This window comes from Sphingobium aquiterrae (assembly GCF_037154135.1).
In the GTDB taxonomy this organism is placed as follows: Bacteria; Pseudomonadota; Alphaproteobacteria; order Sphingomonadales; family Sphingomonadaceae; genus Sphingobium; species Sphingobium aquiterrae.
In genome coordinates this window covers 167,485-225,155 of sequence record NZ_JBANFL010000008.1, presented here as the reverse complement: position 1 = coordinate 225,155, position 57,671 = coordinate 167,485, and the positions used below count along the sequence as shown (strand labels likewise).

Below are 57,671 nucleotides of genomic sequence, written 5' to 3'. Positions count from 1 at the left end.
ATCCCGCCCGCCACGACCACCAGGTCATAGGGCTGGGCGCTCACGAAATTCAGCCGGTCGGCCGATCCGAACGGGCTCGTCGCCCCCGCCGCCAGATAGCCGGTGCTGCCAAAGGCCTGGATGACCGCATCCCACCCCAGCCGCAGCGCCATCTGCCTCGCCCAGCAATTCTGCTCGAACGAAGCGCCCGTCCCCTGCGTATAGCTGTCGCCCACGATCAGCGCCTTGACCGGCGCCGGATCGGGCCGCCAGAGCTGCGAGGTCGCGGGCCGCGCGATCGCGGTGATCGCGCCATTGGCCTCCCGCTCTATCCCCACCCGATGCACGCCCGAAGAGGCGAACGTCACCAGCACGAACGTCCCGGCGGACGTATTGAACACCGTCGGCACGCCGCCCGCGCCGACATAGCTGCCATCGGCGATCACCCGGAATTTCGTCTGCGTCGTGTCGAGCGTGAAGCAGATCTGCGTCCCCTCGATCATGCATTCGAACCGGGGCGAGAAATAGCCGCCCGCCCCGCCCGTCTTGGGCAGCATGCCGCGCACCGTCGTCCCGAACGGCGTCTGCGCCTCGCCGCCGAACACCCGCATGGGCAGCGTGCCCGGCGCGATCATCCCGGCGATATTGCCGATGTCGACGACGCCCGCCGGCAGGCTGGCGGATTGCGCCACCGCCACGATCCCGCCGCCGCTCGCCACCACCGGATTGACGATCGGATTGGCCGCCGCCACGGCCCGCGCCGTCCGCAGCGCCCGCCCGATCACGGAGGACCGCCGCTGCGTCACGCTCGCCGCCCGCGCCAGCCCCCGCGCCCCGAAATCCAGCGCGCTCATTGCGCCACCCGATAGGTCAGCGTGCCGGATGTCAGCGCGACGTCCAGATAATAGGATGCCGCCGCCTCGCTCTCCTCAGCCACCGGCTCGTTCACATTGGCTGCGAACACCGCCCAGCTACTCCCGCCGATGGTCAGGCCCTGCGTGGTCGCGCCGCCATCCACGGATCGCTTCACCGTCACGCTGCCGGTCCAGCTGCCGCCCAGCGTCACCCAGATCGCCCGCCCCAGCTCCGGCTGGAACGGCCCGATCAGCCCGCTGGCACTGGCGCTCCCGGCCAGCGGCATCGATTGCGCCGCGACCGGCCGCGCCACGGTCGGCAGGGGATTGGCCGCATCCACCGCCACCGCCGGCCCCCCAAGGGAACCGAAGGCAATGGCCTGCTGCGGCACGAAAGACGCCGGCGCGTCGACTTGAGGTGGGGCCATGCACATGTCTCCATCAGAACATCACAAGGGAATCGTTCCCTATATGTTCCGATAGAATGAGCATGACGCTGTAGGACAGCCCGTTTTTCGCGATGGCACGCGCTTGAGCTTTACCGTCACGCCTCTTTGCCGCGATGCCTCTCTGCCGTCCCGCCCCCTTGCTACCACCCCTCCTTGCCGTCATGCCGGACTTGATCCGGCATCCATGAGCACGACCGTCGTTTCGGATCGCAATTGAAGAGCCAATGGATGCCGGATCAAGTCCGGCATGACGGCGGAAGTAAAAAGGTGCCTTGCAAGCCCACCCAGGCCGAACGGATCACGCCTAAGCCGCGATCCGCCCCTCACGCACCCGCCGCTCGATCAACGCCATCAACGCATCCGCCGCCCGCTCGACATGGAAGCGCTGCATGAAGCTCTCCCGCGCCCGCACACCCATCGCCGCTCGCTCCTCAGGCGTCAGCACACTGAACCGCGCCAGCAGCGTCGTCGCCCCCACCAGCGTATCGGGCTCCACCATGCCCGCGCCATCGGCCACCACCTCGCGCCAGATATTCACCTTGTCGCTGATCAGCACGGGAATGCCGCAGGCCATCGCCTCCGCCACCACGATCCCGAAATTCTCCTGATGCGATGTCAGCACGAACGCGTCGGCCCCGCGAAACGCGCCGGTCTTCACATCGCCCTTCAGCATCCCCGGAAAGTGCAGCCGCGCGCCGATCCCCAGCGCCGCCGCCCGCGCCTTCAGCGCGGCCACCCAGCCCACCTGGTCCGGCCCGGCGATCACCAGATCGAGATCGGGGTTGCACGCGGCGATCCCGGCAAAAGCCTCCACCAGCAGGTCGCAGCCCTTCTTGGGATGGATGCGGCTCAGGAACAGCAGGTAACGCCGCCCGCCCAGCCCCGGCACCGCATCGCGGAACGCCGCCGTCTGCGCTTGCGGGTCGCCGCCCACATCGGTCGTGCCATAACCCACGGAAACCCCGTCCACCCGATAGGGCCAGAAGGCGTTCCGCGCGAGAATCCCCTCTTCCTCACAGGTGAACAGCACATGGCGCGCATGGCGCAGCAGCGGCCCCTCGGCGAACCACCAGGACAATTGCTTGCCCATATGCTTGAGCTTCTGCGATTCCCGGAAATAGGGGTCCAGCATCCCATGGGTATAGACGAAATAGGGCGTCGGCCCGCCCGCCAGCGCCTTGTGCGCCGCCCGCGCCATATAGCGCCACAGCCCGCCCACGATCACCGCGTCATAATCGCCCGCACGGGCCTTCAGCCACGGCACCACCTGCGGCGAATAGCGATAGCGGTGCAGCAATTTCCCGTCGCGCGGCGGCCCCAGCGCGAATATCTCGCCGGGATAGTCGGTCAGGTGCGTCTCCCCCGGCGGGTCCAAGGTCAGCAAATCCTGCCGATGCCCCTTGCGCGCCCAGCTTTCCGCAAAGCGCCGCGCCGATTCCACCGGCCCGCCATAATGCGGGTTGGACGTCTCGATAAAGCGAAGGATGCGCGTCATCTCGTTCCCCGTCGATTGCAACCGCTCACGCCTGCGCCACCGCCAAGGCCGGCCCCGCATCATCGCCCGCCCCATCCCCGGCGAAACGCCGCCGCGGCCTGATGGGTTTCGCCGGATTGCCGGCATAGATCGTCCACGGCTCCAAATCCCTGAACGTCACCGCCGCCCCGCCCAGCACCGCCCCCTCGCCGATCGTCACCCCCGGCCCGACAAAGGCGGCGGCGGCCACCCAGGCATGGGCACAGATGCGGATCGGCTTGGTATAAAGCTGGAAATTCTCCGAATCCGGGTCATGCGTCCCGGTGATCAGCCGCGCAAATTGCGACACGATGGCATAATCCTCGATGACGATCCGGTCCTGCGTATAGGCATAGCTCTGCCACCCCAGCACCGCCCCCTTGCCCATGCTGAGGTTCGGCGGATACCATATCCGCGCGCTGCCATAGACCCGCGCGCCCTTCGCCATGTCCGCGCCGAATGCGATCAGCAGCAGCCGGCGCCACGCATAAAGCTGCGGCGGCGTCCATGCGGCCAGCAGCAGCCACATGATGTTCCACACCAGCCGCAGCGCGATATGCGACCATATGAAGCTGCGCTCGCGCCCTTTGGTGCCATATCTGGTGCCTTGCAGGATCGGACTTTCGCTCATGGGCTCTCCCTGTTCTCGATGCGAAACGTGGCAATGGGCGGCGTCGTCGGCGGTGCCACCGCGCTATGGACCGGCTGGAACGTGATCGCCCGCGGCGTCCATTTGCGGCCCGCATGGAAGCAATAGCTGCCCACGAATATCACCAGCGGCAGCATCCAGATATAGCGCCCGTCATGCGCCACCTCGAACAGGGAATTGAACGCAAAGACATCGAGCAGGTACAGGCTGAGCGCGATGCAGAAAATCCGCACCGGCCGGTCCCGCAGCCGCAATGCCATCAGCGGCGATGCGATGAGGATCAACACCACCGCGAAATACAGCCAGCCATATTTCGCCGCCAGCCGCAGCCCGCTCTCGCTCATCGCCATCTTCACGCCGTTGCGGATGAGGCCATCCTGCAACAGTCCGACATCGGTCCCCGCCCCGAAGACCGGATAGTCGTTGGCGACGGACTGCAGTTCGGAATTGAGCAACGCCCGCCCCGCCGTCAAATCCTGCTTGGGCGCCTCCGCCGTCGTCAGCGTGCCGCCCGACTGGAAATTGCGCAGGTTGAAGATCAGGTCGTCCGACATCGTCGTGGCCGCAAACATGCCCGCCACCACCGCCAGCATATGCACGCCATTGCGCGCCCGGCTGGGCAGCGGCAGATATTCGATCAGCGCCACGCCCAGCACGCAGCCCACGCCGATATAGCCGATGGAGGTCTTCGCCACCGCCAACAGCGCCAGCGCCAGTACCACCATCACCGCCCGGAAGCCCCGCCGCTCGCTCGCGATATTGCTCACCGCCATGATCAGCATCAGCATGGCGAAGTCGATCAGCGCGGAATGGCCGAAATTCTGGGAAAAGATGCGCACCCGCTTGCCGGTCAGGAAATCGCGGATCGGATCGTCCAGCCCGAACATCGACGCAAAGACCGGCCCCAGGCCGATGCCCACCACGATCAGCCCCAGCCCCATCATCCGCACGCGCACCAATATCCGCCGCAGCGCGCCGAAATCATGGCCCTGCGTCATGACGAAAAAGCCGATGACGATGTCGGCGAACGCCACCGACCCCAGATTGACGACCGTCCGCTGGCTCATATTATGCACGATCATCAGCAGCAGCATGAATGCGATCTTGAAGAGGATGAGCACCGGGAAACGCTGCATCTTGCCCCCCCGCGCCAGCGCCACCAGCGAAGAGACCCCCAGCGCGACATAGGCGACATAGACCAGCGGCCAGGACGTGACGCTGAGCAGCGGCACACAGACGGAGAGCGCCAGCCATATGGCCAGCATCACATTGGGGATGCTCAACATGGGCGGCCCGCGAAAAATGGGGGTGCGCTATCGGTAGACATGCACCCAGTCCACATCCACCGATGTCGGCAACGGCCCATAGGCCCGCTTCTGCGCCCCGACGATCAGGAACAGCGCCTGCTCGTCGCACACCTTGGGGCTTGGCGCCGATCCCATCAGCGCGCCGTTGAAATACCAGGAAATCCTGCCCGGCTGCCACAGCGCGCCCACGGTGTTCCACTGCGTCATGTCCGCCCCTTGCGGCAGCGGCATGAACGCATTGTCATTGGTCTTGCTGCTGTCCCCCTTCCAGTGGTGGACGGTGCCCCAGAAGATATGCGGCCGCCCGCCCTCGAAGATATCGATCTCGCACCACTCGCCCTTGCCGCCCTCGCCGCCGGTCTTGGTGCGCGCGCTGCTCAGCAGCCAGAAGGCCGGCCAGTTGAAGCGTCCCGGCGAAAAGCGCAGCCGCGCCTCGAAATAGCCATAGTGGAACAGCCGGGGCGTCCTCCCCTGCTTGCGCGGCCAGGTGGTGAGGAACGCCATGCTGGTAACGGTCAGCGGCAGGACATCGGTCGTCGCCCGCACATAGCCGTCCTGAAGGGTGAAATTGCCCCGCTCCACCGGCGCGCGATACCACAGGCCATTATACCAGCGATGCGTGCCGCCGCCGTCGGGGCTGAGGTCCAGCGCGGAAAACTCGTCCGAAAACACCAGATCGTCATAGCCAGCCGCCGCCGCTGGCGCGGGCACGGATACAGGCACGCTCCCGGCCGCCATCGCCTCACAGCCGGCGCCCAGCGCCAGCACCGCATATAAGCCCAGGAGAAGCCTGCTTCTCATCCGCACACCAGCGCCTCAAGATTCCGCCGGAACGCCTGCGCGGAATATAGCCGCTCCACCTTCTCGCGCCCGGCGGCGGCAAAACGCCGCGCCTTCTCCCGATCGCGCAACAGGTCGATCATCGCCCGCGCGATCGCGTCGACATCCGCCGGATCGACCGCAAAGCCGTCCACGCCATCGGCCACCACCTCGCCGCCCGCGCCATAGCGCGACGCGATCACCGGCAGTCCGCGCAGCCAGGCTTCCAGATAGACGATCCCGAACCCTTCCTTGGAAGAGGGCAAGGCGAACAGCGCCGCCCCGGCATAGGCGTCGGCCAGTTGTTCCTCGGTCACGAAGCCGGCGAAATCGACATGGCCCGCCACGCCCAGCGCCCGCGCCAGCGCCTCCAGCTCGGCCCGCAAGGCGCCATCGCCGATCACGACCAGCCGGGCGTCCGGTATCGCCTCCAGCACCCTGGGCAGCGCGCGGATCAGCGCATCCACATGCTTCTCCCGCTCGGTCTCCGCCAGCCGCGACACCGCCAGCACCGTGGCGCCGGCCATGTCCCGCGCCGACGCTTCGGTGACGTCGACGGCATTGGGAAACAGGGAAAAGCGCGCCATCGGCACGCCGAACGCCCGCGCCATCAGGCTGCGCGAATAGGCGCTGACGATGGCGATGCGATCCACGGCCAGGCGGATCGCCCATGGCTCCCACCTATTGGGCCGGCGATAGGCGGGATCGCCCCACACCTCCACGCCATGCGCGAACAGGATCACCCGCCCGCGCGGGCGCAACAGGCGATAGAGCAGGGCAAAGGGCAACAGGTTGACATGCCCCACCACCACCAGGTCGGCACGCCAGGCCATCGGCAGGAACGCCCGCACGAAGCGCCCGCGCGATCCGCCGGCGCCCAGCGCCCGCGCCACCCCGCTCCGCGCCGCCACGGCTTCCGCCGGATCGGCCAGCATCAGCACGCAAAGCCGCACCGGCATCTGCGCCAATGTGTCGATCACACGACGGTTGAACCGCTGGATGCCGCCATGCGCACCATAAGCGGACAAGCCAATGACCATGATATTCGGCGCGGCGCGATCATCCGGCATCCTGCCCTCCGCTTCGGCCCACAGCTCAGCCGGTTGCCCGGCCACCAATATCTTTACGGTGCCTCATCTTCTCATAAAAGGTGAGCGACGCGCCCATTCCCGTTGCGCCTGCGCCCACGAAATGATGAAGGTCAACCGTGCATTTCATGCTCGCCACCCTGCTCACGCAGGAACCATTGATAGACTGCAGCGATCCCCTCTTCCAACTTTGTTGAAGGCGCCCAGCCCATTGCCAGCAGCTTATCGGAAGACATGAGCTTGCGCGGCGTTCCATCCGGCTTGCTTAAGTCTCGGGCAATCTCACCCTCGAACCCAACGGCCTTCTTGACCATCTCCGTCAATTCCAGGATCGTAACGTCGCTGCCAGACCCCGCATTGACATGCTCATCGTCCGAATAATTTTTCATCAGGAACACGCAGGCGTCTGCAAGATCATCCACATGCATGAATTCACGCCGCGGCGTGCCTGTTCCCCAAATCTCAATGCTTTCCACGCCTGCCAGCTTGGCTTCATGGGTTTTGCGAATGATCGCCGGCAGCACATGGCTCGATTGCAGGTCGAAATTGTCTCCAGGCCCGTACAAGTTGGTCGGCATCGCGGAAATATAGTCACGGCCATATTGCCGCCTGTACGCCTGGCACATTTTGATCCCGGCGATCTTGGCCACCGCATACCATTCGTTGGTTGGCTCCAACTGTCCGGTAAGCAGGGCCGTTTCCTCAATGGGTTGGGGCGCGAATTTCGGATAAATACAGGACGAACCGAGGAAAAGGAGCTTCTCGACATCACATTGGTGCGAAGCACCGATGATGTTGGACGCGATCTGAATATTGCCGTGGATGAAATCCACAGGATAGCTGCTGTTCGCCAGGATTCCTCCGACCTTTGCCGCCGCGACAAAAACCGCATCAGGCCGTTCGGCTTCAAACCAGGCCATCACCGCTGCCTGATTCTTAAGGTCAAGCTCCTCCCGCGGCACCGACAATATCGTACAGTTCTCGGACTGCAGGCGTCGGACGATCGCAGACCCCACCATCCCGCGGTGTCCCGCAACGAATATCCGTTTACCACTCAGGTTGAAAGGTTCGCCAAGCATCGTTACGCATCCTTTGCAATAGGCGCATCGCGCATTTCGACAAGGTCCGCCTGCACCATCTCCCGGGCCAGATCACGCACGGACGTCTCGTGGCTCCACCCCAGTTTCTCCCTGGCCTTGGTCGGATCGCCGATCAGCAGGTCCACCTCGGTCGGGCGGAAATAGCGTGGGTCCACCTCCACCAGGCATCGGCCGCTTTCCGCGCAATAGCCGCGCTCGTCCACGCCCTCGCCGTCCCAGCGCAGGGTGATGCCGACATCCGCGAACGCCCATTCGACGAAAGTGCGCACCGGCGTCGTCTCGCCCGTCGCCAGCACATAATCGTCGGCCTCGTCCTGCTGCAGCATCATCCACATGCCGCGCACATATTCGCGCGCATGGCCCCAGTCGCGCCTGGCGTCCAGATTGCCCAGCCACAGCTTGTCCTGCCGCCCCAGCGTGATGGCGGCGGCGGCCCGCGTGATCTTGCGCGTGACGAAGGTCTCGCCGCGCAGCGGGCTTTCATGGTTGAACAGGATGCCGTTGGAGGCATGCATGCCATAGGCCTCGCGATAATTCACCACGATCCAATAGCCATAGAGCTTCGCCACGCCATAGGGCGAGCGCGGATAGAAGGGCGTCTTCTCGTTCTGCGGCACTTCCTGCACCAGGCCGTAAAGCTCCGATGTCGACGCCTGGTAGAAGCGCGTCTCCTTCTCCATGCCCAGGATGCGGATCGCCTCCAGCAGGCGCAGCGTGCCCACCGCATCGGCATTGGCCGTATATTCGGGCGTCTCGAAACTCACCTGCACATGGCTCTGCGCCGCAAGGTTGTAGATCTCCGTCGGGCGCGTTTCCTGCACGATACGGATCAGATTGGTGGAATCCGTCAGGTCGCCATAGTGCAAATGGAACCGCGCGCCCTCAACATGGGGGTCCTGGTAGATATGTTCGATCCGGCCGGTGTTGAAGGAAGAGGAACGCCTCTTCACCCCATGCACCTCATAGCCCTTCGCCAGCAGCAGGTCGGACAGATAGGCGCCATCCTGACCGGTGGTCCCTGTAATCAGCGCTACTTTTCGATCAGTCACACAGACCCTTTCACAGAGCGGCAAGGAGAGAAGACTTCGCAAACGCACAATGACAAAGCAAGCGCATCCATCGTACAAAACCACGCGTTCGACGCACTGTAACAGTTCGTCTTACGTACAGGGCGGCTTTTGGCGAAGCGCGTGCAACATGCTAGAAAACATGCATAATTCTGTCATGGTCATCACCATGGTGTAACGAAGGGCCAAGAATGGTCACATACCGATCGTCATGATCTGCGGGCGCACATTCGCGCATGCAGCATGAAAACCCGAATGGAGGGTCGCAGTGAACGAGCAGCCAAAGCTGAAGTACACCCTATGTCCTGCACGCCGGCACATCTCGCCTGAAGCCGGGCCGGAACCGCGCCCCGCGCATGTCCCCGCACATGTCGCCGCGCGACCGGGGCGCATCGCGTGAAGCTGCTGGTGATCGGCATCAACTACGCGCCCGAGCCCGTGGGGATCGGCCCCTTCACCGCGCGGATGGCCGAACATTTCCTGGAGTCGGGCGCAGAGGTGAAGGTCGTCACCGCCCCACCATCTTATCCGGAATGGATGATTGCGAACGGCGTCGCCAATCGCTGGCACACGGAAAACCGCAACGGCGTGTCGCTGACCCGCTGCCCCATCTATGTCCCGGCCAATCCCACCGGGGCCCGGCGCCTGCTCCATCTCGCCAGCTTCACCCTGTCCGGCGCCTTTCCCGCGCTGGCCTCGGCCCTGCGCCGCAGGCCGGATGTGGTGATGTGCATCGCCCCGTCGCTGATGGCGCTGCCGCTCGCCTGGCTCGCGGCCCGGCTCAGCGGCGCCCGGCTCTGGGTCCATATCCAGGATTTCGAGGTGGAGGCCGCCGTCGCCACCGGCCTGCTCAGCGAACGCGGCCTCACCGCGCGGATCGCCGCCTGGGTCGAACGGCGCCTGCTCCGGCGGGCCGACATCGCCAGCACCATCTCGGCCGCCATGTGCCGCCGCCTGAAGACGAAGGGCGTGGACGAGGCGCGGATCGTGGAATTCCGTAACTGGGCGGAAATAGACGCCATCGCGCCGCTGGCCCGCCCGTCCCGCTATCGGCAGGACTGGTCCGTCGCGCCGCCCCATGTCGCGCTCTATTCCGGCAACATCGCCAACAAGCAGGGCATAGAGATCATCGTGGAAGCCGCCGCGCTGCTGCGCCACCGCAACGACCTGCAGTTCATCGTCTGCGGCAACGGATCGAACCGCGCCAGCCTGGAAGAGGCCGCCGTCCAGGCCGGATGCCGCAACATCCTGTTCCAGGATCTCCAGCCCCGCAACGCGCTCAACGAACTGCTGGGCCTCGCCACGCTCCATTTGCTGCCGCAGATCGCGGGCGCGGCCGATCTCGTCCTGCCCTCCAAGCTCGCCAACATGCTGGCGTCGGGCCGCCCCGTCGTCGCGACGGCCGACAGCGGCACGGGGCTGGCCGACGAAGTGACCGGCTGCGGCCTCGTGGTTCCCCCCGGCGATGCCCGCGCCCTTGCCGATGCCATCGAACATCTGCTGGACGACGATGCGGCACGGCAAGCCTTCGGCATCGCCGCGCGCCAGCGCGCGCAGGAGCGCTGGGGCGAACGCATGATCCTCGACCGGATGCGGCGCCAGGTCGCCGCCCTCGTCCCGTCCCGCCCGGCGCGCGCGCGATCGCCGATATTATGACCTCCCAGGCGCAGCATCCTTTGCCACCGGCCCGGCCGCGCCCATGATGCCGGGATCGCCACAACACGCATAGGGACACGCACCAGATGGCGTCAGGAAAAGCCCCGGCCTCCTTCCCGGCCGTTGGCACACGGATCAGCATACAGGACAGCATGGGCGGCACGGCCGGCACGGGCAGTTTCGCATGGTCGGGCATCAGCACCCGCAGGAAAATCCTGATCGCCGCGCTCGCCGCCATCTTCGCGCTGTCGATGCTGGGGCCGGCCATGACCTATACCGGCGCGCTCGGCACCGGAGACGGCACGCAGGGCCGCCAGATCGGCTTTGCAGCCATCTTCGCGCTGATCGTCGTCGCGCTGCGGCCCATCGCCTTCCCGCGCCGGCTGCTGGTGGTGCCCGCATCCATCCTGGTGGCGCTCGGCTGGTACTGGGCCAGCGTCGTCTGGGCGATCAATCCCGAAATCGCCCTGCGCCGCATCGTGCTCACCACCATCATCATCTGGTCGATTTTCGCGCTGGTGCGCAACCTTGGCTACACCGTCTCGCTCAACACCGTGCGCGTGGTGATGCTCCTGCTGCTCGCCGCCAATTATGGCGCGGTGTTCTTTTTCCCCGATGTCGGCATGCATCCCAAATCGGTCTCGCCGGGCGACGGCGAAATCCTCACCCGCTTGTGGCGCGGGGTGATGACGCACAAGAATTTCGCGGGCGCCGCCTGCGCCTATACCGTCCTGCTCTTCGCCTTCGACCGCCGGAAGATCCCGCTCTGGCTCAGCGGCGCGGTCGTCATGGCGGCGGGCTGGTTCCTCATCGAGAGCGGGTCGAAGACCTCCGCCGGCCTCTGCCTGTTCGCGGTCGCCATCGGCGCGGTCTTCTCGCTCTGGCCCGGCAAGGGTCGCCCGGCGGCGATCGTCTTCCTGCTGATCGTCGGCATGGCCGGGGCCATTGCCGGCCTTGTCTTCAAGGACCCGCTGAACGCCAGCTTCACCGATGCCAAAGCATTCACCGGCCGCCCCCTCATCTGGAAGGCGCTCTGGTCCTTCTGGCAGGATCATCCCTGGCTCGGCTCGGGCTTCGGTTCCTTCTGGAATGTCGGCCCCAACGGCCCGATCTATCGCTACGCCACCGACTGGGTGGTGAAGATCGAGGTCGGCCATAACGGCTTTCTCGATCTGCTGGCGCAGACCGGCGTGATCGGCCTGGTGCTGGCGCTCGCCGCCGGCGTGGTGATCCCGACCTACAAGCTGCTCGCGCGGTCGGACGACAATGGCGCGCGCGGCGCGATGCTGGCCGCGCTGCTCTCCTTCTCCATCGCGCACAACGCCACCGAAAGCAGCCTGTTCGATCGCGATGCCATCCCGCAGATGTTCCTGATGTTCACCATCGCCGCCATCAGCCTGCTGCGCGACCGCGAGGGGACGCCGACATATGCCCTGCCCGAAGCCCTGCAGCCCAGCCGCAGCCTCTTCGGCCTCGACAATGCGCAGGCCCGCAAGCCATGAAGGCCGGGCCGGCCCTCAGCCTCCCGGCCGGTCGATCCGCGTCCAGGTCTGCGACTTGCACCCGATCCGCCCCAGCAGGCAGCCGGTCCCCTGCAGCGTCCGCGCGTCGATGACGGTGACGGTCCCCGAAAAGGTCTTGCCGATGTCCGGCACGAACACCTTGCCGCGCCAGACCGTGTCGCTCTCCCGCACGAAGCCCTGGAACAGCTCCGCGCCGACCAGAGTGTCGGTCCCGCCCTTCCGGGCGTCTTCCATGGCCTTGGCGTTGGCCCAGATCACCCTGCCGCACATGCTGCGGCCACAGGGATGCACGCGGATATGCACGCTCCCCCCGGGGTTGCTCCATATCCCGAAGGACTGGCTTCCCGGGGCGGCCGGGGCCATGGCCGGCGACATCAGCAGGCCCATGGCCAGCGCCACGGGCACCATCATGGCCCGGCGGCCAACCGACCGGCTCATTGGCCGGCACCGGGGAACATCGGCTGCGGAAATGCGATTCATATCCATGCGCCCTACCGGATTACCCCTTTGCGATCACGCGATTTTCGCCAATAGCATCCCTCTATGATGCGTCGTCCCGAGCGGATATCATGACATCGTCCCTTCAGGCGAACCGGCGCACGGCAAACAGGCGGAGTCCCGACATGGCAGATCATGATCCCAAAGGCGTCAGGGCCTATGACGGCCCCGCCGGCGGCTGGGGTGCGCTGAAGGCCGTCGCCCAGGCCATCCGCACCCAGATGGGCGCCAGCACCGACACCCGCGCGCTGCTGCAGATGAACCAGCCCGACGGCTTCGATTGCCCCGGCTGCGCCTGGCCCGACCCCAGGCACACCTCCTCCTTCGAATTCTGCGAAAACGGCGCCAAGGCGGTGACATGGGAAGCGACCGCCAAGCGCGTCGATCCCGATTTCTTCGCCCGCCACAGCGTCGCGGAGCTGTTCGGCTGGTCCGACCATGCGCTGGAAGACGCCGGACGGCTCACCCATCCCCTGCGCTACGATCCGGCCACCGGCCATTTCGTGCCGGTCGCATGGGAAGAGGCGTTCGCCCGGATCGGCGCGGCGATGCGCGCGCTCGACCATCCCGACCGGATGGAATTCTACGCCTCGGGCCGCGCGTCCAATGAAGCCGCCTTCCTCTACCAGCTTTTCGCCCGCGAATATGGGACCAACAATTTCCCCGACTGTTCGAACATGTGCCACGAGGCGACCAGCGTCGGCCTGCCCAAATCCATTGGCGTCGGCAAGGGCACGGTGACGCTGGAGGATTTCGACCGGGCCGACGCCATATTCTGCATCGGCCACAATCCCGGCACCAACCATCCCCGGATGCTCGCCACGCTGCGGGAATGCGCGCGGCGCGGCGTGCCGATCGTCGTCGCCAATCCGCTGAAGGAACGCGGGCTGGAGCGGTTCGAATCCCCGCAGGACCCGGTGGAGATGATCACGCTCAGCGCCACCCGGATCGCCTCGGCCTATCATCAGGTGAAGGTCGGCGGCGATGTCGCGATGCTCAAGGGGATGATGAAGGCGCTGCTCGACGAGGATCGCGCCCGGCTGGCGCGGGGCGAGGACGGCCTGCTCGACCGCCCGTTCATCGCCGAGCACACCACCGGCTTCGACGCGCTGCGGGCCGATATCGCGGCGACCGGCTGGGACGAGATCGTGCGCCGCTCCGGCCTGTCCCGCGACGCCATCGAAAGCATGGCGCGGGTCTACTGGCAGGCCGACCGCGTCATCATCTGCTACGGCATGGGGCTGACCCAGCATCGCCACGGCACCCAGAATGTGCAGCAGCTCGCCAACCTGCTGTTGCTGCGCGGCAATATCGGCAAGCCCGGCGCCGGCATCTGCCCCTTGCGAGGCCACAGCAATGTGCAGGGCGACCGCACCGTCGGCATCACCGAGATTCCGACCGAGGCGTTCCTGACCCGGCTCGAAAACACCTTCGGCATCACCGCGCCGCGCAAGCATGGCCACAATGCGGTGGAGGCCGTGGCCGCGATGCGCGACGGCACGGCCAGGGGCTTCATCGGCCTGGGCGGCAATCTCGCCGTGGCGATGAGCGACCCGGAGGCATGCTTCGCCGCCTTCCGCAATCTGGACCTGTCGGTGCAGATCTGCACCAAGCTCAACCGCACCTGCCTGCTCACCGCGCGGGAAAGCATCGTCCTCCCCTGCCTCGGCCGCACGGAGCAGGATGTGCAGGCGACGGGGCCGCAGGCGGTGACGGTCGAGGATTCGATGTCGATGGTCCACGCCTCGCGCGGCAAGCTGAAACCCGCCTCGCCGGAGCTCCGCTCGGAACCCGCGATCGTCGCCGGCATCGCCAAGGCGGCGCTTCCCGATACCAAGGTCGACTGGGACGCGCTGGTCGCCGACTATGGCCTGATCCGCGACAGGATCGCGCAGGTCTTCCCCGATTTCTTCGATTATAACGCGCGCATCCGCACGCCCGGCGGCTTCCGCCTGCGGGTCGGCGCCTCCAGTCGCGAATGGGACACGCCGGACGGCAAGGCGCATTTCATGACCTTCCCCGGCACCGACGAGGATGACGGCCGCGACGATGGCGCGCTGACCCTCACGACGATCCGCAGCCACGACCAGTACAACACCAGCATCTATGGGCTGAACGACCGCTATCGCGGCATCACCGGCCGGCGCGACGTCATCTTCGCCCATGCCGACGATCTGGCGGCGCTGGGGCTCGCCCATGGCGACCGGGTCGACGTCGTCGCGGGGGATCGCATCCTCGCCGGCCAGACGGCGGTGGCCTATGGCATCGCCAGAGGGTCCGTCGCCGCCTATTTCCCCGAAGCCAACGGCCTCATCGCGCTCGCCGACCATGACGAGAAGAGCGGCACCCCCGCCTATAAATCCATCGCGATCACCCTGCGCCCGGCGCTCTGAGCCGGCGCGCGCCGGTCACTTATCGGCAGCCGCCTTGGCGGCGATGATCCTGGCGAGCGGATTGGGCTGCGGCTCGGCAACCTTCTCCAGCCGGTTCCGGTCGCGATGCGCAAAGGGCGTCGTCCCGCCGCGCACCATCAACATGGTGTCGGTGACATAGCTCCATGACCCATCGGGGTTGAAAACCACCTCGATCCGGTAGCTGTCGGTGCGGAAGGCATATTCGAGGAAGGCGGTGGAGCAGATGCCATATTCGGTCTGCCCGCGCTCCGCCGTCAGCACCAGCCGGTCGGCGTCGGGCGCGGAATGGCCCGATGCGATGGCGACCTGCCCGCGCGGAATGGCGATCGTCTGCAGCACCAGGCCGGTCGCGGGCTCCCACAGCCAATAGCCCACCTGATCGTGGAAGGTGATGTCCTCCTCCTCCGTCGTGATGTGGACATGGTAGCGCAGGCCATAGAAAAGCTGCGGCCCGTTGGCCTGCGGATCGATGGGCGCGAAGTCGATGCGCTCGATATATTCGCGGCGTTCGGGGCCATCGGCCTTGGGACTGATGTCGATGCCCTTCCGCGCCTCCCAACTGCCGGCAAGCCGCCGCAACGGGCCAAGGTTCGCCAATGTATCGGGATCGACATCGGTCGGCTCGGTAAAGATGTCTTCAGGGAAAACGGGCATTGGTCAACCTTTCCGAACAAGGGCCTTTTCCGAGCCGCCAGGAGCGCAAGGACAATGCGCACCCCGGCCCGATCGCGCCGCGCCACTTGGTCCAGACCGCCACTCTCCGTCAATAGCGCGCCCGATGGGTGTGGGGTCGTGCGGGCAAATATCAGCGCCCTTTGCTAAGCCGCCCCCGGCAGCTGGAACTGGTCCAGCCGCCAATAATGGCCCCGCCTTGCCATCAGCGCATCATGCGTGCCCTGTTCGACCACATTGCCGTTCTCCATATAGACGATCAGGTCCGCGTCGCGGATCGTGGACAGGCGGTGGGCGATGACGAAGCTGGTGCGGCCGCTGCGCAGCAGCGCCATCGCCCGCTGCACCAGCACTTCGGTGCGCGTGTCGACCGAGCTTGTCGCCTCGTCCAGGATCAGCACGGCGGGCCGCGCGATAAAGGCGCGCGCGATGGTCAGCAACTGGCGCTGGCCAAGGCTGAGGCCGCTGCCATTCTCGTCCACCACCGTGTCATAGCCCTGCGGCATCGCCCGGACGAAATCGTCGACATGGCAGGCGCGGGCCGCGTCCAGGATTTCCGCCTCGGTGGCGTCCGCCTTACCATAGGCGATATTGTCGCGGATGGTGCCGCCGAACAGCCACGCCTCCTGCAGCACCATCCCGAAATGGCGGCGCAGCGCCTCGCGCGTCATCGTCCGCGTGTCGACCCCGTCGAAGCGGATCGTCCCGCCGTCGATCTCGTAGAAGCGCATCAGCAGGTTGACGAGCGTCGTCTTGCCCGCGCCGGTCGGGCCGACGATGGCGATCGTCTGGCCGGGCTGCGCCTCCAGGCTGACATCCTCAAGCAGCGGCCGCGCCGGATCGTAGCGGAAGCGGACATGGTCGAAGACGATATGGCCGCGCGGCTGCGCGACATCGGCGGGGCTGGCCGGCTCGGGGCTCAGCTCGGGCGCGTCGAGCAACTCGAAGACGCGCTCGGCCGATGCCGCCGCCGACTGGACGATGGCCGCCATGCCGGAAATCTGGGACATCGGCTGGTTGAGCTGGCGCACATATTGGATGAAGGACTGCAGCGCCCCGATGCTCATCGCGCCGCCGGCCACGCGCAGCGCGCCGCCGATCACCACCGCGATATAGGCCAGATTGCCCATGCACATGATCGCGGGCTGGATGACGCCGGAAAGGAACTGGGCGCGGAAGGCATTGTCGGCAAGCCCGCCATTGCTCTTCTCGAAATCCGCGCGGGCGCGCTGCTGGTGGCCGAACACCTTGACCAGGCTGTGGCCGGTATAATTCTCCTCGACCGCGCCGTTCAATATCCCGGTCCAGCGCCACTGCTCGAAGAAATGCGGTTGCGAGCGCGCCGCGAGCAGCCGCGCCAGCCCGAGCGAAAGGCCCAGGCTGGCAAGCGCCGCGAGCGTCAGCAGCGGCGAGAGGAACAGCATCATCGCCACCACGCCGATCAGGTGGAGCAGCGACATCAACAGCTGGCTCAGCAGTTGCTGCAGGCTCTGCGTCACATTGTCGATGTCATTGGTGACGCGGCTCAGCACCTCGCCATGGGGCTGGCGGTCGAACCAGGGCAGCGGCAGGCGGCCGAGCTTCGCCTGGGCCTGGCGCCGCATGTCGCGGCTCAGCGCCTGGACAAGCGCGTTGATCAGCCAGGCCTGCTGCCAGTTGAGCAGCGCGGCGCTCGCCTGCAGCACGGCCACGAGCAGCAGCAGTGCGCCCAGTCCGCCGAAATCGATCCCCTGCGAGGCCCCCACCGCGCCCACCACCAGATCGGTCGCATGGCCGAGCAGCCATGGCCCGAGCGTGTTGAAGGCGACGCTGACCAGCGTACAGAGCAAGGCGAGCGACAGGCGGATGCGGTCGACGGCCAGCGTCCCGCCAAGGCGGCGGAGCGTGGGGCCGAGCGCGCGCGGCTTGCCGACCGCTACCGGCATCGGCCCGCCGCGCCCCGGCGGGGTCATGCGCGGCCCGGTCGGCGGCGGCGGCTGGACCTGCGCGCGGGAAAGGTCCGCCGCGCTCATGCCGTCACCTCGCTGGCGCGCTGGGATTCCACGATCTCGCGATAGGCGGCGGATGTCGCCAGCAGTTCGTCATGCGTCCCTGCGCCCACGATCCCGCCCTTGTCCAGCACCAGGATGCGGTCGGCATGGCGCAGCGCATTGACGCGCTGGCCCACGATCAGCACCGCCGCCTCCGGCCGCAGATCGCGCGCCAGCGCCGCGCGCAGATGCGCGTCGGTGGCATAATCGAGCGCGGAGGAACTGTCGTCGAACAGATAGATGGCCGGGCGGCGGACGATCGCGCGCGCGATGGTGAGCCGCTGGCGCTGCCCGCCCGAAAAATTGCCGCCACCCTGGGCGACCGGCGCCGCCAGCCCCAGCGGCAGGGCCGCGACGAAGTCCGTCGCCTGCGCGACGTCGAGCGCGTGCCACAGCTGCGCGTCGCTCGCCTCCGGCTGGCCGTAGCGCAGATTGTCGGCAATCGTGCCGGAGAAGAGAAAGGGCTCCTGCGGCACCAGCCCGATCAGGCTCCACAACGCATCGAGGCCGAGCGCCCGCACGTCGACCCCCGCCACCAGCACGCTGCCCGACGTCGCGTCGAACAGGCGGGGCACCAGGTTGACCAGCGTGCTCTTGCCCGCCCCCGTGCCGCCGATCACCGCGACCGTCTCGCCCGGCGCGATGCGGAAGCTGACATTGCGCACCACCGGATGGGTGGCGCCGGGATAGTGGAAGGTGACGTCGCGAAACTCCACCTCGCCGCGTTCGCGCGCCATGGCCGGCAGCGGCACCGGCGCCTCCGGCTCGGCGACGGAGGGCGGCGTGGCCAGCAGCTCCGCGATCCGCCGCCCGCTCACCAGCGCGCGCGGCGCCACCGTGAATAGCATCGACGCGATCATCACCGAGATCAGGATCTGGACGATATAGGTGAGGAAGGCGACGAGCGATCCGACCTGCATGTGGCCCAGCGCGATGCGGTGCGCGGCGAACCAGACCATCGCCACGCTGGAAAGCTGCATCACCAGATTGGCGGCGGGAATCTGCAGCGCCATCAGCCGTCCGACCCGCAGCGTCGTGTCGGTCAGCGCGTCATTGCCCGTGCCGAAGCGGGCCCGCTCCGACGTGTCGCGCACGAAGGCGCGGATCACCCGCAGCCCGTCGATCTGCTCGCGCAGGATCTGGTTGAGCCTGTCGATCTGCCCCTGCATGCGCGCGAACAGCGGCAGCGTGCGCATGGTGATGACCGCGATGACCAGCGCCAGCAACGGCACGCTGACGCACAGCAGCAGCGAGAGATGCGCATCCTGGCGCACCGCCATCACGACGCCGCCAATCCCCATGATCGGCGCGGTCATCACCATCGTCAGCACCATCACCAGCACGGTCTGGAGCTGCTGCACGTCGTTGGTGGAGCGCGTGATCAGGGTCGGCGCGCCGAAGCGGCGCACCTCGGTCAGCGAAAAGGCCTGGACACGGGCGAACACCGCCGATCGCAGGTCGCGCCCGATCCCCATCGCGATGCGCGCGCCAAGCCATGCGGTGCCGACCGAAAACAGGATCTGGCAGCAGGTCGCGAGCAGCATGATCGCCATCATGCGGACGATGTGCGGCGTATCGTGGCGCAGGATGCCCCGGTCGATAACATCGGCGCTGAAGCTCGGCAGGCTGAGCGAGGCAATCGCCTGCCCCGCCTGGCAGAACAGCAGCAGCCACAGGGACAGGCCATAAGGCGCCAGCAACGCGCGCCAGGGGGAGGACACCGCAGGCCGGCTTTCATCCGGCATCGGCGGAAACGCGCTGAAAGGCCCGCTGGTCACTCCGATCTTTCTCCAGCCATTCCATCATGCGCGCGCGTTACGCTAACGGCTTTCCCCCGGTCGATCCAGCGGAACGACCGCCCCGGACCGACAGAAGCCGCCCCGGCGACCGGGCATGCTATGCGTCCACGCCCGCGGACAGGGCATAGCAGTTCTTTCCCGCCGCCTTGGCCCGGTACAGCGCCTGATCCGCCATTTTCATAAGGCCTTCGGTGTCGAGCGCGGCGAAGGGCGTGTGGGCGGTGGCGATGCCGATGCTGACCCCGATGGACAGGGGCAATCCGCTCAGCTCATAGGGGCGCGATATCGCGTCGATCAACCGCTCCGCCAATCGGATCGCCGCCTGGGGCTCGTTGCAGCTGCTGGTCTGGATGATGACGAATTCGTCGCCCCCGACCCGCGCGACCATGTCCTCTTCCCGCACGGCGGCACGAAGCCGCGCTGCCGTCGCGCGCAAAAGGGCGTCGCCCATGCCATGCCCGAATTGATCGTTCACCGGCTTGAAGCTGTCGAGGTCGAGGCAGAGCAGCGCAAACCCCATGCCGGTGCGCTTGAAGCGCAGGATTTCCTGCCGCAGCCGTTCGTTGAGCAGAAAGCGATTGGGCAGCCCGGTGAGCGGATCATGCGTCGCCATGTGGCTCAGCCGGAGTTCGGCCTCCTTCCGCTGCGACACATTGCGCGCCGATGCCACATAGCCGTCGGGCACGCCCGTCACCTCGTCCAGCGTGAGCTTGACCAATGCCTCGAGCCAGACCCACGAACCGTCCTTGTGGCGCTGCCGGTGCTCGTTCACGCCGATTTCGACATTGCCTTCCAGGACATCGCGCAACATCCCCCGGAATTCGTCGGCGTCGTCGGGATGCACGATCTCGATCGCGCGCTTGCCGATCAGGTCCTGCGGCGTATAGCCAAGCAGCATCTGGACCGAGGGCGAGATATAGAGCCGGACCCCTTCCAGGTTGCCGCGCACGATCGTGTCGGTCGTGTTTTCCGCCAGCACGCGGTAGAGCGCTTCCTGCTTCGATCCCTGGCAATTGGCCAGAAGCAGGCGCAGATGCTCGGACGCGACCCGCGCCAGCAGCTCAAGCTTGCGCCGGTCTTCGGGCGGGAAAGGCCGGGCGGCGCTGTCCGCCACCATCAGCGTGCCCGCGACGGTGCCGGGCAGCGGCATCAGCGGCGCGCCGGCCCAGAACACCGGCGCCGGATCGCCCAATGCCCCCGATGCCGGCGCAAACCGGGGATCGTCCGCCAGATCGTCTATGGCGAGCACATCCCTTTGCCTTGCAACAAGCCCGCATAATGGCTCGAACGCCGGCGGCATGTTGCCGCAACCCCTGTGCTGCAGGCCCGCCATCTGGCGAACCCCGTCGACAAGGTGGATGAAAGCGAAGGGAACCGGCAAAAGCGCCTGGGCAAGGCGGCAGATGTCGTTGAGTGACGATGCGGGCGTATTTCTGCCAGGACCGAATTGTTCCGTCTGGTGGTTCAACGCTTCCTCGCAACATGATGACTGGCCAGCGCTCTATGCCATGCATGTTGAAGGCTGGTTAACCCATATGCATCGAATGAGGCATGATCCCGAAAAGGCCCTTCCCGGCGCGGCCCCGGCCCCGCCGTCGCTCCGCCGGGAAATGCGACGGGCATGGATCAGCGGCCCCTCGCCAGGCTGGCGGCCTGCAGGATCGCGGCGACGGCGGCGAGGACGACGCCCAGCGTCGCGACCGCATTCCAGCCGCCCAGCGCCCAGGCCCAGGTCGCGCCGGCCGATCCCGCCGCGCCGCCCAGGAACATCGTGCCCATGAACATGGTGTTGAGCCGGGCGCGCGCCTCCGGCCGGAGCGCATAGACGATATGCTGGTTGGAGATGAGCGCGCCCTGCACCCCGAAATCCAGCAGGACGACGCCGACGATCAGCCCCGCGATCGAGCCGAACAGGCCGAACACCAGCCATGACGCCAGCGTGAGCGCCGCGCCCAGCGCGATCGCCTCATGCGGCCCGCGCCTGTCGGCGATGCGGCCCGCAATGGGCGCGGCGAGGATGCCGATCGCGCCGACGATGCCGAACAGACCGGCGACATCGGCGCCCAGGCCGAAGCGCGGCTGCTGCAGGCGTAGCGCCAGGATCGTCCAGAACGCGCTGAAGGCGGCGAACAGCAGCGCCTGCGTGATCGCGGCCAGGCGAAGCGCGCCGAATTCGCGCCACAGGCCGATGAGCGAGCGCAGCAACGCGCCATAGCGCAGGTCGATCTCCGGCTGGCTGCGCGGCAGCCTGATCGCCATCCATCCGCCGGCGGCCAGCGCCAGCGGCACGCCCAGCCAGAACATCTCCCGCCAGCCCGCATGGGTCGCGACAAAGCCTGCGAGCGTGCGGCTGAGCAGGATGCCGCATAACAGCCCCGACATCACCGTGCCGACCGTCGCCCCCCGCCGCTCGGGCGCGGAGAGATGCGCGGCAAAGGGCACGATCTGCTGGGCCACGGTGGACGCCGCGCCAAGCAGCAGCGACGCCAGGATCAGCAGCCCGGCGCTGGGCGCCAGCGCCGCGCCGACCAGCATGGCGGCAAGCAGCAGGAACTGGACGACGATCAACCGCTTGCGCTCGACCAGATCGCCCAGCGGCACCAGCAGGAACAGCCCGGCCGCATAGCCAAGCTGCGTCGCCGTCGGGACCAGGCCCGTCATCGTCCCCCGCAGATCGCGTTCCATGACGCCCAGCATCGGCTGGTTATAATAGATGTTGGCGACAGCGATGCCGGTCGCGGCCGCCATGGCAAGGGTCAGGCCGCGCCCCAGCGCGTCGACCGGCTGCTTTACGGGCGTGCGAACAGTCATGGTCATCGGGGTCTCTCGTCGGGGGCGGGGGTGATGCGGGATCGGGCATGGCGGAAGGCGGTCATGGCGGGTGCGCCGGAGGGAGCATTATGACGGAAACGGCGCCATGCCTATCCATACGAAGATATGGCAATGCCCGTCCGGATTCGATCGCCGGGCATGGGGCCTGCCTCCGTCATGATCGCGCGCTGCCGCCCCACTATGCCAGGGGCGCGGCCATGGCGAGGGCCCGTAGCAAAGACACCCGAACCGCCGGAAGAAGCGGGCAAAGCGTCGGGCCGGGCCGATCCGACAGCCCCCGCCGTCCCACATCCTTCCGCCAGCACATGGGCACGGCATGCCGATATGCCGATTGCCGGTTACAGGGCCGGAACCATGGCCCTGCCCGCGCCCGCCGCCGGTTCAAGGCAGCCGATCCCCTCCAGCGTCGCGCGCACGGCTTCGTCCAGCGGCGTGTGGGGTTCAGCGCCGATGGCCGCCACCAGCCGGTCGTTGCGCAGGCGGACGGGATGGTCCCACAGATATTTCATCTCCACCAGTTCCCGCAGCAACGGGACGAAGGGCGCCGCCAGCCGCATCATCAGCCAGGGCATGCGCCGCAGCTGGAAAGCGGGCGCGCCCAGCACGCGGCGGATCGCGTCCACCATCTGCGTGCCATCGGCATCCCATTGGCCGTCCATATGGAAGCGGGCGAAATCGGGCAGGTCTTCCTGCGCGATCAGGCGCACCATCGTTTCCGCCACATCGGGCAGATAGGCCCATTGATGGCCGACGCCGCGCCTGCCCGGATAGCTGATGCCGGTCGGGCGATGCCCCGGCTTGACCAGACCCTGGCTGAACCAGTTATTGGCCGCGCCCGGCCCGAAAAAGTCGCCGGCGCGGACGATCAGCACTTTCGCCTCCCCCCGGTCCGCCGCGTCCTTCAGGCGGCGCTCCATCTCCACCCTGATCCGACCCTTGCGGGTCCGGGCATGTTGCGGGGCGCTCTCGGCAATGTCCGGAAAGACATCGGGGCCGTAATTATAGACGGTGCCGGGCAGCAGGATGCGGGCGCCATGCATCCGCGCGGCGGCCAGGCTGCTGTCGAGCATCGGCAGCACCAGTTTCTCCCAGTCGCGATAGCCCGGCGGGTTCACCGCATGCACGATCAGGCTGGCGCCCGCCGCCGCCGCGACCACATCGGCCGTGACCAGCGCATCCCCGCCGATCCATTCGCCCCCCTTGATCCTGCCTTCCCCGGCCGCCCGCGCGGGATCGCGGTGCAGCGCCCGCACATGCCATCCGGCCGAAACCAGCCGCGCCGCCACCGCCCCGCCGATGCCGCCGGTCGCCCCCAGAACCAATGCCGTTTTCCGTTCCATATCAGCCTCCATCGTTGGACGCAGACAGGGTCGGCCCTTTCCCTGCTCAACGAAATTGCCGAATTATCTTGATATGCTATACGAAAATAGATGAGCAAGCCGCCCAGCTGGGATCTTTACCGCACCTTCAATGCCGTCCTGCGGGAGGGGTCGCTGTCGGGTGCGGCGCGCGCGCTCGGCCTGACGCAGCCCAGCGTGGCGCGGCATATCGATGCGCTGGAAGAGGCATTGGGTGCCGGGCTTTTCCTCAGGACGCCGCACGGCCTTTCGCCCACCGACGCGGCGCTGGAGCTGAAGCCCCATGCGGCCCTGCTCGCGTCCACCGCCGCCGCGCTCCTGCGCACCGCCGAAGGGCGAGGCGGCGAGGGCGGCGCGGGCGCGGTGCGCGGCACCGTCAGGATCAGCGCCAGCGAAGTCGTCGGCGCGGAGCATCTGCCGCCGATCCTCGCGCGGCTGCGGCAGGCCCATCCCGCATTGACCATCGAGCTTTCGCTGTCGAACGCGCTCGACGACCTGCTCCAGCGCAAGGCCGACATCGCGATCCGCATGGTGCGGCCGGAACAGCAGGCGCTGGTCGCCCGGCGCATCGGCGCCATTCCGCTGGGGCTCCATGCCCATCGCGACTATCTGGCGCGGCGCGGCGTCCCCCGGAACATGGCGCAGCTGCGCGATCACGACCTGATCGGCTATGATGTCGAAACCCCGGCGATCCGCGCCCTTGCCCGGCGCTATCCGGCGCTTGAGCGCGCCGCATTCGCCCTGCGCGTCGACAGCGACGTCGCCCAGCTGTGCGCCATCCGCGCCGGTTTCGGCATCGGCGTGTGCCAGGTCCCGATCGCGGCCGCCAACCCCGATCTCGTGCGCGTCCTGGCCGACGCCTTCGCCGTCGATCTGGAAACATGGGTGGTGATGCACGAAGACCTGCGCAGCAGCGCGCGCTGCCGGGTCGTTTTCGATATGCTCGTTCGGGAGTTGACCCGGATCGTCGGCGGCTTCATGCAGGCGCCCGATCATCAACCCAGGCTGGCGGCGACCGACCAGAAGCGGCCACCCCGATAGGGCATCGCATCACGCCCGTAGCCATTCTATTCGGACCATCCCACGCCTGCCACCCCCCGCCAGCGCCACAACCTCTTGAGACAGCGGTATTTTTCCGCTCGACCGAAGGCCGGCGCCCTGCCGGCGGCCGGCACCCCTCCGCCGCCTATTTTCTAGGCAATATCGAAACGTAACGCCCATAAATTGGGCAATAATATTTCTTGTCTATACATTATTTTTGCCATTATGATCCGAGTCGAGCGATCCGACAGCAACAGTTGCGGAACGACGGCATTCCAAAAAAAAGGGGAAGCACATGAATCATCGGTACGGACTTCATCGCACGCTGCGCGGCCTGACGGCATGCACGGCCGCCGCAGCACTGGCCACCGCATTTTCGGTGAGCGCCCAGGCCCAGACCGCTCAGGCGGCCCCCGCGGCAGCCGACGCCGGCACGGACATCGTCGTCACCGCCCTGCGCCGCGACACCACCCTGCAGACCACGCCGATGGCGATCACCGCCCTCACCGGCGAGACGCTGACCAATGCGGGCGTCACCAACATCGCGGACTATGCGAAGTTCGTCCCCAGCCTGCGCATCCAGGACAACGGCCCCGGCCAGCGCCGCGTCAGCCTGCGCGGCGTGCAGGCGTCGGGCGAAGCGACCGTCGGCGTCTATTATGACGATACGCCCGTCACCGGCTCCGTCGGCGTCTCCAGCGACGCGGCCGGCCGTACCGCCGACTTCACCCTGTTCGACGTCAGCCGTATCGAGGTGCTGCGCGGGCCGCAGGGCACGCTCTATGGCTCCAGCTCGATGGGCGGCGCGATCCGCGTGATCCTGAACAAGCCGACGCAGGACTATGAAGGCACCGTCGAAGGCCAGATGATGTCCACCAAGGGCGGCGGCTTCGGCTATTTCGTCAACGGCATGGTCAACGTGCCGCTGGTGAAGGACCTGCTCGCCGTGCGCGCCGTGCTCTATCGCCGCGACAGCAACGGCTATGTCGACAACAGCTTCCTCAACCGCAAGAATGTGAACGACTATACGGCCACCGGCGGCCGCCTGATGGCCCGCCTGACGCCCTCGTCCAACCTGACCATCGACGCCTCGGCATCGTTCGAGAACACCGATGCCGTATCCGCTTCGTGGAACCCGGAAGTGGGCGACTACAAGACCGCCGCACAGGTGATGCTGCCCTATACCGACAAGTCGCAAATCTATAACCTGACCGCGAAGTGGGACATTGGCGGCGTCAACCTGACGTCGATCACTTCCTACCAGCATCGCAAGTCCGCCTATGCGGCCGACGACAGCTATTATATCGGCAGCTATCGCACCGCCGCACGCTGCGCCGCCTATGTCAACGGCAGCAGCACCAGCGCCTGCTCCGACAGCCAGTTGACCAGCTATTACAACTATATCGACGGGCTGAGCCCGGCAGCGATCTACTATCCCGGCTCGACCAAGGACTTCACGCAGGAAGTCCGCCTGAGTTCCGACGGCACGCAGATGATCGACTGGACGATCGGCGGCTTCTACCAGAACCGCAAGAACGACGTGACCTCTTCGGACGCCCGCGCCGACGACGTGACCGGCGAGATCATCACGCCGGTCCAGCTCTTCTATCGCCGCGAAATCTTCGACAAGTTGGAGCAATTCGCGGTGTTCGGCGAGGGCACCTTCCATGCCACGCCCAAGCTGAGCCTGACCGCCGGCATCCGCTATTTCGATTACAACAAGACAGTGCAGGGCTTCACCGACATCGCCTGGACGCTGATCGGCGCGCCCGCCCGTCCGCTCTCGACCGTCGATTCCTCGGAAAACGGTACGCTGCTGAAGTTCAACGCCGCATGGCAGGCCACGTCCGACATGATGTTCTATGCGACCGCGTCGCAGGGCTTCCGTCCAGGCGGCGCCAATCAGGTGATCGGTCTTTCGGCGGACCTCACGCCCTATCAGGCGGACCGTCTGTGGAACTATGAGGCCGGCGCCAAGCTGAGCCTGCTGGACCGCAAGCTGACGTTGAACCTTGCGGGCTACCAGATCGACTGGAAGAACATGCAGGTCAGCGGCCGCACCACCAATGGCGCGTTCAGCTTCCTGTCCAATGCCGGTGCCGCGCGCGTCCGGGGCGTCGAGGCAGAGGCGTTTCTCCGGCCGGTCAAGGGCCTGCAGCTCACCCTGTCGGGCAATTATATCGACGCCAAGCTGACCGAAGACCAGGTGAACGACGCGGTCGTGGCCGCCGGCCGCGCCGGCGACCGCATCCCCTATATCCCGCATCTGAGCGGTGCATTCGGCGCGGAATATACGGTGCCGGTCAGCGGCACGGTGGATTTCTTCGCCCGCGCGGACGTCAACTATGCCGGCTCCTCCTATTCGGAATTCCGGCCGACCAACGTCTATCGCGTGAAGATGGACGACTATGCCCTCGCCAATGTCCGCATCGGCCTGGAGCTGCCGGCGAGCGACACGGGCGTCTATCTGTTCGTCAACAACATCTTCGATTCCGTGGCGATCAACCGGGCGTCGCGCTCTTCCACCGCGAACAGCTATTCGGCGACATCGGCCGCGCCGCGCACCGTCGGCATCAACCTGCGCCATCATTTCTGATCGCATTCCAACAAGGTAGGTAGTTTCATGACCAAGCCGCTTTCGCGCGCGGTGCGCGCCCTGCTGATGGTATCGGCGCTGGGACTGTCCGTCCCGGCGCTGGCCGACCCCGTGCCCACGCCGAAAGCGGTGCTCGGCCATGATCCGGGCGACGATTATTATCTCGCCAATTACGAGGATTCGCTCCGCTATTTCGAGGCGCTGGCGAAGGCGTCCGACCGCATCAGGCTGTTCACCGCCGGCAAGACGACGCAGGGGCGCACGATGACCTATGCGGTCATCTCCTCCCCCGCCAACCTCGCCAATTTCGAGAAGTACAAGGAGATTTCCCGGCGGCTGGGCGACCCCCGCGGCCTGAGCGACGACCAGGCCCGCGCGCTCGCCAAGGACAGCAAGATCATCGTCCATATCGACGGCGGCATGCATGCAAGCGAAGTGGCCGACCATCAGCTGCCGCTGGCGCTCGCCTACAAGCTGCTGTCGGCGAAGGACGATGCCGAGGTCGACGCGATCCTGAACGACGTCATCCTCGTGCTGTGGCCCACGCTCAACCCCGACGGGCAGGACATGGTCGTCGACTGGTATCGCAAGCAGCGCGGCACGAAATGGGAAACCAGCCGCACGCCCTGGCTGTACCAGGAATATGTCGGGCACGACAATAATCGCGACGGCTACATGCTGAACATGCAGGAAAGCCAGGTCGTGAACGCGACCGAGCAGGGCTATTCCCCGGTCATCTGGTATTCGCAGCACCAGAGCGCGCCCTTCCCCGCGCGCATCTGGGTGCCGCCCTTCGCCGACCCGATCTCGTCCAACATCAGCCCCTATATGCGCATCTGGACCAACGCCATCGGCACCAACATCATCGCGCGGATGGAAAAGGAACAGAAGCCCGGCGCGATCGCGCAGGCGCGGTTCGACAACTGGTATCCCGGTTTCCTCGATTATATCCACGTCTTCCGCAACACCATCTCCTTCTTCACCGAAACCGCGCATGACAGCGCCACGCCCAAGACCTTCACGGTCAAGGATTTCCCGAAGAACATGCAGGATCTGAAAAGCCAGATCATGTACCCCACCCCCTGGCGCGGGGGCGAATGGCACCTGAAGAACAGCGTCGACTATATGGTCACGGCGTCGATGTCGGTGCTGGAGACGGCGCAGAAATATCGCGAGACGCTGCTGTTCAACCGCTATCAGGCGGGGCGCGACATGGTCGCCGCGTCCGCCAAGGACGGCCCGGCCGCCTATGTCATCCCCGCCGGGCAGACCGACATGCCCGAAGCGGCATCGCTCGCCCAGCTGATGATCAGCCATGGCCTGGACGTGCTGCAGCTGGACAAGCCGGCGACGATCGGCACCCAAAGCTATGCCGCGGGCAGCTGGGTGGTGCCGACCGACCAGCCCTTTGCCGGGCTGGCGCGCGAACTGTTCGAGAAACAGAGCTATCCCGACGCGATCCTGGACGGCAACGGCAAGCCCGTCGACCTGCCCTATGACGTGACCGGCTGGACCCTGCCGATGCAGATGGGCGTGCGGGTGGACCGCATCGTCCAGCCGCTCGACGCCGCCGCGCGCGGGGACATGCGCAAGCTCGACAAGGCCACGCCGCCTGCGGGCGGCATCAGCGGCACGGGCGGCAGCTATCTGGTCGACCGGCGCGTCAACAACAGCTATCGCGTGCTGAACGCCGCGCTCGCCGCCGGGGGCAAGGCCGCCTGGACAAGCGCCGCGCTGCAGCCCGGCGCCGCGCCGGAAGACGCCATCGCCATCACCGGCCTGCCCGCGTCCGCAATGGCGAAGATCGCCGCCGACTACAGCGTATCCGTCACCGCGACGGGGCAGAAGCCGGACGGCAAGGCCGTGCAGAAGGGCCGCGTCGGCCTGTACCGCCCATGGGGATCGAATATCGACGAGGGCTGGACCCGCTGGCTGCTCGAACGCTATGCCTTCGCGCCCAAGAGCCTGTACAATGCCGACATCAAGGGCGGACTTGCGGGCAAGTACGACACCATCGTCATCCCCGACCTCAATGCCCCCGGCAAAGCCCGCCCCGGCGACATCGCGCCGGCGTCGGACACGGTTTCCGCCTATAAGGGGCCGCTCGCCTCGCTGATGGACGGTTTCAGCCCCAGCCAGATGCCCGCCCCCTATGCCGGCGGCATCGGCAAGGACGGCGCGGAAAAGCTGAAGGCATTCGTGAGCGGCGGCGGCACGCTGGTGGCGCTCAACAATGCCTCCGACGCGGTCATCGACCTGTTCGACCTGCCCGTGACCAACATCCTCAAGGATGTGAAGAGCGATCAGTTCTTCTGCTCCGGCGCCCTGCTCGCGGTCGATCTGAAGCCGGGCACGTCGGTCGCCGCCGGCATGCCCGGCAACCCGATCGTGATGTTCGAGCGCGGCCCCGCCTTCGCCCCCAAGCCCGGCTTCAAGGGCGAGGTGCTGGCCTCCTACGCGGCATCGGGCAATCCGCTGCGCAGCGGCGTGCTGCTCCACCCGGAGATGATCCAGGGCAAGGCCGCCGCCATCGAAGTCGATTATGGCAAGGGCAAGATCTACCTCTACGGCTTCAAGCCGCAGTGGCGCGCCCAGTCGCATGGCACCTACAAGCTGCTGTTCAACACCCTCTATCCCGACAGCGGCAAATAAGATCGCGGGAGAGACAGGAAGGGCGCCGGCTTCTGCATGAGCCGGCGCCCTTTTCCTTTGGGCATCATAGGGGCACTGTCCCCTCCGTCCGGACGGATCAGATTAAATTGTCCGGGCCTTATCTGGCCGGATGATCGGGCGCCGCGCCGGCCGTTGCCGCCGGGCCGAAGCGGGCGACCAGATCATAGGCGTCGCCCAGGAACAGCTGCCGCACATAGGTGATGCGATCCGCGCCGCGCCATGTCCGGCGCTCGACGCACAGGCATGCCGATCCGACCGGGATGTGCAGCAGCCTTGCTTCCTCGCCAATCGCCGACACCGCGGAAATCCGGGTCTCCGCCTCGGTCCAGGGCACATGCTGGAGCAGCCATGTGCCGGGCGAGAGGCCCGCGATATCCGCCTCCACGATCCCCGGCACCGCCTTCACGCTGACGAGGCGATGCTCGACCGCGAGCGGCACATGATTGGCCAGGTGAACCCCCTCCAGCTGCATCAGTTCGCCCTCGCCCGCCAGCGACACCTCCTCCTGCGATCCCGGCGCGGGCGGGCGCAGCCGCTGGGTCAGCGGCGCATAGGCATAGCTCTGCCCCCGCTCGCGGATCTGGGCGGACAGGTCCGGCACGTCGAGCACCATCGAATGCACGCGCGGCCGCGCCACGAAGGTGCCCGCGCGCTTGCGCCGGTCGATCAGCCCCGCCGAGAGCAGCGCCGACAGCGCCTTGTTCACGGTCATGCGCGAGCAGCCGTAAAGCTGCATCAGATCCTGCTCGATCGGCAGCCGGTCGCCCGGCGCCAGCGCGCCCGACAGGATGCGTGTCTCGAAGTCCGTTCTTATCCGTTCATGCAACGGCTGTCTCACGCGGTCAGCCCCCTCAACACCGCGAGAAAGCGCGCGCCCACCCGCGCGCGCTCCCGGTGCCGTCCACCGCTAACGACCTTTGCGCCATATCGCCAGACGCAATCGATGCCCGCCCGCCCCGCCGCGAAGATCAGCCCGTCGAGCAGCGTCGCGGGTTCGCGCACGGCCAGCGAGACATGCCGGGAATCGAGGCTGACGATATCCGCCGGCAGGCCGACCGCAAGCCCGGACGCAACACCCAGCGCCGCCGATCCGCCCGCCATCGCGGCGGCGAAGATATCCGCGCCGGTCGACCGCCCCGCCCCGCGCGCCAGCATGTTGCGCCCGCGATGCTGCAACCGCTGGCCATATTCCAGCAGGCGCAATTCCTCGGTCGCGTCGATCAGCACATTGGAATCGCTGCCGATGCCATAGCGCCCGCCCGCCGCCAGAAAGGGCTCGGCCGGAAAGATGCCGTCGCCCAGATTTGCCTCGGTGATCGGGCACAGCCCGGCCACCGCGCCGGAACGCGCCATCGCCTCCGCTTCCTGCCCCGTCATGTGGGTCGCATGGACAAGGCACCAGCGCGCATCGACATCGGCATGGTCGAGCAGCCATGCGACCGGGCGCTGGCCGCTCCAGGCAAGGCAATCCTCCACCTCGCGCATCTGCTCGGCGATGTGGATATGGACGGGCCGCCCGCGCGCCATGGCGTCCAGCAGGGCAAGCTGCTGCGGCGACACCGCGCGCAGGCTGTGCGGCGCGATGCCGACGATCGCGTCTGGCAATGACCGGGCTGCCTGCCCGGCGGCCTCCAGCAGCAGGGCATAGCCGTCGATATCGGTGATGAAGCGGCGCTGGTCCGGGCGGGGCGGCAGGGCGCCGAAACCGGCATGGGCGTAGAAGACCGGCAGCAGGGTCAGGCCGATGCCGCTTTCCGCCGCCGCCGCGACGATCGCGCCGCTCATCTCCGCGCGGTCGGCAAAGGGTTGCCCGTCGCGATCATGGTGCAGATAATGAAATTCGCCGACGCGGGTGAAGCCGCTTTCCAGCATCTCGACATAGCCGAGCGCGGCGATGGCCTGCACATCCTGCGGCGTCATCCGGTCGACAAAGCGATACATGACATCCCGCCAGGTCCAGAAGCTGTCGCCCGAAGGCCCACGGATTTCGGCAAGCCCCGCCATGCCGCGCTGGAAGGCATGGCTGTGCAGATTGGGCATGCCGGGCAGCGCGCAACCATGCCGCTCCTCCTCTCCGGGGCGATGCTGCGCGCCGGTCTCCACCGACGCGATCCGGCCTGCGTCGAGCGCGATCCGCACGTCCGACGCCCAGCCTTCCGGCAGCAGGGCCCGGTCGAAAAACAGGGCCTGTCCGGGGTTGCTCCTATGCGTCTGCATCAATTTCCTCCCCAACTTCCTTCGCGCCTATTTTTTGTCTATACATTAAATCCGAATGGTGCAATCACCGGCGTGCGACATGGTGAGGGATAGCCCGATGATACAGTGCGACAGGCTATGGAAAGAGGCGCGGCTGGCAACGCTGGCGGGCGATGATCTGGGCATATGCGAGCAGGGAATCGTCGCCGCGAAGGACGGGCGCATCGTCTATGCCGGCCCGGCCGCCGACGCCCCCGCACTGGCCGCGGACGAGACGATATCCTGCGATGGCCGCTGGATCACGCCCGGCCTGATCGACTGCCACACCCATCTGATCCACGGCGGCAATCGCGCGCAGGAATTCGAGATGCGGCTCGCCGGCGCCTCCTATGAAGAGATCGCGCGGGCCGGCGGCGGCATCGTCTCGACCATGCGGGCGACGCGCGCCGCCAGCGAGGACGATCTGGTCGCCGGCGCCCTCCCCCGGCTCGACGCGCTGATCGCCGAAGGCGCGACGACGGTCGAGGTGAAGTCGGGCTACGGCCTCGATCTGGAAACCGAATTGCGGATGCTCCGCGTGGCCCGGCGGCTGGGCGACGAGCGCCCGGTGCGGATCGCGACGACCTTCCTTGGCGCCCATGCGCTCCCCCCGGAATATGCCGGCGACCCGGACGGCTATGTCGCCCTGCTGTGCGACGATCTGCTGCCACAGGTCGCGGCGCTGGGCCTTGCCGATGCGGTGGACGCCTTTTGCGAGGGCATCGGTTTCTCGCTCGCGCAGACACGGCGGCTGTTCGATGCCGCCGCCCGCCACGGCCTGCCGGTCAAGCTCCATGCGGAGCAGCTTTCCAACCTTCACGGCGCGCGCCTCGCCGCCGAACATGGCGCGCTGTCCGCCGATCATCTGGAGCATCTGGACGAGGACGGCGTCGCCGCCATGGCGAAGGCCGGGACGGTCGCGACCCTGCTGCCGGGCGCCTATTATTTCGTGCGCGAGACGCAGTTGCCGCCGGTCGACGCGCTGCGCCGCGCGGGCGTGCCGATCGCGCTCGCGACGGACTGCAATCCGGGCACCTCGCCGCTCACCTCGCTGCTGCTGACGATGAACATGGGCGCGACGCTGTTCCGCCTGACCGTTGCGGAATGCCTGGCCGGGGTGACGCGCAATGCCGCCCGCGCGCTCGGCCTTGGCGACAGCATCGGCACGCTGGAGGCCGGCAAGCGCTGCGACCTTGCGATCTGGGACATCGCGCGCCCGGCCGAGCTTGTTTATCGCATGGGGTATAATCCGCTCCATGCGCGCATCTGGAGTGGTCAATGAACGATATCGTCCTGTATCCCGGCGAAGTGACGCTCGCGCAATGGCGCGCGATCTATCGTGGCGCGGCTGTGCGGCTTGATGCCGCGTCGGCTCCCCTGATCGCGCAAAGCGCCGCCGCCGTCGCCCGCATCCTCGCCAAGGGCAAGCCGGTCTACGGGATCAACACCGGCTTCGGCAAACTCGCCAGCGTGCGCATCGGCGACGAAGACCTCGCTACCCTGCAACGGAATATCGTGCTCAGCCATGCGGCGGGCACCGGCGCGCCCTCCCCCGTGCCCGTCATCCGCCTGATGATGGCGCTGAAGCTCGCCAGCCTCGCGCAGGGCGCCTCGGGCGTCCGCCCCGAAACGGTGGCGCTGCTGGAAGCGATGCTGGTGAAGGGCCTGACCCCGGTGGTGCCCTGCCAGGGGTCGGTCGGCGCCAGCGGCGACCTTGCACCGCTGGCGCATATGGCGGCGGCGATGATCGGCGTGGGCGAGATTTTCGTCGGCGACGACCGCCTGCCCGCAACGCAGGCACTGGCGCAGGCCGGGCTCGCCCCCATCGCGCTTGGCCCCAAGGAAGGGCTGGCGCTGCTCAACGGCACGCAATTCTCGGCCGCCAATGCGCTTGCGGGATTGTTCGAGGCGGAATTGCTGTTCCAGTCCGCCCTCATCACCGGCGCACTCTCGACGGAGGCGGCCAAGGGCTCCGACACCCCGTTCGATCCGCGCATCCACACGCTGCGCCGTCATGCCGGGCAGATCGAGACGGCGGCGGCGCTTCGCGCGCTCATGGCCGGCTCGGCGATCCGCGCCAGCCATCTGGACAACGACGCGCGCGTGCAGGACCCCTATTGCCTGCGCTGCCAGCCGCAGGTGATGGGCGCCGCGCTCGACATCCTGCGTCAGGCCGCGACCACGCTGGAGATCGAGGCGAACGGCGTGTCCGACAATCCGCTGATCTTCCCGGACAGCGATGAGGCGCTGTCGGGCGGCAATTTCCACGCCGAGCCCGTCGCCTTCGCCGCCGACATCATCGCCATGGCGATATGCGAGATCGGCTCCATCGCGGAACGGCGCATCGCCATGCTGGTCGATCCCGCGCTGTCCGGCCTGCCCGCCTTCCTCACGCCCAAGCCCGGCCTCAACTCCGGCTTCATGATCCCGCAGGTGACGGCGGCCGCGCTGGTCTCCGAGAACAAGCAGCGCGCCTATCCCGCCAGCGTCGATTCCATCCCGACCTCCGCCAATCAGGAGGATCATGTGTCGATGGCCGCCCATGGCGCCCGCCGCCTGCTCGACATGGCGGCCAATGCGACGGCGGTGATCGGCATCGAATGGCTGGCGGCGGCGCAGGGCGTCGATTTCCACGCGCCGCTGACGACGAGCCCGCCGTTAGCCGCAGCGCACGACTGCCTGCGCGGCGCGGTGCCGACGCTGGACGACGACCGGCATTTCTACCCGGACATGGAGGCGGCCAACGCCCTCATCCGCTCGGGGGCGCTGGCCGCCGCCGCCGGAGACGGCCTGCCGGGCGTCGCATGACCGGCTGGCTGGATATCGTGCCGGGGGACGCGCCGCTGATCGTCGCCTTCCCCCATAGCGGCACCGGCCTTGCCGATGTCGCGGACCAGTTCCGCTCGCCCTGGCTCGCCCGGCGCGATGCGGACTGGTGGGTGGACCGGCTCTACGGCTTCGCCCGCGATCTGGGCGCGACCACGGTGCGGACCGCGATCTCGCGCAGCGTGATCGACGTCAACCGCGATCCCTCCGGCGCGTCGCTCTATCCGGGGCAGGCGACGACGGAACTGTGCCCGACGACCAGCTTCGACGGCGATCCGCTCTATGCCGGCGACGGCCCCGACGCGGCGGAGATCGCCCGGCGGCGCGCGACATGGTTCGATCCCTATCACACAGCGCTGGCGGGAGAGATCGCCCGGCTGCGCGTGCGCCATCCCCGCGTCGTCCTCTACGATGCCCATTCGATCCGCAGCCATGTGCCCCGGCTGTTCGACGGCGATCTGCCGCAGTTCAACATCGGCACGAACAATGGCGCGACCTGCGATCCCGCGCTTGCCGCCGCGGTCGAGGCGCTGTGCGCCGCCAGCGGCCGCAGCCATGTGCTCAACGGACGCTTTCGTGGCGGATGGACGACCCGCCATTATGGCCAGCCGGAACGCGGCATCCACGCCATCCAGATGGAACTGGCGATCCGCGGCTATATGGACGAGCCGGATGCGCCGGACGAAGCCAGCTGGCCGCCCGCTTTTGATCCCGCCCGCGCCGCCGGGATCGCCCCCATCCTCACCGACATCATGAAGGCGTGCATCGCCTTCGCCCTTCAGGAAAGCAGAGCATGACCCGTATCGACAACAGCCGCATCATCAAGCCCGCGACCGGCGCGGCATTGAGCGCGAAAAGCTGGCTGACCGAAGCGCCGTTGCGGATGCTGATGAACAACCTGCATCCCGATGTCGCCGAACGGCCCGAGGAGCTGGTCGTCTATGGCGGCATCGGCCGCGCCGCGCGCGACTGGGAAAGCTATGACAGGATCGTGGAGACGCTGCGCCGGCTGGAAGACGACGAGACGCTGCTGGTCCAGTCCGGCAAGCCGGTGGGCGTGTTCCGCACCCATGCCGACGCGCCGCGCGTGCTGATCGCCAATTCCAACCTCGTCCCCCACTGGGCGACCTGGGAGCATTTCAACGAGCTCGATAGGCGCGGCCTGGCCATGTACGGGCAGATGACGGCCGGATCGTGGATCTATATCGGCACCCAGGGCATCGTGCAGGGCACCTATGAAACCTTTGTCGAGATGGGCCGCCAGCATCATGGCGGCGACCTGTCGGGCAAATGGCTGCTGACCGCCGGCCTTGGTGGCATGGGCGGCGCGCAGCCGCTGGCCGCCGTGATGGCGGGCGCCTCCTGCCTCGCCATCGAATGCCAGCCCAGCCGCATCGAGATGCGCCTGCGCACCGGCTATCTGGATGTCGCGGCCGACACGATCGAGGAGGCGATGGCGATCATCGAGAAAAGCTGCGCGGAGAAGACGCCGGTGTCGGTCGGCCTGCTCGGCAATGCGGCGGAGATCCTGCCCGAGATGTTCAGGCGCGGCATCCGCCCCGACCTGCTGACCGACCAGACCAGCGCGCATGACCCGGTGAACGGCTACCTCCCCGCCGGCTGGACCGTCGCCCAATGGATCGAGCGGCGCGAGCGCGAGCCCGAAGCGGTGGCGAAGGCCGCCAGGGCCTCCATGGCCGTCCATGTCCGCGCGATGCTGGATTTTCAGGCGGCGGGCGTGCCGACCACCGATTATGGCAACAATATCCGCCAGATGGCGCTGGACGAGGGCGTGGAAAACGCCTTTGCCTTCCCCGGCTTCGTCCCCGCCTATATCCGCCCGCTCTTCTGCCGGGGCATCGGCCCGTTCCGCTGGGTCGCGCTCTCGGGCGATCCGGAGGATATCTACAGGACCGACGCGAAGGTGAAGGAGCTGCTGCCGGACGACGCGAACCTCCACAACTGGCTCGACATGGCGCGGGAGAAAATCCAGTTCCAGGGCCTGCCCGCGCGCATCTGCTGGGTCGGGCTTGGCGACCGCCATCGCCTCGGCCTCGCCTTCAACGAGATGGTGGCGAAGGGTGAGCTGAAGGCGCCCGTCGTCATCGGCCGCGACCATCTGGATAGCGGCTCCGTCGCCTCCCCCAATCGCGAGACGGAAGCGATGCGCGACGGCAGCGATGCGGTGAGCGACTGGCCGCTGCTCAACGCCCTGCTCAACACCGCGAGCGGCGCGACCTGGGTGTCGCTGCATCATGGCGGCGGCGTCGGCATGGGCTATTCGCAGCATAGCGGCATGGTGATCGTCGCCGACGGCACGGCGCAAGCAGCGAAGCGGCTGGAGCGGGTGCTGTGGAACGATCCGGCGACCGGCGTCATGCGCCATGCCGATGCGGGCTATGCCATCGCGCTGGATTGCGCGCGCGAAAAGGGGTTGGACCTGCCGGGCATATTGGGGTGAGCAACACGTCGATCCGCGCACCGATCCGCATCGCCGACTGCCCGCCGGTGCCATGGAAAAATGGCGGCGGCACGACGCGCGAAATCGCCGTCTACCCGCCCGGCGCGGGCATGGACGATTTCCTGTGGCGGATCAGCATGGCCCGGGTGGACCGGCCCGGGCCGTTCTCCGCCTTTCCCGGCGTCGACCGCGTGCTCGCGGTGCTGGACGGCACATTGCGCCTGACCGCCCCGAACGCCCCGAACATCGAAGCCCATGTCATGACCGGGCAGAGCCCGCCCCACGCCTTCGATGGCGATGCGGCGATATGGGGAGAACCGCTGGGCGGCCCCGTGCTCGACCTCAACGTCATGGCCCGGCGGGCGCAGTGCGCCATCGCCATGCGGCGCCTGCCCGCCGGGGCGATGGCGGATGTCAGGGGCACGACCTTCCTGACCGCGCTGGAGCCCATGGAGATCGGATCGGTGGCGCTGGGTCGGCTGGACAGCCTGCGGCTGGACCGCCCCGTGCGTCTGCCCGGCGCCGCCATCCTCACGCATCTGACCTGATCGGGTATCAGCGCATCAGAGCATCCCGGCGGGAGGATATCAGCGGCGGACGTCCATGTTCCCGCTCCGGAACGCGTCCAGGTCCCTCTGGGTGAAGAGCGAGGCATCGCCGGGCAGCGAGTGCTTGAGCGCGCTGATCGCCAGCCCGGTTTCCGCCGCCTCCGCGATATCCTTTCCGCCCCGCAGCGCATGCAGCACGCCCACGGCAAAGCCGTCCCCCGCGCCGATGCGGTCGACAATGCCGGAAATGTCTATCTCCGCCGTCTGGGCCTGATCCTCGCGCGTGTCGATCCGCGCGGAGATGCGATGGCGGTCGCTGTCCTCCACATGGCGCGCGGTCGAGGCGATGAGCGACAGCCGGGGAAAGGCGGCGAAGGCGATCTCGGCCGCCTCGCGCCGCCGCTCCGCGCCATCGCCCGACAAGGACCGGTCGAGCAGCAGCGCGATGTCGCGATGATTGCCGAACAGGATATTCGCATGGCCGACCAGCTCGTGCAGGATCGCGCGCGGATCGCTGTCCCACCGCTCCCACAGGCGCGCGCGATAATTGCCGTCGAAGGAGAGCGTGATGCCCCGGTCGCTGGCCGCCCGCGCCGCGGCCAGCGCGGCACGGGCCGGGTCCGGGCCCAGCGCCGGGGTGATGCCCGACAGATGCAGCCAGTCCGCCCCGTCCAATATCCGGTCCCAGTCCCAATCCTCGACCGGCGCGCAGGCGAAGGCGGAATGTTCGCGGTCGTAAATCACCTCGGTCGCGCGCAGGCCCGCGCCCGGCACGGCCACATAGAGCCCCATGCGCCCGCTGCCGCGACGGATATGGCGGCAATCGACGCCATTGCCGCGCAGGAAGGTGATCGCCGCCTCGCCCATGTCATTGTCGGGCAGGGCGCTCGCCATGGCGACCTCATGGCCCAGGCGCGCAAGGCCCGACGCGATATTGGCCTCGGCCCCCGCCACCCAGACATCCAGCCTGGGCGACTGCAGCAGCAATTCGCGCCGGGGCGGCGACAGGCGCAGCATGATTTCCCCGAAAGTGACCAGCCGTGCCATCAGGCCCCGCCCTCCATCATCATCCTGTCGACCATCGCGCCCCGCCTATTTCGACGCAGCGCGGATGCGGGTTTCGGGCACCGGCAGATAGGCCTTGGGCGCGCCGGTGAAGGCGACCTCCAGCCGGTCGAGCGTGAAGCCCGGGTCCATCGCATAGACGGTGACGCTGTGGGCGCCGGGCGCCAGGCGCAGATCGGGCACGGTTTCCACCGCCGCGTTCATCTCCACATTATTCTGCCACCGCTGGCTGAATTCGGGCGCGGCGAAATTGAGGATCTGGAGCGGCCCATTGTCGACCGACACCGCCGCGCGCATGCCATTGTCCGACGTCACCGGCAGGAAGGGCAGCGCGATCACCTTCAAGGTCGCGGGGTCTTCCGTCGTCGTCGTCGAGAACCGCCAGGTGGCCGAGGGAGCCTTGCGGATCGCGGCCTCGTCCGATCCCCGGATGGTGGGGGTCTGCAGCGTGGCCTGGATGGAGGCGCCGGTATGCCCCAGCCCTTCGATCACCTTCCAGCCGGGCGACATCGCGTCGGCATGGCTCGCATAGATCGACACGATGCGGTTGAATTCCATGAAGGAGACGTTCGGCACGGTGTTTTCCGGCGCGATGTTGACGCCGACCGGGAAGGTGCGCAGGCCACCCTCGCACTGGAAGCTGACGATCCCCTTGCCTTCCTTGGGCGCATGGGCCCAATCGATCGCGATCTGCACCCGCTCCTCCAGATTGCCGGGGGTCAGCGTACCGCCCGCCGTGCTGATCTTGATCCAGGGCACATCGGCGGTCGCGGTCCACTTCACCGTGTCCGGGCTCTGCAGATAGAGGTCGATGAAGCGGCTGTTCTGCAGTTCCGGGTGGAACAGCGTCAGCACCGGCGAATGCACGCGGATGAGGTGGGGCAGCTTGTTGAAGAATTCGACCGGCTCTCCCGGCGTCGATCCGCGCCCGTCGAAGATCGCCCCGCTCTCCGTCACCATGCCGCAGCCGCTATTGCCTTCGGTTTTCCAGGTCGGGACAAAGGGGTTCTGGTAGACGGCCAGGCCGTGCGGCTTCATCCCCATCATGTAGCGCCACTTGCCGCCCGCAATCTCCTCGTTGAACCGGGTGCCCGCCGCGTCGATGTCGGCCTGCGCCTTTTCCACCGCGGCGCTGTAGCTGTTGGCGCTGGCCCGGCGCTGCATGGCATAGCCGATCGCCTTGTCCAGGTTGAGCTGGCGGCGGTTGAAGGCGCTGGCCAGGTCGACCGGGAACTGGACCAGTTCGTAGAAGGCATCCTTGCGGTCGGCCGCGGTCTTCGACGCCAGGTCGGCCACCTGCTGCTCCAGCCCGGTATAGGCCGCGATCCGGCGCGCATTCTCGTCGCCGAATTCGTCCATGTTGAAATCGGTCTGGCGAATGGGCGTGGCGGGCAGCGTGCGGGTGAAGGCCATGAATTCGGGATTGCGATCGAAGGCCAGGTCATATTGGCGCCAGAGGATGTCGGCGATGGGATCGGCCGCCGCCGCGCCAAAGCTTTCCCCGGTAAAACCGCGCAGATGCTGCTTCACGCTGGCGACATCGGGATATTTCTCGGTGTCGAAGGCCAGGTCGAGAAACAGCTGCATCAGATATTCGCCCGGCTTGATGTCGCCGACATTGAGAATCCACATCCGCCGCGCATCCATCTGATAGGCTTTGGTCATCTCTTCCCACATCAGCGCCGGATGGGTGTTCGCCATCAGCAGGTAGGACATGGGATAGCCCCAGTAGGAGATGTGGTAATAGACGCCCGCCCCGCCGGAACGCGCGCGCTCCTTCGCGTTGCTCAGCCGGCGGATATAGCCGTAATTGTCGTCCGGCCAGTTGAGCGTGACATAATCGGGCACCTTGAGCCCGGAATCATAGGCCGGCAGCACTTCCTTATAGGGGGTGAAGACCTGCGGGATCGCCGACGCCGGCTTGCCCAGCGTATCGCTGAGCATCTTCTGCTCGTCGCCCAGCACCTTTTCGAGCAGCCGGGCCTGGTCCTGCGGCGTGTTCGCGCCGGGGATCGGCCGATCCTCCAGCCCGCGCATGCCGACACTGTACATGGTTTCATACGGGCTGGCATTGCGCACCGCCTCGCGCCAATATTCAAGGACATTGTCCTTGTTGGTCAGGTAGTTATAGGGTCCGCGCTTCTCCTCATCCCACTCGCGCAGGTTGGTGCGGGTCATCATCTCCGCATGCGAGCTGGCGCGAACCAGCCCATAAGCCGACGCCAGCGCATTATTGCCTTCGACCTGGTTGAAGGATTTGCCGATGCCGCGCATCGCCGGCCAGAAGATATTGGCCTTGAGCCGCCACATCAGCTCAAAGACGCGGGCATAGGTCTTGGGGCCCAGATCATGCAGCTTGGGGTCATAGGTATTGGCGGCCCAGGGCCACAGGCCGAATTCCTCGTCGTTGAGGAAAATGCCGCGATATTGGACCGAAGGCGTATGCGAATAGCGCAGGGCGCCGTCGACGTTCAGCGTCGCCTGGCGCCGGATGGTGACGTCCGCCCACCATTCGAACGGCGATACGCCCAGCTCGCGCGACAGGTCGGTCACGCCCCAGATCGCGCCGCGCACATCCGAACCGAAGATCAACAGGGCGTCGCGCCCGCCATCCTTCACCATGGCGCGGCCATAGGTTTCCCATTTGCCCGCGATCGGTGCCGCGCTGATGCCATTGGCCTTCAGCAGCGCCGCGATCCTGGGCGCGCTGGCAAGACCGACGATGATTTCCGGGCCCGATCCGCCCGCGCCGCCATTCGCCCCGCCGGTCCTGACCTGCGGCGGCTTTCCGGTCAGCGCCGCGATGTCGCGCGCCAGCAGGTCCGCGGCCTTCGCCAGCGGCGCGGCATCCGTATCGTCATGCACGATCGTGGGCACAGCCTTGCCGTCGAACACGACCATATCGGCCGCATGGGCGATCGTCGATCCTCCCAGCATCAGGGCTGCCGCAAGAGCGTGACGGATGCGCATCATGAACCTCTCCTCACCTGTTTCCAGCCTGTGCCGGCGTGCCGCCCCTGGCGGCACATCCAAATCGCCAGCGCCTCGACCATGGGCGCACTGGAAAATTAATTTTTACCAATTGGAATTACGACACACTATATTGTCTTACATTGGTGTCAATCGACCTTGCCAACATGAGAGGTTATTTGGCATCATTATGGTGGAGCTGGCCCGGATAGCCCTCACATGTGCCGTCAAGCCCGGCCTTGCCGAAAACCGGCCCACCGGCTAGGTCACATGGTTTGACATGATAAGGAACGCGAATTCGCGCAATGAACGTCCAGTCTGATCCGCACCCCGAACGCCTGTACCTGCAGGCGGCCCGTCAATTGGAGCGGTCGATCCAGCTGGGCATCTACCCCGTCAACAGCCGCCTGCCCGCAGAGCGCGAACTGGCGGAAACCCTGCATGTCAGCCGCCCCACGGTGCGGGAGGCGATCATCGTGCTGGAACTGCGCGGGCTGGTGCAGACCCGGCATGGCGCGGGCGTCTATGTGCTGTCGTCCACGCCGAGCGCGCCGGTGATGGACAATGTCGCCGCCGATGTCGGCCCCTTCGAAGTGACGGAGGCCCGGCGCCTGTTCGAGGGCGAGGCCGCGGCGCTGGCCGCCACGACGATCAGCGACACCGAACTGGCCGAGCTGGAGGGTTTTGTCGACCGCATGGCCGACCACAGCATCGACCAGGCCATAAGGGAAAAGGCCGATCGCGGCTTTCACCTGACCCTGGCGCGGGCGACACGCAACGAAGCCGTCGTCAATGTCGTGCAGTCGCTGTGGGACATGCGCTACCGCTCGCCGCTCTGCGTCTATTTCTTCAGCCTCGCGCGCGACATGGGCATCCAGCCGCCGGTCGACGACCATCGGCTGATCCTGGAGGCGCTGCACATGCATGACCCCGATGCCGCGCGACAGGCGATGCGCGCCCATCTGGCACGGGTGACGGACAGCCTGTTCCGTGCCACCGAGCATGACGCGCTGGAACGCGCCCGGCTGAAGGTGGACGAGCGCCGCCATGATTTCGCCCGCCGCGCGGGGATCGTCGAACGGCCGTCCTGACCGGGGCGCTGCTGCCCCCTGTTCTTCCGCAATAGCCACCCATCGCCCCGCGCCCCAATGGGCCGGCAAGGCGCGATCTGTGGTGCGCCCGGGCGCCGCGCCGGCGTGCGGACATCCCGTTCCTGCGCCATGACCGCCCGCAAATCTACCCTCGTCCGGACGGAATGGGGATCGCCCCGGCGCTCCCCGGCCGCACAAAAAAAAGGGCGCGGCCAGAGGCCAGCGCCGATAGTTTTCCAGGGGAAGGGGGAGGACCAACCCTGGGCTGGATGAGGACCGGGGCCCGAAGACCCCGGTCGTTCATCAGAACTTGTAGGTGACGCCCGCTTCGAACGTGCGTCCGGAGTGGATGTTGTAGAGGACGTCCTTACGCTGCGAGTCCATATAATAGACGGTGTGCTCGTCGGTCAGGTTGCTGCCGCTCAGCGACAGCTTGAAGTGATCGTTGATCGAGTAGGTCATGGACGCATCGACGAAGGTGGTCGGCGCCACCAGGTCGATGTCGCTGCCCGTGCCGACCGACGGCACCGCGCGGATATAGCCCGAACGGTAGTTCAGCGACCCGCGGAGGCTGAACTTGCTATCCTCATAATAGAGCGTCGCATTCGCCTGGTTCTTCGACAGGCCGATCAGCGGCTGGACCACCGTGGCGGCGGAACTGGTGTTGAGGAAATATTCGATGTTGGACGTGACGCGGGTATAGTTGAACAGCGCCCCCATATTATGCAGGAAGCTCGGCAGGAAGTTGAACTGCTGCTGATAGTTGACTTCGAAGCCGCGCAGCGGGCCGCCGGGCGTATTGACCTGCTGCGAAATGGTGAAGTCATCGCCCGCCGTCACCGACGTGCCCTGGAGCAGGCTGACCGGCAGGCCCGTCTGCGAGAAGGGCATGATAGTGGCGACAGTCTGGATATAGGTGTCGATCTTCTTGTAGAAATAACCGACCGACAACAGGCTGCCGCGACCGAAATACCATTCCGCCGACAGGTCCAGCGTCTTGGCCTTGATCGGTTCCAGATTGGGATTGCCGACGCTCGCCGCGCGGGTCAGCGGCGTGACGCTGGTGCCGGGCGAGAGCGAGGGCAGGTCGGGACGCGCCATCACCTTCGCCGCGGCCAGACGCAGCGTCAGCTTGTCGGTGATGTCCGCCGACAGGTTCAGCGACGGCAGCCAGTTGTCGTAGCTGCGGTTGACGGTGGTGGGAACCGATGTCGTCTGCCCCTGGAGATAGCCGAAGGACTTCTGGTCGGTGCGGACATAGCGCATCCCCAGGTCGCCGCGGATATGCACCGAACCCAGGTCGCCGTTCACCGCCGCCATCGCATAGGCCGACTTTTCGGTTTCGGTGATCGCATAGTTGCGGCCCAGATCGCGTCCGTCGTCGGCGCCGAAGAACTGGAAGGCCGGGTTATTGTAGAAATCGAACGTGGAAACGAACTTGTCCCAGTCCACCGTGCTCCAGGACGTCGGCACGCCGCCGGGCAGGCCCTTGCCGAAGCCGCTGACCGAGGTCGAAATGGAAGCCAGCGTCGTGCCCGACGGCAGCGCCGGGTTGACCGAGGAGGTGCGCTCTTCGTCGAAGGCGACGAATTTCGACCGGCGATATTGTCCGCCCACATGCAGCTTGAGCCAGTCATTGGCGTCGAAGGTCGCGTTGAGCTTCGCCATGCGGTTGTCGGTGGTCGCCCCGCCCCGGTTCGCGGTAGCCTGGCTGGTCATCGTGCCGTCCGCCGCGGTGTTGGGCGAATAGACGTAATTATTGGGGTCGTTGACGTCGAAACCGTAGTTGATGATCGCGAAATTGCTGTTCCGGATATCGTAGGAGAAGCCGTTCACATTATTGGCGAAGGTGATCACGTTCGCACGGATCGGCTCGCGCAGGCGCGACTGGTTGAGACCGACCTGCCCATCGACCCGGAAGCGATCGGAAAAGTCGTGCTTGAAGGTCAGCGTGCCCTGCTTGAGGGTCGTCGTGTAATCGTTGCGATAAGCCTGGCTGACGACATCGACGCCGTTGAACAGGCCATAGTCGACCGTGCCGTCGGGCGTGACATGCGCGTCGAGAACCGACGTTTCCGGCTTGCCCTGCGCAGCCGCGTTGCGGCCGAAGGACAGCGCCATCAGATAATAGTCGTCGCGCGACACCTTGTAACGCGTGTAGACGCCGTCCAGCACGATATCGGTATGGTCGTCGGGCTGCCACTGGAGCGAGCCGGTGAGGCCCAGGCGGGTGTAATGCTGGTCGCTGCGCTCGTAGCGCGGCAGGCGCGGCAGAAAGGCGTTCGCACTGTTGATCGCATCATAGGCGGCGGGGTTGGACGTGCGCGGCACGCCGTTGCCGCACATGGTCGGGCTGGAGCCGCGCAGGGCGTTGTTGCCCGGATTCTGCGGCGCGTAGCCGATGGGACTGCAGAAGCCGCCGTCCACGGTGGCCGGCAGGATGTTGGACGGGGCATAGCCTTCGTCGCGGGTGTCGCGCTGGGCATAGGCGGCGGCGATCAGGATGCCGAACTGGCCGTCGCTGCCGAACTTCTTCGACACCAGGCCCGTCAGGCGCGGCCCGGCATCATCGGCCAGGTCGCCATAGACCGCCTTGGCCGAAGCCGACAGGACGAAGTCGTCACGGAAATCGAAGGGACGCGGCGAGCGCAGATCCACGGTCGCGCCCAGCGATCCTTCCTCGATATCGGCCGAACTGCTCTTGCGCACCGTCAGGCTGGAGAAGATTTCGGAGGGATAGGCGCTGAAGTCGAAGGCGCGGCTGCGGCTCGACCCGCCGCCGCTATTGTTGATGTCGGTCTGGGCAACCTGGGAGTTCGCCTCCATGCCGCCGATCAGGACGCGAGTGAAGAGCGGGGGAAGTCCGCGCACGGTGATCTGGCGGCCTTCGCCGCCGTCGCCGCGGGCCAGCGCCACGCCGGGCACGCGCTGCATCGATTCCGCCAGGTTGGAATCGGGGAATTTGCCGATATCCTCCGCCAGGATGGTGTCGACCAGGCCGGAGCTTTCCTTCTTCAGCGCCAGCGCGTTGTCGAGGCTGCTGCGGAAGCCGGTAACGACAATGTCTTGCGCGGCATCGCCGCTACCGGCAGCCTCATCAGCCGCCGCGCCCGGTGCAGTCGGGCTTGGCTGAGACTGTTGAGGCGGTACTTGATCCTGCGCCCATGACGGCACAGCGACGATCATCGCGGCGGTCATCGCCGAAACCGAAACGCCGAATTTAAGAACAGTTCCTCTCACGTCATCCTCCCTATATCGACCCACCGGGCCGGCTTTCCCGAATACGCCTCAGGCGGCAGCCCCACTTTAATCGGCTCCATGAGGGAGGCCGCGGGCGACAATCCGCAAAACGCGCCCGATCTTAGATCGCCGGGTTGGCCATTTGGTAAGTCGAAACGTAAAAGCTGTAAAGCCAATTTTTTATTGGTAAGTCACATGTGTAACGAATGTGCCTGACAGAGGGGATAGACATTCCCCTTTCATCGCCGTCGCCCACCCACCCGGCCCCATGGGCAAACCGCCCAGAATTCAGGGGTTTCGAGGCGTCGGCCTGCCCCGACACACCCTGTCGAGAACCGCCCGTGGGGCGCATGGCACGGGGCAACCATCCCGGTGCCGGGGCTGCGATATCCAGGCCATCCGGTCAGGCAGCCAGGATCGGCGACCGCAAATGAAGGCTCCTGGGCATGGCGCAAACCGGCCCGGCCAGGCAGAGTCGGCGATCGGGAACCGGCAATCCACACGCCCGATCCGCGCATGCGCATCATCATCCTCTCCCCCTGGCCTCTCCTCTTGGCCTCTCCTCCTGGGATCATGAGGGGCTGCGTGCAGATGCGCCGATATTCGCCATCCTGTCCGGTATGGCATTGCCGGCCATCGCCCCCATTTTCGCGCATCTGGCGCGCGGCGGCATCCCAAGGCACCATCTCTCTCAATAGTGAGTTGACAGAACTGTCAGACCTGTTGCAGTCTTCTGTCATAATGAATGTCCGATGAGTCGACCTGCGGTGGATGATGTCGGCCGCAAAACAGAGAGAGGAGTATGCGCGATCCCTGATCGATCATATCTTGCGGCGCCCCTGCGGGCGCCTGCCGCTGCGTCGAACATCGGCGCTTCCCGCCCGACCGGGATTGCCGGTCGCATCCCCCTTCCTCTCATCATTCGGTAAGTCATGGCGCGCATCACTCACGCAAAGGTCATCGTCACCTGTCCGGGCCGCAATTTCGTCACGCTCAAGATCGAGACCGATCAGGGCGTCTACGGGGTTGGCGACGCCACGCTCAACGGACGCGAGCTGGCGGTCGCCAGCTATCTGAACGATCATGTGATCCCCTGCCTGATCGGGCGGGACGCGCATCGGATCGAGGATATCTGGCAATATCTCTACAAGGGCGCCTATTGGCGGCGCGGCCCCGTGACCATGAGCGCGATCGCCGCGGTCGACATGGCGCTGTGGGATATCAAGGGCAAGATCGCCGGCCTGCCGCTCTATCAGCTGCTGGGCGGCGCCAGCCGGGAAGCGGTGATGGTCTATGGCCATGCCAACGGCACGGACGTCGCCGAAACCATCGACAACGCGCTACGCTATCAGGCGGAGGGCTATAAGGCGATCCGCCTGCAGTCGGGCGTGCCGGGGCTCGCATCCACCTATGGCGTATCGAAGAACCGCTATTATTACGAGCCGGCGGATTCCGACCTTCCCTCGGAAAACTGCTGGTCGACCAGCAAATATCTCCGCTCGGTCCCGCCGCTGTTCGAACAGGCGCGCGATGCGCTGGGCTGGGACGTGCATCTGCTGCACGACATCCACCACCGCCTGACACCGATCGAGGCTGGGCGGCTGGGCAAGGATCTGGAACCCTATCGCCCCTTCTGGCTGGAGGATGCGACCCCGGCCGAGAACCAGGCGAATTTCCGCCTCATCCGCCAGCACACCACCGCGCCGCTGGCCGTGGGGGAGATCTTCAATTCGCTGTGGGACGCCAAGCAGCTGATCGAAGAGCAGCTGATCGACTATATCCGCGCGACCGTGGTCCATGCCGGCGGCATCACCCATTTGCGGCGGCTGGCCTCCTTTGCCGACATCCACAATGTCCGCACCGGCTGCCATGGCGCCACCGACCTGTCGCCCGTGTCCATGGCGGCGGCGCTGCATTTCGACCTGAGCGTGCCCAATTTCGGCATCCAGGAATATATGCGCCACACCGAGGAGACCGATGCGGTCTTCCCCCATGCCTACAGCTTTGCGGACGGCATGATGCATCCGGGCGATGCGCCGGGCCTTGGCGTCGACATCGATGAAGCACTCGCCGCGACATATGACTATAAGCGCGCCTTCCTGCCGGTGAACCGGTTGGAAGACGGCACCATGTTCAACTGGTAAGGCCGATGATGACCAAGATACAAAGCGCGGTTCCGCGCGGAAGGGTCCGCTGGATCATCTGCCTGCTGCTGTTCGCGGCGGTGGTGCTCAGCTATATCGACCGCCTGGTCCTCTCGGTGCTCAAGCCCACCTTGCAGGCGGACTATGGCTGGACCGAAACCGGCTATGGCGATGTCGTCTTCTGGTTCCAGGCCGCCTATGGCATCGGCTTCCTGCTGTTCGGCCGGCTGATCGACAAGGTCGGGGCCAAGATCGGCTATCTCGTGGCGATGAGCCTGTGGACGGTGGCCCATATGGCCCATGGCCTGGTGACATCGACCCTGGGCTTCACCTTGATGCGCATCCCCATGGCGCTGGGCGAATCGGGCACCTATCCTGCGGCGCTGGCCGCCGCGTCGGAATGGTTCCCCAAGCGCGAGCGGGCGCTGGCGATCGGCATCTTCAATGCCGGCGCCAATGTCGGCGCCATCGTGACCCCGCTGATCGTCCCCGTCCTGACACTCGCCATGGGCTGGCAGAGCGCCTTCTGGGTCACTGGCCTGTTCAATGTCGTGTGGATCGCCGCCTGGATCATCTTCTACCGGCGTCCGCGCGAACATCCCCGGATCACGCAGGAAGAGCTGGCCTATATCGAGGCCGATCCGCAGATCGAGCAGCGCCCCGTCGCATGGCGCCGGCTGCTCGCCACCCGGCAGGCCTGGGCCTATATGGCCGGCCGCTTCCTGATCGACCCGGTCTGGTGGATGTTCCTGTTCTGGCTGCCGGACTTCCTGCACCGGCGCTATGGCATCGACCTGTCGGGCTATGGTCCGCCGCTGGTCGCCGTCTACCTGATCTCCGACGCCGGCTCGATCATCGGCGGGCTTGCCTCCTCACGGATGCTGGCACGCGGGTTCAGCGCCAACCGGGCGCGCAAGCTGGCCATGCTCGGCTGCGCGCTGGTGGTCGTCCCCGTCGCCTTTGCCTCCGCGGCGCCCAATGCGATCATCGCGGTCGGCCTGATCGGCCTGGCCTGCGCCGGGCACCAGGGCTTTTCCAGCAACCTGTTCGCCATGCCGGCCGACCTGTTCCCGCGCTGGGCGCTCGGTTCGGTCGTCGGGCTGGGCGGCTTTGCCGGAGCGGTCGGCGGCATGATGATGAGCAAATTCGCCGGCTGGGTTCTGGAAACGGCGGGCAGCTACACGCCCATCTTCCTGCTGTGCGGCTTTGCCTATCTGCTGGCGCTGCTGGTCGTCCACCTCATCAACCCCAGCTATGCGCCGGTGACGAAATATGCCGTGGTCGACACCGACCAGACCGGCGCCGCCGCCGCCGCATCCTGAACCGGCCCTGCGATCCCGTCGCCCTTCCGGGGGGCGGGATCGCGGGCGGGGCGCGATCCGCTCAGGCGTCCAGCCGCTCCGCATGCCAGCGCAGATGATCCGCCATGACGGTGGAGATGAAATAATAGCTGTGGTCATAGCCCGGCTGCAGCCGCAGCGTCAGCGGGATACCGGCGGCGGCGCAGGCCGCCTGCAGCAGTTCCGGGCGAAGCTGTTCCGCGAGGAACGGGTCCGATTCGCCCTGGTCCACCAGCAGGCTTGAGACGCGGGCGCCATCCTCGATCAGCGCGACGGCGTCATGCGCCCGCCATGCGACCCGATCCGCGCCCAGATAGCCGCCCAGCGCCTTTTCGCCCCAGGGCACCTGGCCGGGCGCGACGATGGGCGCGAAGGCGGAAACGGCCCTGAAACGATCGGGGAAGGTCAGGCCGATGGTCAGCGCGCCATGGCCGCCCATGCTATGCCCCATGATCGACTGGCGCGCCATGTCGGCGGGAAAATGGGCGCCGACCAGCGCCGGCAACTCCTGCGTCACATAATGCCACATGCGGTAGTGCCGGTCGAACGGCGCCTGCGTCGCATCGACATAGAAGCCCGCGCCCAGCCCGAAATCATAGGCGCCCTCCGCATCGTCGGGCACGCCATCGCCGCGGGGCGAGGTGTCGGGCGCAACGAAGATCAGCCCCAGTTCCGCGCAGGCGCGGCGGAACTCGCCCTTCTCCGTCACATTGGCATGGGTGCAGGTGAGGCCGGAGAGATACCAGACGACCGGCAGCCTCGCGCCCGGCGCATGGGGCGGAACATAGACGGAAAAAGTCATGTCCGTGCCCGTGGCGCCAGACGCATGGCGATAGACGCCCTGCGTGCCGCCAAAGGCCCTGTTCGTGGAAAGCGTCTCCAGCACTGTTTCGGGTATCGTTTCAGGCATTGTTTCGGGCCTCATTGGAAAACCACGGTCCGGCCGCCGTTCAGGAACAATCGCCGTTCGCCAAAGGCGTTGACGGCGCGGGCCAGCACCTGCGCCTCGATATCGCGGCCGATGCGGATGAAATCCTCCACCGAGGCGCGATGATCCACGCGCTCGACCGCCTGCTCGATGATCGGGCCTTCGTCCAGGTCGCCGGTCACGAAATGCGCGGTCGCGCCGATCAGCTTCACACCCCGCTCATGCGCCCGGTGATAGGGGCGCGCGCCCTTGAAGCCGGGCAGGAAGCTGTGATGGATGTTGATGCAGCGTCCCGCCAGCCGCCGCGCGAAACCGCTCGACAGCACCTGCATATAGCGCGCCAGCACCAGCAGGTCGGCGCCCGCCTGCGCCATCAGCGCCTCGATCGCGCGCTCCTGCGCGTCGCGGCGCCCCTCATCGACGGGAAGATGATGCCAGGGCAGGCCATGCCATTCGACCAGCGGGCGCAGGCTGTCATGGTTGGAGACGACGCCGGCGATCTCCACCGCCAGCGTGCCGGTGCGCCAGCGATGGAGCAGGTCGTTGAGGCAATGCGAGCCCCTGGAGACCGCGATCAGCACGCGCGGCTTGCGGTCCGCCCCGGTCAGCGACCAGTCGAAGGCGAAGCGCGCGGCGACGGGCGCGAAGGCCGTGCGCAACGCCCCGCCACCGTCCGGCACATCGTCCGACACATCGCCCTGCCCGTCGCTATCGCCGCCGGTGAACAGCACGCGCATGAAGAATCGCCCGGTCTCAAGATCGGCATATTGCTGGCTGTCGAGGATGAAGCCGCCGCGTACCGCCAGAAACCCGCTGACGGCCGCAACGATGCCGACCCGGTCTTCGCAGGTCAGCGTCAATATCCATCCGGCATCAGTCACGGCGCGCGCCCGTCTCGCCCCGGCCCGGCGTCATCGGCTCATGCGTCCTCGGAATTGGGCGAAGGCGCAGATCTTGTTGCCGCACGGGTCGCGCAGATAGGCGCCATAGGCATTGCCCGGCGCATTGGGCCGCTTGCCCGGCGCGCCCTCGTCGCTGCCGCCATGGGCAAGGCCGGCGGCGTGGAAGGCATCCACCGCGTCCTTGCCGGGCGCGGCGAAGCCGATGGTGCCGCCATTGGCGAAACAGGCGCCTTCGCCATTTACCGGCTTGCCCACGCCAAAGGCACCGGTCGGGCTCCGATAGAAGACGCGCTCGCCGAACACCGTGCCCGCGCCGATGCCCAGCGCGCCCAGCACGGCATCGTAAAAGGCTTTTGCGGCGGCGGCATCGTTGGTGCCGACCATGATATGCGTGAACATGCTGTTACCCTTCTTGCGATGCCTAAAAGACGACGACGCTGCGGATGCTCTCGCCCGCATGCATCAGGTCGAACCCCTTGTTGATCTCCTCAAGGCTCAGCACATGGGTGATCATCGGGTCGATCTGGATCTTGCCGTTCATATACCAGTCTACGATCTTGGGCACGTCGGTTCGCCCCTTGGCGCCGCCGAATGCCGTGCCGCGCCAGTTGCGGCCCGTCACCAGCTGGAAGGGCCGCGTGCTGATCTCCTTGCCCGCCTCGGCCACGCCGATGATGATGCTGGTGCCCCAGCCGCGATGGCAGGCTTCCAGCGCCTGGCGCATGACCGTGGTGTTGCCGGTGCAATCGAAGGTGTAGTCCGCCCCGCCATCGGTTAGCGCGACCAGATGCGCGACGATATCGCCGTCGATATCCTTGGGATTGACGAAATGGGTCATGCCGAACTTGCGGCCCCACTCCTCCCGGTCGGGATTGATGTCGACGCCGATGATCATGTTGGCGCCCGCCATCCTCGCGCCCTGCAGCACGTTGAGGCCGATGCCGCCAAGGCCGAAGATGATGACATTGTCGCCCACCTGCACCTTGGCGGTGTTCACCACCGCGCCCACGCCCGTCGTCACGCCGCAGCCGATGTAGCAGCTCGTCTTGAACGGCGCATCCTCCCGGATCTTCGCCACCGCGATCTCGGGCAGCACGGTGAAGTTGGAGAAGGTGGAGCAGCCCATATAATGGAAGATCGGCTGCCCCTTGTAAGAAAAGCGCGTCGTGCCGTCCGGCATCAGCCCCTTGCCCTGCGTCGCGCGGATCGCGGTACACAGGTTGGTCTTGCCCGAAAGGCAGCTTTTGCACTGGCGGCATTCGGGGGTGTAGAGCGGGATCACATGGTCGCCCGGCTTGACGCTGGTCACGCCCGCGCCGACCTCCCGCACGATGCCCGCGCCCTCATGGCCCAGGATCGAGGGGAAGATGCCTTCGCTGTCGAGGCCGTCCAGCGTATAGGCATCGGTATGGCAGATGCCTGTCGCCATGATCTCGACCAGCACTTCGCCCGCCTTGGGCCCTTCCAGATCGAGTTCCACGATCTCCAGCGGTGTCTTCGCTGCAAACGCTACGGCGGCGCGGGTCTTCATGCCTTACTCCTGCGGTCCTGGTCACATTCTCGTCGGTCGCGCATCTGGTGACGCCAATTGCGCGCATTGGCAACGGGCGGCGACATCCGCCGGGTCGGATTTTCGCCATGCGTCGGCCAGAAGCGCCTGTAGCAATATCCCCCGCACGCGATAAATAGCTCGCTTGGGGATTCATTATTTCTTCTGTGGGACAATCAATGTCGAGTTGGGACGGGATCGACGAATTCGTCGCGGTGGCGAGTGCCGGCAGCTTTCGCGGCGGCGCGGCGGCGCTGGGCATGTCCACCACCCATATGAGCCGCGCCATCGCCGCGCTGGAGGCGCGCGTCCAGGCGCAGCTGTTCAATCGCACCACCCGCACCGTGCGCCTGACCGATACCGGCCGCGTCTTCCTGGACCATTGCCGGCGCATCGTGATGGAGCGGGACGAAGCCATCGGCCTCATCAACGAGCGTGGCGAGCCGCAGGGCGACCTGCGGGTCACCTGCTCGACCGCGATGGGCGAGCGGTTCATCGCGCCGCTGGTCCGCATCTTTGCCGAGCGGCACCCCAGGCTGAACGTCACCATCGACCTGACCAATCGGCTCGTAGACCTTGTGACCGAAGGCCATGACCTTGCCGTGCGGACCGGGCAGCTGGCGGACTCCCGCCTGATCGGCACGCGCATCGCCTCGCGCACGCTCTACACCTGCGCGGCGCCCGCCTATCTCGACCGGCATGGCCGCCCGCGCCGCATCGCGGACCTTGGCGACCATGAATGCCTGATCGGCACGGCCGCGACATGGCATTTCAAAGTCGACGGGCGGGACGAGACCTACCGCCCGAAGGGGCGCTGGCGCTGCAACAGCGGCGCCGCCATTGTCGATGCCGCCATGGCGGGCATGGGCGTCTGCCAGTTGCCCGAATTCTATGTGCTGCCGCTCATTGCCCAGGGCCGGCTGGAACAGCTGCTGCCCGATTGCTCATCCGATGACGAGCCGATCTGGGCGGTCTATCCCCAGCGCCGGCACCTGCTGCCCAAGATCACCGAACTGGTCGAACTGCTGCGCTGCGAACTGCCCATGGCGCTTGGCCGGCGCGCCTGACATCCGCACGCCGCCCCCCGGACGATCCGCCCCGGACGATCCGCCCCGAAACCCCTCAGCTCAGATAATGCGCCGTCGTCCTGGCCGCGATATCCTGCGCGGTCACGCCCGGCGCCGTTTCGACCAGCCTGAACGGGCTGTCATGGTCCGGCCGCTGGAACACGCACAGGTCGGTGATGATCATGTCGACCACATTCTTGCCGGTCAGCGGCAGGGTGCAGGCCGGGATGAACTTGGGGTCGCCATTTTTCGATGTGTGCTCCATCACGACGATGATCTTCTTGACGCCCGCGACCAGGTCCATCGCGCCGCCCATGCCCTTGATCATCTTGCCCGGGATCATCCAGTTGGCGATATCGCCATTTTCCGCGACCTCCATCGCGCCGAGCACGGTCAGGTCGATATGGCCGCCGCGGATCATCGCGAAACTGTCCGCGCTGGAGAAATAGGCGGTCTGCGGCAGCTCGCTGATCGTCTGCTTGCCCGCGTTGATCAGGTCGGCATCCTCCTCGCCCTCATAGGGGAAGGGGCCGATGCCGAGCATGCCGTTTTCCGATTGCAGCGTCACCTCGACGCCCTCGGGGATATGGTTGGCCACCAAGGTCGGGATGCCGATGCCCAGGTTCACATAGAAACCGTCCTGCAATTCCTTCGCGGCGCGCGCGGCCATTTCATCACGGGTCCAGCCTTGGGATTCCTGGGGCATCGTCTACTCCTTGGGCACGCCGGGGTCTTCCCAGCGCTTGTCGATTGGAAACACATCGTCGAAGCCGCCCTTCAGGCCGCTTCCATAAACCGGGTTGGGCAGCACGAACCAGCCATGCCCCCACATCTGCGCCGCCGCGCCACGGATCGCGGCCATGCGGCGCGCGGGCACGGGGGCGACCTGGTTGAACAGGTCGCTGAAATCGCCCAGCTGGTCGCCCCCCATGGCGATGACGCAATAGCGGGCGGCGATCGTCCAGCGGCGGCCATCCTTCTTCGATCCCATGGCGTCGTCGCCCATCAGGAACAGCGTCTCGCCCGGCACCGCCTTGCCCAGGCCCGCATGGGCGATGGCCTGCGCGGTGAAGGCCGCATTGTCCTTCGCCCGGTTGGAATTGAAGATGACGGTGACGCCCATCTTGCGCAGCGCATTGACGGCAAAGACCGCGCCCGGCACCGGCGCCACCTTCTCGGCCCCGGTCTTTTCCCAGCGATCCCAGCGCGCGGTGTTGAAGCCCGTCTGGTGCCGCGCATCGGCATATTCGGCGCCAAGATTGAGGACCAGCGTTTCGTCCACGTCGAACAGGGCGGCAAACGGCTTGTCGCCGCATGGCGCGAACGCCGGGGCATCCAGCGTGGCACCCTGCGCCAGCACGACGCTGTCGGTCGGGCGTCTGGCCGTCACGCCCTGCGCATAGTCCAGCAGCGCCCGGAACGCCTGAATGGACAAGGCCCCGGCCTCACCGGAACCATAGAGATATTGCATCTGTGGCGGCGGCGACGGCGGCAGTTCGCGGATCACGATGTCGTTGCCGGCAAGCGCGCTGCCCGTGGGCGGCGGCGCGGCGGGCACGGGGCCGGGTTGCGCGGCGCAGCCCGCCAGCATCACCGATATCGCCAGTGCTGTCGCCCCCCGCATGACTCAGGCGGCCTCGCGGGGCCTTGTCGTCCTGAACTCGATCTTCTTGTCATAGGGCGCGCCGACGATCATGCGCTTCACATAGATGCCGGGCAGGTGGATCGCGTCGGGATCGAGGCTGCCGGTCGGCACCACTTCCTCAACCTCGACAACACAGATCTTCGCGGCGGTCGCCATCGGCTGGTTGAAATTGCGCGCGGTCTTGCGGAAGATGAGGTTGCCGCTTTCGTCCGCCTTCCAGCCCTTGATGATCGCGAGATCAGCGAAGATGCCGCGTTCCAGGATATAATCCTGCCCGTCGAAGTTCTTCACTTCCTTGCCTTCGGCGACCTGCGTGCCGACGCCCGTCTTCGTGTAGAAGCCGGGGATGCCCGCGCCGCCGGCGCGGCAGCGCTCGGCCAGCGTGCCCTGCGGGCAGAACTCCACCTCCAGCTCGCCCGCCAGATATTGCCGCTCGAACTCCTTGTTCTCGCCGACATAGCTGGAGATCATCTTCTTCACCTGACGGGTGCGCAGCAGCTTGCCCAGCCCCTCGCCGTCGATGCCGGCATTGTTCGATGCGATGGTGAGGTCCTTCACGCCGCTGGCGAGGATCGCGTCGATCAGCCGCTCGGGAATGCCGCACAGGCCAAAGCCGCCGGCACAAATCTGCATCCCGTCGAACAGCAATCCGTCCAGCGCGGACGCCGCATCGGCATAGAGTTTCTTCATGGCTCCAGCTCCCCTTCCCTATGATTCGCATCCGCCGCCAGCGGTGATCCGCCTGACATGCGCGAGGTTCGCATAAGACGCCGACAAGCGCCGGTCAATTTGCGCAGGGGCGAAAACGACATTGCCCTGCCGGAACGGGATCAAAGATGCCTGGGCAGGATCGAAGACGCCCGGGCAGGACCATATGGTAAAGGCGCGCACCCTGTCGGCGGCAAGCCGGCACCGGCCACGCCTATGTCATTCTGCCATGATGTAGCATCGAGCCGCCAGGAAAGGCAGCGTCCGGCCAGCGCCCGTGCCCGGCGATCAGCCCTGTTTCGCCTCGAATCCGCCCATCGCATCGAAGATGTCGATGAACCGGGCCACCATCTCCCGCCCCCGGTCGGTGATGGAGAGCAGCTTGCGCCGATTGTCGCGCGGATCGGTGTTGCGGATCAGCAGCCCCGAATCGATCAGCGTCTGGATAGCCCGCAGCGCCGTCGTCTGCGGCACCCGCGCGGCGATGCAGGCGTCGCCCACCGTCACCCGCACATCGGCTTCATCATGCAGAAAGGCGTCGATCAGCAGGTTGAATTCCGCATCGCGGATCAACCCGTCGAAGACCTGCTGCCTTATCTCGCAAAACCGCTCGATCACTTTGGCACGGGCGCGCCGCCCGCCCTGCAGCGCCGGCGCGGCTTCGGCTTCGATAAACGGCCAGCTTGGGGTCCGCCCCTTTACGGCGCTCATAAGGTCGCTCGCTGCGGCGAGATTGCGCGCAGGCGAAGAGAATCGACGTCCATCCTGTTCATCATCGCCAGCTCCTCAGGCAACGGCGCCCCCGCCCTTCCAGAATATCCGGCATTCACAACACGTTGCGCCATGATCAACGTCGCATACATACAAGCGTTGTCAAGGCGTAATCAAATTTTAAGCCATGTTATTGCGCCATCATACTCAAATCAGCCCGGCAAGCGGGCTGGACGGGTCGGCATATAAGCGACGGCCCATGCGCCCGGCACGATAAGCGAGCCTTCCGGCGTCCACCGCGGCCTTCATCGCCGCCGCCATCAT

Annotated in this window: 45 protein-coding genes (2 of these 45 only partly in view); 15 read left to right on the top strand and 30 right to left on the bottom strand. The window is 66.5% G+C overall.

Features of this window, described 5'->3' with window-relative positions:
* The 9 genes from WFP78_RS10915 to gmd form a co-directional block, all read right to left on the bottom strand.
* Positions 1 to 833: the 5' portion of an SGNH/GDSL hydrolase family protein gene (locus WFP78_RS10915; RefSeq protein ID WP_336961767.1), read on the bottom strand. The gene continues 418 nt to the left of window position 1, outside the view; 833 of the gene's 1,251 nt are visible here — the first part of the coding sequence; the start codon lies at positions 831 to 833; its stop codon lies off the left edge, out of view.
* The gene (locus WFP78_RS10910; RefSeq protein WP_336961766.1) at positions 830 to 1,261 is read right to left on the bottom strand and encodes a hypothetical protein; all 432 of its coding nucleotides are present in this window, start codon (positions 1,259 to 1,261) and stop codon (positions 830 to 832) included. The genes WFP78_RS10915 and WFP78_RS10910 overlap by 4 nt, the downstream gene beginning before the upstream one ends.
* Positions 1,262 to 1,586: 325 nt before the next feature.
* Positions 1,587 to 2,777 (bottom strand): glycosyltransferase, encoded by a 1,191-nt coding sequence (locus tag WFP78_RS10905; protein ID WP_336961763.1) that lies wholly within the window; start codon positions 2,775 to 2,777, stop codon positions 1,587 to 1,589.
* 25 nt (positions 2,778 to 2,802) lie between these two features.
* Positions 2,803 to 3,426 carry an LbetaH domain-containing protein gene (locus WFP78_RS10900; RefSeq protein ID WP_336961761.1) on the bottom strand — a complete coding sequence of 208 codons (624 nt, stop codon included), beginning with the start codon at positions 3,424 to 3,426 and terminating at the stop codon, positions 2,803 to 2,805.
* Positions 3,423 to 4,730, bottom strand: coding sequence for a hypothetical protein (locus WFP78_RS10895; RefSeq protein ID WP_336961758.1), 1,308 nt, complete (start codon positions 4,728 to 4,730; stop codon positions 3,423 to 3,425). Before WFP78_RS10895 ends, WFP78_RS10900 begins: the two co-directional genes overlap by 4 nt.
* Before the next feature lie 27 nt (positions 4,731 to 4,757).
* Positions 4,758 to 5,552, bottom strand: coding sequence for a glycoside hydrolase family 16 protein (locus WFP78_RS10890; RefSeq protein WP_336961756.1), 795 nt, complete (start codon positions 5,550 to 5,552; stop codon positions 4,758 to 4,760).
* Entirely contained in the window at positions 5,549 to 6,640 is a 1,092-nt protein-coding gene (locus WFP78_RS10885) for a glycosyltransferase family 4 protein (RefSeq protein ID WP_336961753.1), read from the bottom strand. The genes WFP78_RS10890 and WFP78_RS10885 overlap by 4 nt, the downstream gene beginning before the upstream one ends.
* A 131-nt stretch (positions 6,641 to 6,771) precedes the next feature.
* Positions 6,772 to 7,737, bottom strand: a complete 966-nt coding sequence (fcl, locus tag WFP78_RS10880) for a GDP-L-fucose synthase (RefSeq protein WP_336961751.1) — start codon at positions 7,735 to 7,737, stop codon at positions 6,772 to 6,774.
* 2 nt (positions 7,738 to 7,739) lie between these two features.
* Positions 7,740 to 8,807: a GDP-mannose 4,6-dehydratase gene (gene gmd / locus WFP78_RS10875; protein WP_336961749.1), complete on the bottom strand. Its 1,068-nt coding sequence runs from the start codon at positions 8,805 to 8,807 to the stop codon at positions 7,740 to 7,742.
* Positions 8,808 to 9,221: 414 nt separating this feature from the next.
* On the opposite strand from gmd, the gene WFP78_RS10870 reads away from it, so the two are divergent.
* Both WFP78_RS10870 and WFP78_RS10865 read left to right on the top strand, forming a co-directional pair.
* Positions 9,222 to 10,481, top strand: a complete 1,260-nt coding sequence (locus tag WFP78_RS10870) for a WcaI family glycosyltransferase (protein WP_336961746.1) — start codon at positions 9,222 to 9,224, stop codon at positions 10,479 to 10,481.
* Between the two features lie 152 nt (positions 10,482 to 10,633).
* Complete coding sequence (locus tag WFP78_RS10865) at positions 10,634 to 11,983, top strand: O-antigen ligase family protein (RefSeq protein WP_336961743.1); 1,350 nt, start codon at positions 10,634 to 10,636, stop codon at positions 11,981 to 11,983.
* 15 nt (positions 11,984 to 11,998) lie between these two features.
* Here the strand turns inward: WFP78_RS10865 and WFP78_RS10860 are convergent, their stop codons facing one another.
* Positions 11,999 to 12,442, bottom strand: a complete 444-nt coding sequence (locus WFP78_RS10860) for a DUF2147 domain-containing protein (RefSeq protein ID WP_336961740.1) — start codon at positions 12,440 to 12,442, stop codon at positions 11,999 to 12,001.
* Between the two features lie 185 nt (positions 12,443 to 12,627).
* On the opposite strand from WFP78_RS10860, the gene WFP78_RS10855 reads away from it, so the two are divergent.
* Entirely contained in the window at positions 12,628 to 14,895 is a 2,268-nt protein-coding gene (locus tag WFP78_RS10855; protein ID WP_336961737.1) for an FdhF/YdeP family oxidoreductase, read from the top strand.
* A 15-nt stretch (positions 14,896 to 14,910) separates the two neighbouring features.
* Here WFP78_RS10855 and WFP78_RS10850 read toward each other — a convergent pair whose 3' ends face one another.
* The 6 genes from WFP78_RS10850 to WFP78_RS10825 all read right to left on the bottom strand — a co-directional run bounded on the left by WFP78_RS10850 (position 14,911) and on the right by WFP78_RS10825 (position 23,589).
* The gene (locus WFP78_RS10850; RefSeq protein ID WP_336961734.1) at positions 14,911 to 15,570 is read right to left on the bottom strand and encodes an FABP family protein; all 660 of its coding nucleotides are present in this window, start codon (positions 15,568 to 15,570) and stop codon (positions 14,911 to 14,913) included.
* Positions 15,571 to 15,734: 164 nt separating this feature from the next.
* Positions 15,735 to 17,600 (bottom strand): ABC transporter ATP-binding protein, encoded by a 1,866-nt coding sequence (locus WFP78_RS10845; RefSeq protein ID WP_336961731.1) that lies wholly within the window; start codon positions 17,598 to 17,600, stop codon positions 15,735 to 15,737.
* A complete protein-coding gene (locus WFP78_RS10840; RefSeq protein ID WP_336961728.1) occupies positions 17,597 to 19,396 on the bottom strand; it encodes an ABC transporter ATP-binding protein in 1,800 nt (599 codons plus the stop codon). The genes WFP78_RS10845 and WFP78_RS10840 overlap by 4 nt, the downstream gene beginning before the upstream one ends.
* Positions 19,397 to 19,514: 118 nt before the next feature.
* Positions 19,515 to 20,885, bottom strand: coding sequence for a diguanylate cyclase domain-containing protein (locus tag WFP78_RS10835; RefSeq protein ID WP_336961725.1), 1,371 nt, complete (start codon positions 20,883 to 20,885; stop codon positions 19,515 to 19,517).
* A gap of 158 nt (positions 20,886 to 21,043) precedes the next feature.
* Positions 21,044 to 22,228 carry an MFS transporter gene (locus WFP78_RS10830; RefSeq protein ID WP_336961792.1) on the bottom strand — a complete coding sequence of 395 codons (1,185 nt, stop codon included), beginning with the start codon at positions 22,226 to 22,228 and terminating at the stop codon, positions 21,044 to 21,046.
* A 359-nt stretch (positions 22,229 to 22,587) separates the two neighbouring features.
* Positions 22,588 to 23,589: an NAD-dependent epimerase/dehydratase family protein gene (locus tag WFP78_RS10825; RefSeq protein WP_336961722.1), complete on the bottom strand. Its 1,002-nt coding sequence runs from the start codon at positions 23,587 to 23,589 to the stop codon at positions 22,588 to 22,590.
* Positions 23,590 to 23,679: 90 nt separating this feature from the next.
* Between WFP78_RS10825 and WFP78_RS10820 the strand changes: the two genes are divergently transcribed.
* From WFP78_RS10820 to WFP78_RS10810, 3 genes are all read left to right on the top strand, one after another.
* Complete coding sequence (locus tag WFP78_RS10820) at positions 23,680 to 24,648, top strand: LysR family transcriptional regulator (protein ID WP_336961718.1); 969 nt, start codon at positions 23,680 to 23,682, stop codon at positions 24,646 to 24,648.
* A 295-nt stretch (positions 24,649 to 24,943) separates the two neighbouring features.
* Positions 24,944 to 27,244, top strand: coding sequence for a TonB-dependent receptor (locus WFP78_RS10815; protein ID WP_336961715.1), 2,301 nt, complete (start codon positions 24,944 to 24,946; stop codon positions 27,242 to 27,244).
* A gap of 27 nt (positions 27,245 to 27,271) precedes the next feature.
* Positions 27,272 to 29,896: a M14 metallopeptidase family protein gene (locus WFP78_RS10810; RefSeq protein WP_336961713.1), complete on the top strand. Its 2,625-nt coding sequence runs from the start codon at positions 27,272 to 27,274 to the stop codon at positions 29,894 to 29,896.
* 118 nt (positions 29,897 to 30,014) lie between these two features.
* Here WFP78_RS10810 and hutC read toward each other — a convergent pair whose 3' ends face one another.
* Together hutC and WFP78_RS10800 are read right to left on the bottom strand one after the other, a co-directional pair.
* Positions 30,015 to 30,755 (bottom strand): histidine utilization repressor, encoded by a 741-nt coding sequence (gene hutC / locus WFP78_RS10805; protein WP_336961711.1) that lies wholly within the window; start codon positions 30,753 to 30,755, stop codon positions 30,015 to 30,017.
* Positions 30,752 to 32,134, bottom strand: a complete 1,383-nt coding sequence (locus WFP78_RS10800; protein ID WP_336961709.1) for a formimidoylglutamate deiminase — start codon at positions 32,132 to 32,134, stop codon at positions 30,752 to 30,754. Before WFP78_RS10800 ends, hutC begins: the two co-directional genes overlap by 4 nt.
* Before the next feature lie 100 nt (positions 32,135 to 32,234).
* Between WFP78_RS10800 and hutI the strand changes: the two genes are divergently transcribed.
* Genes hutI through WFP78_RS10775 form a run of 5 tightly spaced genes read left to right on the top strand, consistent with a single transcriptional unit; the run spans position 32,235 to position 37,987 of the window.
* Entirely contained in the window at positions 32,235 to 33,434 is a 1,200-nt protein-coding gene (gene hutI, locus WFP78_RS10795) for an imidazolonepropionase (protein WP_336961790.1), read from the top strand.
* Positions 33,431 to 34,960: a histidine ammonia-lyase gene (hutH, locus tag WFP78_RS10790; RefSeq protein WP_336961707.1), complete on the top strand. Its 1,530-nt coding sequence runs from the start codon at positions 33,431 to 33,433 to the stop codon at positions 34,958 to 34,960. Before hutI ends, hutH begins: the two co-directional genes overlap by 4 nt.
* Positions 34,957 to 35,775, top strand: coding sequence for an N-formylglutamate deformylase (gene hutG / locus WFP78_RS10785; RefSeq protein ID WP_336961705.1), 819 nt, complete (start codon positions 34,957 to 34,959; stop codon positions 35,773 to 35,775). The genes hutH and hutG overlap by 4 nt, the downstream gene beginning before the upstream one ends.
* The gene (hutU, locus tag WFP78_RS10780; RefSeq protein ID WP_336961703.1) at positions 35,772 to 37,439 is read left to right on the top strand and encodes a urocanate hydratase; all 1,668 of its coding nucleotides are present in this window, start codon (positions 35,772 to 35,774) and stop codon (positions 37,437 to 37,439) included. Before hutG ends, hutU begins: the two co-directional genes overlap by 4 nt.
* Positions 37,436 to 37,987, top strand: a complete 552-nt coding sequence (locus tag WFP78_RS10775) for a HutD/Ves family protein (protein WP_336961700.1) — start codon at positions 37,436 to 37,438, stop codon at positions 37,985 to 37,987. The genes hutU and WFP78_RS10775 overlap by 4 nt, the downstream gene beginning before the upstream one ends.
* 39 nt (positions 37,988 to 38,026) lie before the next feature.
* On the opposite strand, the gene WFP78_RS10770 is transcribed toward WFP78_RS10775, so the two are convergent.
* Positions 38,027 to 39,034, bottom strand: coding sequence for a sugar kinase (locus tag WFP78_RS10770; RefSeq protein WP_336961697.1), 1,008 nt, complete (start codon positions 39,032 to 39,034; stop codon positions 38,027 to 38,029).
* Between the two features lie 45 nt (positions 39,035 to 39,079).
* A complete protein-coding gene (locus tag WFP78_RS10765) occupies positions 39,080 to 42,025 on the bottom strand; it encodes a glycosyl hydrolase 115 family protein (RefSeq protein ID WP_336961694.1) in 2,946 nt (981 codons plus the stop codon).
* A 302-nt stretch (positions 42,026 to 42,327) separates the two neighbouring features.
* Between WFP78_RS10765 and WFP78_RS10760 the strand changes: the two genes are divergently transcribed.
* Positions 42,328 to 43,113 carry a FadR/GntR family transcriptional regulator gene (locus WFP78_RS10760; protein WP_336961691.1) on the top strand — a complete coding sequence of 262 codons (786 nt, stop codon included), beginning with the start codon at positions 42,328 to 42,330 and terminating at the stop codon, positions 43,111 to 43,113.
* A 303-nt stretch (positions 43,114 to 43,416) separates the two neighbouring features.
* Here the strand turns inward: WFP78_RS10760 and WFP78_RS10755 are convergent, their stop codons facing one another.
* Positions 43,417 to 46,353 (bottom strand): TonB-dependent receptor, encoded by a 2,937-nt coding sequence (locus WFP78_RS10755; RefSeq protein ID WP_336961688.1) that lies wholly within the window; start codon positions 46,351 to 46,353, stop codon positions 43,417 to 43,419.
* A 932-nt stretch (positions 46,354 to 47,285) separates the two neighbouring features.
* Here WFP78_RS10755 and manD point away from each other — a divergent pair.
* Positions 47,286 to 48,497: a D-mannonate dehydratase ManD gene (manD, locus tag WFP78_RS10750; protein WP_336961685.1), complete on the top strand. Its 1,212-nt coding sequence runs from the start codon at positions 47,286 to 47,288 to the stop codon at positions 48,495 to 48,497.
* A gap of 5 nt (positions 48,498 to 48,502) precedes the next feature.
* On the top strand, positions 48,503 to 49,819 hold the full coding sequence (locus WFP78_RS10745) for an MFS transporter (RefSeq protein ID WP_419722949.1): 1,317 nt from the start codon (positions 48,503 to 48,505) through the stop codon (positions 49,817 to 49,819).
* 61 nt (positions 49,820 to 49,880) lie between these two features.
* Here the strand turns inward: WFP78_RS10745 and fghA are convergent, their stop codons facing one another.
* The 4 genes from fghA to WFP78_RS10725 are packed head-to-tail and all read right to left on the bottom strand — an operon-like array spanning position 49,881 to position 53,198.
* Positions 49,881 to 50,720 (bottom strand): S-formylglutathione hydrolase, encoded by an 840-nt coding sequence (gene fghA / locus WFP78_RS10740; protein WP_336961786.1) that lies wholly within the window; start codon positions 50,718 to 50,720, stop codon positions 49,881 to 49,883.
* Positions 50,721 to 50,758: 38 nt separating this feature from the next.
* The gene (gene purU, locus WFP78_RS10735; protein ID WP_336961682.1) at positions 50,759 to 51,646 is read right to left on the bottom strand and encodes a formyltetrahydrofolate deformylase; all 888 of its coding nucleotides are present in this window, start codon (positions 51,644 to 51,646) and stop codon (positions 50,759 to 50,761) included.
* A gap of 30 nt (positions 51,647 to 51,676) precedes the next feature.
* Positions 51,677 to 52,066 (bottom strand): VOC family protein, encoded by a 390-nt coding sequence (locus WFP78_RS10730; protein WP_336961679.1) that lies wholly within the window; start codon positions 52,064 to 52,066, stop codon positions 51,677 to 51,679.
* Between the two features lie 22 nt (positions 52,067 to 52,088).
* Positions 52,089 to 53,198, bottom strand: a complete 1,110-nt coding sequence (locus WFP78_RS10725) for an S-(hydroxymethyl)glutathione dehydrogenase/class III alcohol dehydrogenase (protein ID WP_336961677.1) — start codon at positions 53,196 to 53,198, stop codon at positions 52,089 to 52,091.
* 197 nt (positions 53,199 to 53,395) lie between these two features.
* Between WFP78_RS10725 and WFP78_RS10720 the strand changes: the two genes are divergently transcribed.
* Positions 53,396 to 54,283, top strand: coding sequence for a LysR substrate-binding domain-containing protein (locus tag WFP78_RS10720; RefSeq protein WP_336961674.1), 888 nt, complete (start codon positions 53,396 to 53,398; stop codon positions 54,281 to 54,283).
* Positions 54,284 to 54,338: 55 nt separating this feature from the next.
* On the opposite strand, the gene WFP78_RS10715 is transcribed toward WFP78_RS10720, so the two are convergent.
* From WFP78_RS10715 to thiS, 5 genes are all read right to left on the bottom strand, one after another.
* Positions 54,339 to 54,989, bottom strand: a complete 651-nt coding sequence (locus WFP78_RS10715) for a CoA transferase subunit B (protein ID WP_336961671.1) — start codon at positions 54,987 to 54,989, stop codon at positions 54,339 to 54,341.
* A 3-nt stretch (positions 54,990 to 54,992) separates the two neighbouring features.
* Positions 54,993 to 55,907, bottom strand: a complete 915-nt coding sequence (locus tag WFP78_RS10710; protein WP_336961668.1) for an HAD family acid phosphatase — start codon at positions 55,905 to 55,907, stop codon at positions 54,993 to 54,995.
* Between the two features lie 3 nt (positions 55,908 to 55,910).
* Complete coding sequence (locus WFP78_RS10705) at positions 55,911 to 56,618, bottom strand: CoA transferase subunit A (RefSeq protein WP_336961666.1); 708 nt, start codon at positions 56,616 to 56,618, stop codon at positions 55,911 to 55,913.
* Between the two features lie 306 nt (positions 56,619 to 56,924).
* The gene (locus WFP78_RS10700) at positions 56,925 to 57,347 is read right to left on the bottom strand and encodes a winged helix DNA-binding protein (protein ID WP_336961664.1); all 423 of its coding nucleotides are present in this window, start codon (positions 57,345 to 57,347) and stop codon (positions 56,925 to 56,927) included.
* A gap of 207 nt (positions 57,348 to 57,554) precedes the next feature.
* A protein-coding gene (gene thiS, locus WFP78_RS10695) for a sulfur carrier protein ThiS (protein WP_336961662.1) crosses the window boundary here: on the bottom strand, positions 57,555 to 57,671 show its final stretch. It continues 888 nt past the right edge of the window; 117 of the gene's 1,005 nt are visible here — the last part of the coding sequence; its start codon lies beyond the right edge, outside the window; its stop codon occupies positions 57,555 to 57,557.

Coding starts and splice junctions, on each gene's coding strand:
- WFP78_RS10910 (WP_336961766.1), bottom strand. CDS start 1,261: ATGGCCCCACCTCAAGTCGACGCGCCGGCGTCTTTCGTGCCGCAGCAG.
- WFP78_RS10905 (WP_336961763.1), bottom strand. CDS start 2,777: ATGACGCGCATCCTTCGCTTTATCGAGACGTCCAACCCGCATTATGGC.
- WFP78_RS10900 (WP_336961761.1), bottom strand. CDS start 3,426: ATGAGCGAAAGTCCGATCCTGCAAGGCACCAGATATGGCACCAAAGGG.
- WFP78_RS10895 (WP_336961758.1), bottom strand. CDS start 4,730: ATGTTGAGCATCCCCAATGTGATGCTGGCCATATGGCTGGCGCTCTCC.
- WFP78_RS10890 (WP_336961756.1), bottom strand. CDS start 5,552: ATGAGAAGCAGGCTTCTCCTGGGCTTATATGCGGTGCTGGCGCTGGGC.
- WFP78_RS10885 (WP_336961753.1), bottom strand. CDS start 6,640: ATGCCGGATGATCGCGCCGCGCCGAATATCATGGTCATTGGCTTGTCC.
- fcl (WP_336961751.1), bottom strand. CDS start 7,737: ATGCTTGGCGAACCTTTCAACCTGAGTGGTAAACGGATATTCGTTGCG.
- WFP78_RS10865 (WP_336961743.1), top strand. CDS start 10,634: ATGGGCGGCACGGCCGGCACGGGCAGTTTCGCATGGTCGGGCATCAGC.
- WFP78_RS10860 (WP_336961740.1), bottom strand. CDS start 12,442: ATGAGCCGGTCGGTTGGCCGCCGGGCCATGATGGTGCCCGTGGCGCTG.
- WFP78_RS10855 (WP_336961737.1), top strand. CDS start 12,628: ATGGCAGATCATGATCCCAAAGGCGTCAGGGCCTATGACGGCCCCGCC.
- WFP78_RS10850 (WP_336961734.1), bottom strand. CDS start 15,570: ATGCCCGTTTTCCCTGAAGACATCTTTACCGAGCCGACCGATGTCGAT.
- WFP78_RS10845 (WP_336961731.1), bottom strand. CDS start 17,600: ATGAGCGCGGCGGACCTTTCCCGCGCGCAGGTCCAGCCGCCGCCGCCG.
- WFP78_RS10830 (WP_336961792.1), bottom strand. CDS start 22,228: ATGACTGTTCGCACGCCCGTAAAGCAGCCGGTCGACGCGCTGGGGCGC.
- WFP78_RS10825 (WP_336961722.1), bottom strand. CDS start 23,589: ATGGAACGGAAAACGGCATTGGTTCTGGGGGCGACCGGCGGCATCGGC.
- WFP78_RS10820 (WP_336961718.1), top strand. CDS start 23,680: ATGAGCAAGCCGCCCAGCTGGGATCTTTACCGCACCTTCAATGCCGTC.
- WFP78_RS10815 (WP_336961715.1), top strand. CDS start 24,944: ATGAATCATCGGTACGGACTTCATCGCACGCTGCGCGGCCTGACGGCA.
- WFP78_RS10810 (WP_336961713.1), top strand. CDS start 27,272: ATGACCAAGCCGCTTTCGCGCGCGGTGCGCGCCCTGCTGATGGTATCG.
- WFP78_RS10800 (WP_336961709.1), bottom strand. CDS start 32,134: ATGCAGACGCATAGGAGCAACCCCGGACAGGCCCTGTTTTTCGACCGG.
- hutH (WP_336961707.1), top strand. CDS start 33,431: ATGAACGATATCGTCCTGTATCCCGGCGAAGTGACGCTCGCGCAATGG.
- hutG (WP_336961705.1), top strand. CDS start 34,957: ATGACCGGCTGGCTGGATATCGTGCCGGGGGACGCGCCGCTGATCGTC.
- hutU (WP_336961703.1), top strand. CDS start 35,772: ATGACCCGTATCGACAACAGCCGCATCATCAAGCCCGCGACCGGCGCG.
- WFP78_RS10770 (WP_336961697.1), bottom strand. CDS start 39,034: ATGGCACGGCTGGTCACTTTCGGGGAAATCATGCTGCGCCTGTCGCCG.
- WFP78_RS10765 (WP_336961694.1), bottom strand. CDS start 42,025: ATGATGCGCATCCGTCACGCTCTTGCGGCAGCCCTGATGCTGGGAGGA.
- WFP78_RS10760 (WP_336961691.1), top strand. CDS start 42,328: ATGAACGTCCAGTCTGATCCGCACCCCGAACGCCTGTACCTGCAGGCG.
- manD (WP_336961685.1), top strand. CDS start 47,286: ATGGCGCGCATCACTCACGCAAAGGTCATCGTCACCTGTCCGGGCCGC.
- WFP78_RS10745 (WP_419722949.1), top strand. CDS start 48,503: ATGATGACCAAGATACAAAGCGCGGTTCCGCGCGGAAGGGTCCGCTGG.
- WFP78_RS10730 (WP_336961679.1), bottom strand. CDS start 52,066: ATGTTCACGCATATCATGGTCGGCACCAACGATGCCGCCGCCGCAAAA.
- WFP78_RS10725 (WP_336961677.1), bottom strand. CDS start 53,198: ATGAAGACCCGCGCCGCCGTAGCGTTTGCAGCGAAGACACCGCTGGAG.
- WFP78_RS10720 (WP_336961674.1), top strand. CDS start 53,396: ATGTCGAGTTGGGACGGGATCGACGAATTCGTCGCGGTGGCGAGTGCC.
- WFP78_RS10715 (WP_336961671.1), bottom strand. CDS start 54,989: ATGCCCCAGGAATCCCAAGGCTGGACCCGTGATGAAATGGCCGCGCGC.
- WFP78_RS10710 (WP_336961668.1), bottom strand. CDS start 55,907: ATGCGGGGGGCGACAGCACTGGCGATATCGGTGATGCTGGCGGGCTGC.
- WFP78_RS10705 (WP_336961666.1), bottom strand. CDS start 56,618: ATGAAGAAACTCTATGCCGATGCGGCGTCCGCGCTGGACGGATTGCTG.
- WFP78_RS10700 (WP_336961664.1), bottom strand. CDS start 57,347: ATGAGCGCCGTAAAGGGGCGGACCCCAAGCTGGCCGTTTATCGAAGCC.